The sequence below is a fragment of the Leucobacter alluvii genome (genome assembly GCF_039530485.1).
GTDB classification, from domain to species: Bacteria; Actinomycetota; Actinomycetes; order Actinomycetales; family Microbacteriaceae; genus Leucobacter; species Leucobacter alluvii.
Genome location: NZ_BAAAOP010000012.1, coordinates 158,920 through 215,168 on the forward strand (window position 1 = coordinate 158,920; position 56,249 = coordinate 215,168).

The 56,249-nt window shown below is 67.7% G+C and carries 51 protein-coding genes and 3 tRNA genes (2 of these 54 only partly in view); 14 read left to right on the forward strand and 40 right to left on the reverse strand.

Annotation, left to right across the window (positions count from 1 at the left end; all coding sequences use genetic code 11):
- The 5 genes from ABFX18_RS11990 to ABFX18_RS12010 form a co-directional block, all read right to left on the reverse strand.
- Positions 1 to 356: the 5' portion of a DUF1304 domain-containing protein gene (locus tag ABFX18_RS11990; RefSeq protein WP_346058438.1), read on the reverse strand. The gene continues 31 nt to the left of window position 1, outside the view; 356 of the gene's 387 nt are visible here — the first part of the coding sequence; it begins with the start codon at positions 354 to 356; its stop codon lies beyond the left edge, outside the window.
- A 94-nt stretch (positions 357 to 450) separates the two neighbouring features.
- Positions 451 to 2,052, reverse strand: coding sequence for an ABC-F family ATP-binding cassette domain-containing protein (locus ABFX18_RS11995; protein WP_346058439.1), 1,602 nt, complete (start codon positions 2,050 to 2,052; stop codon positions 451 to 453).
- A gap of 176 nt (positions 2,053 to 2,228) precedes the next feature.
- Entirely contained in the window at positions 2,229 to 3,428 is a 1,200-nt protein-coding gene (locus tag ABFX18_RS12000) for an MFS transporter (protein ID WP_346058440.1), read from the reverse strand.
- A gap of 41 nt (positions 3,429 to 3,469) precedes the next feature.
- Positions 3,470 to 5,449, reverse strand: coding sequence for a glycosyltransferase family 2 protein (locus tag ABFX18_RS12005; RefSeq protein WP_346058441.1), 1,980 nt, complete (start codon positions 5,447 to 5,449; stop codon positions 3,470 to 3,472).
- Positions 5,450 to 5,556: 107 nt separating this feature from the next.
- Positions 5,557 to 5,886 carry a DUF7882 family protein gene (locus ABFX18_RS12010; protein ID WP_090147031.1) on the reverse strand — a complete coding sequence of 110 codons (330 nt, stop codon included), beginning with the start codon at positions 5,884 to 5,886 and terminating at the stop codon, positions 5,557 to 5,559.
- 249 nt (positions 5,887 to 6,135) lie between these two features.
- Here ABFX18_RS12010 and ABFX18_RS12015 point away from each other — a divergent pair, with 249 nt between their 5' ends.
- The gene (locus ABFX18_RS12015) at positions 6,136 to 7,074 is read left to right on the forward strand and encodes an AraC family transcriptional regulator (RefSeq protein ID WP_346058682.1); all 939 of its coding nucleotides are present in this window, start codon (positions 6,136 to 6,138) and stop codon (positions 7,072 to 7,074) included.
- 56 nt (positions 7,075 to 7,130) lie between these two features.
- A complete protein-coding gene (locus ABFX18_RS12020; RefSeq protein ID WP_176698282.1) occupies positions 7,131 to 7,304 on the forward strand; it encodes a hypothetical protein in 174 nt (57 codons plus the stop codon).
- 85 nt (positions 7,305 to 7,389) lie between these two features.
- Here the strand turns inward: ABFX18_RS12020 and ABFX18_RS12025 are convergent, their stop codons facing one another.
- Positions 7,390 to 7,629, reverse strand: a complete 240-nt coding sequence (locus tag ABFX18_RS12025) for a hypothetical protein (RefSeq protein WP_346058442.1) — start codon at positions 7,627 to 7,629, stop codon at positions 7,390 to 7,392.
- A gap of 189 nt (positions 7,630 to 7,818) precedes the next feature.
- Here ABFX18_RS12025 and ABFX18_RS12030 point away from each other — a divergent pair, with 189 nt between their 5' ends.
- On the forward strand, positions 7,819 to 8,049 hold the full coding sequence (locus tag ABFX18_RS12030; RefSeq protein ID WP_090147025.1) for a hypothetical protein: 231 nt from the start codon (positions 7,819 to 7,821) through the stop codon (positions 8,047 to 8,049).
- Between the two features lie 3 nt (positions 8,050 to 8,052).
- Here the strand turns inward: ABFX18_RS12030 and ABFX18_RS12035 are convergent, their stop codons facing one another.
- From ABFX18_RS12035 to ABFX18_RS12055, 5 genes are all read right to left on the reverse strand, one after another.
- Complete coding sequence (locus ABFX18_RS12035) at positions 8,053 to 9,129, reverse strand: fatty acid desaturase family protein (protein WP_211650490.1); 1,077 nt, start codon at positions 9,127 to 9,129, stop codon at positions 8,053 to 8,055.
- Positions 9,130 to 9,358: 229 nt separating this feature from the next.
- A complete protein-coding gene (locus ABFX18_RS12040; RefSeq protein WP_339970884.1) occupies positions 9,359 to 9,775 on the reverse strand; it encodes a DUF1801 domain-containing protein in 417 nt (138 codons plus the stop codon).
- Between the two features lie 10 nt (positions 9,776 to 9,785).
- A complete protein-coding gene (locus ABFX18_RS12045) occupies positions 9,786 to 11,132 on the reverse strand; it encodes a cryptochrome/photolyase family protein (RefSeq protein ID WP_346058443.1) in 1,347 nt (448 codons plus the stop codon).
- A 249-nt stretch (positions 11,133 to 11,381) separates the two neighbouring features.
- Positions 11,382 to 12,227, reverse strand: a complete 846-nt coding sequence (locus tag ABFX18_RS12050; RefSeq protein ID WP_339970880.1) for a helix-turn-helix transcriptional regulator — start codon at positions 12,225 to 12,227, stop codon at positions 11,382 to 11,384.
- 113 nt (positions 12,228 to 12,340) lie between these two features.
- A complete protein-coding gene (locus ABFX18_RS12055; RefSeq protein ID WP_346058444.1) occupies positions 12,341 to 15,079 on the reverse strand; it encodes a putative Ig domain-containing protein in 2,739 nt (912 codons plus the stop codon).
- 174 nt (positions 15,080 to 15,253) lie between these two features.
- On the opposite strand from ABFX18_RS12055, the gene ABFX18_RS12060 reads away from it, so the two are divergent.
- Complete coding sequence (locus ABFX18_RS12060; RefSeq protein WP_339970876.1) at positions 15,254 to 17,125, forward strand: glycerophosphodiester phosphodiesterase family protein; 1,872 nt, start codon at positions 15,254 to 15,256, stop codon at positions 17,123 to 17,125.
- 79 nt (positions 17,126 to 17,204) lie between these two features.
- Here the strand turns inward: ABFX18_RS12060 and ABFX18_RS12065 are convergent.
- From ABFX18_RS12065 to ABFX18_RS12100, 8 genes are all read right to left on the reverse strand, one after another.
- Positions 17,205 to 17,277, reverse strand: a tRNA-Phe gene (locus tag ABFX18_RS12065).
- A gap of 65 nt (positions 17,278 to 17,342) precedes the next feature.
- A tRNA-Asp gene (locus ABFX18_RS12070) sits at positions 17,343 to 17,416 on the reverse strand.
- A 36-nt stretch (positions 17,417 to 17,452) separates the two neighbouring features.
- A tRNA-Glu gene (locus tag ABFX18_RS12075) sits at positions 17,453 to 17,525 on the reverse strand.
- A gap of 183 nt (positions 17,526 to 17,708) precedes the next feature.
- Complete coding sequence (locus tag ABFX18_RS12080) at positions 17,709 to 19,286, reverse strand: zinc-binding metallopeptidase family protein (protein ID WP_339970874.1); 1,578 nt, start codon at positions 19,284 to 19,286, stop codon at positions 17,709 to 17,711.
- Positions 19,283 to 20,329: a C-terminal binding protein gene (locus ABFX18_RS12085; RefSeq protein ID WP_339970873.1), complete on the reverse strand. Its 1,047-nt coding sequence runs from the start codon at positions 20,327 to 20,329 to the stop codon at positions 19,283 to 19,285. Before ABFX18_RS12085 ends, ABFX18_RS12080 begins: the two co-directional genes overlap by 4 nt.
- Complete coding sequence (locus ABFX18_RS12090; protein ID WP_346058445.1) at positions 20,326 to 21,996, reverse strand: thiamine pyrophosphate-dependent enzyme; 1,671 nt, start codon at positions 21,994 to 21,996, stop codon at positions 20,326 to 20,328. Before ABFX18_RS12090 ends, ABFX18_RS12085 begins: the two co-directional genes overlap by 4 nt.
- Positions 21,996 to 23,672: an amidohydrolase gene (locus ABFX18_RS12095; RefSeq protein ID WP_346058446.1), complete on the reverse strand. Its 1,677-nt coding sequence runs from the start codon at positions 23,670 to 23,672 to the stop codon at positions 21,996 to 21,998. The genes ABFX18_RS12090 and ABFX18_RS12095 overlap by 1 nt, the downstream gene beginning before the upstream one ends.
- A gap of 27 nt (positions 23,673 to 23,699) precedes the next feature.
- Entirely contained in the window at positions 23,700 to 25,061 is a 1,362-nt protein-coding gene (locus ABFX18_RS12100; RefSeq protein WP_200329878.1) for an MFS transporter, read from the reverse strand.
- 257 nt (positions 25,062 to 25,318) lie between these two features.
- Here ABFX18_RS12100 and ABFX18_RS12105 point away from each other — a divergent pair, with 257 nt between their 5' ends.
- Entirely contained in the window at positions 25,319 to 26,278 is a 960-nt protein-coding gene (locus ABFX18_RS12105; protein ID WP_090147004.1) for an AsnC family transcriptional regulator, read from the forward strand.
- Between the two features lie 23 nt (positions 26,279 to 26,301).
- On the opposite strand, the gene ABFX18_RS12110 is transcribed toward ABFX18_RS12105, so the two are convergent.
- The 6 genes from ABFX18_RS12110 to ABFX18_RS12135 all read right to left on the reverse strand — a co-directional run bounded on the left by ABFX18_RS12110 (position 26,302) and on the right by ABFX18_RS12135 (position 31,858).
- Positions 26,302 to 26,589, reverse strand: a complete 288-nt coding sequence (locus tag ABFX18_RS12110; RefSeq protein ID WP_090147002.1) for a hypothetical protein — start codon at positions 26,587 to 26,589, stop codon at positions 26,302 to 26,304.
- A 141-nt stretch (positions 26,590 to 26,730) separates the two neighbouring features.
- Complete coding sequence (locus ABFX18_RS12115) at positions 26,731 to 28,080, reverse strand: M18 family aminopeptidase (RefSeq protein ID WP_346058447.1); 1,350 nt, start codon at positions 28,078 to 28,080, stop codon at positions 26,731 to 26,733.
- Positions 28,081 to 28,085: 5 nt separating this feature from the next.
- The gene (locus ABFX18_RS12120; protein ID WP_200329880.1) at positions 28,086 to 29,630 is read right to left on the reverse strand and encodes a leucyl aminopeptidase family protein; all 1,545 of its coding nucleotides are present in this window, start codon (positions 29,628 to 29,630) and stop codon (positions 28,086 to 28,088) included.
- Between the two features lie 38 nt (positions 29,631 to 29,668).
- Positions 29,669 to 30,421: an ABC transporter permease gene (locus ABFX18_RS12125; RefSeq protein WP_346058448.1), complete on the reverse strand. Its 753-nt coding sequence runs from the start codon at positions 30,419 to 30,421 to the stop codon at positions 29,669 to 29,671.
- A 346-nt stretch (positions 30,422 to 30,767) separates the two neighbouring features.
- The gene (locus ABFX18_RS12130; RefSeq protein WP_346058449.1) at positions 30,768 to 31,076 is read right to left on the reverse strand and encodes a hypothetical protein; all 309 of its coding nucleotides are present in this window, start codon (positions 31,074 to 31,076) and stop codon (positions 30,768 to 30,770) included.
- Positions 31,073 to 31,858 carry an ABC transporter ATP-binding protein gene (locus tag ABFX18_RS12135; protein WP_336661311.1) on the reverse strand — a complete coding sequence of 262 codons (786 nt, stop codon included), beginning with the start codon at positions 31,856 to 31,858 and terminating at the stop codon, positions 31,073 to 31,075. Before ABFX18_RS12135 ends, ABFX18_RS12130 begins: the two co-directional genes overlap by 4 nt.
- Before the next feature lie 171 nt (positions 31,859 to 32,029).
- Here ABFX18_RS12135 and ABFX18_RS12140 point away from each other — a divergent pair, with 171 nt between their 5' ends.
- Positions 32,030 to 33,079 carry an LLM class flavin-dependent oxidoreductase gene (locus tag ABFX18_RS12140; RefSeq protein WP_346058450.1) on the forward strand — a complete coding sequence of 350 codons (1,050 nt, stop codon included), beginning with the start codon at positions 32,030 to 32,032 and terminating at the stop codon, positions 33,077 to 33,079.
- Positions 33,080 to 33,103: 24 nt separating this feature from the next.
- On the opposite strand, the gene ABFX18_RS12145 is transcribed toward ABFX18_RS12140, so the two are convergent.
- Positions 33,104 to 34,027: a hypothetical protein gene (locus ABFX18_RS12145; protein WP_346058451.1), complete on the reverse strand. Its 924-nt coding sequence runs from the start codon at positions 34,025 to 34,027 to the stop codon at positions 33,104 to 33,106.
- A 48-nt stretch (positions 34,028 to 34,075) separates the two neighbouring features.
- The gene (locus tag ABFX18_RS12150) at positions 34,076 to 35,122 is read right to left on the reverse strand and encodes a hypothetical protein (RefSeq protein WP_346058452.1); all 1,047 of its coding nucleotides are present in this window, start codon (positions 35,120 to 35,122) and stop codon (positions 34,076 to 34,078) included.
- Between the two features lie 141 nt (positions 35,123 to 35,263).
- Here ABFX18_RS12150 and ABFX18_RS12155 point away from each other — a divergent pair, with 141 nt between their 5' ends.
- Entirely contained in the window at positions 35,264 to 35,581 is a 318-nt protein-coding gene (locus ABFX18_RS12155) for a hypothetical protein (protein WP_090146996.1), read from the forward strand.
- 16 nt (positions 35,582 to 35,597) lie between these two features.
- Here the strand turns inward: ABFX18_RS12155 and ABFX18_RS12160 are convergent, their stop codons facing one another.
- The 3 genes from ABFX18_RS12160 to ABFX18_RS12170 all read right to left on the reverse strand — a co-directional run bounded on the left by ABFX18_RS12160 (position 35,598) and on the right by ABFX18_RS12170 (position 37,413).
- Positions 35,598 to 36,230, reverse strand: a complete 633-nt coding sequence (locus tag ABFX18_RS12160; RefSeq protein ID WP_346058453.1) for a maleylpyruvate isomerase family mycothiol-dependent enzyme — start codon at positions 36,228 to 36,230, stop codon at positions 35,598 to 35,600.
- A 199-nt stretch (positions 36,231 to 36,429) separates the two neighbouring features.
- Positions 36,430 to 36,888, reverse strand: a complete 459-nt coding sequence (locus ABFX18_RS12165) for an ASCH domain-containing protein (RefSeq protein WP_346058454.1) — start codon at positions 36,886 to 36,888, stop codon at positions 36,430 to 36,432.
- 39 nt (positions 36,889 to 36,927) lie between these two features.
- Positions 36,928 to 37,413 carry an SRPBCC family protein gene (locus ABFX18_RS12170; protein ID WP_090147460.1) on the reverse strand — a complete coding sequence of 162 codons (486 nt, stop codon included), beginning with the start codon at positions 37,411 to 37,413 and terminating at the stop codon, positions 36,928 to 36,930.
- A gap of 203 nt (positions 37,414 to 37,616) precedes the next feature.
- On the opposite strand from ABFX18_RS12170, the gene ABFX18_RS12175 reads away from it, so the two are divergent.
- Genes ABFX18_RS12175 through ABFX18_RS12185 form a run of 3 tightly spaced genes read left to right on the forward strand, consistent with a single transcriptional unit; the run spans position 37,617 to position 39,677 of the window.
- Entirely contained in the window at positions 37,617 to 38,336 is a 720-nt protein-coding gene (locus ABFX18_RS12175; protein ID WP_200329897.1) for a VIT1/CCC1 transporter family protein, read from the forward strand.
- Positions 38,337 to 38,388: 52 nt separating this feature from the next.
- On the forward strand, positions 38,389 to 38,787 hold the full coding sequence (locus ABFX18_RS12180; protein ID WP_211650219.1) for an MGMT family protein: 399 nt from the start codon (positions 38,389 to 38,391) through the stop codon (positions 38,785 to 38,787).
- Entirely contained in the window at positions 38,784 to 39,677 is an 894-nt protein-coding gene (locus tag ABFX18_RS12185) for a LysR substrate-binding domain-containing protein (protein WP_346058455.1), read from the forward strand. Before ABFX18_RS12180 ends, ABFX18_RS12185 begins: the two co-directional genes overlap by 4 nt.
- Before the next feature lie 11 nt (positions 39,678 to 39,688).
- On the opposite strand, the gene ypfJ is transcribed toward ABFX18_RS12185, so the two are convergent.
- Positions 39,689 to 40,579, reverse strand: a complete 891-nt coding sequence (gene ypfJ, locus ABFX18_RS12190; protein ID WP_346058456.1) for a KPN_02809 family neutral zinc metallopeptidase — start codon at positions 40,577 to 40,579, stop codon at positions 39,689 to 39,691.
- A gap of 209 nt (positions 40,580 to 40,788) precedes the next feature.
- Here ypfJ and ABFX18_RS12195 point away from each other — a divergent pair, with 209 nt between their 5' ends.
- Together ABFX18_RS12195 and ABFX18_RS12200 are read left to right on the forward strand one after the other, a co-directional pair.
- Positions 40,789 to 40,995 carry a hypothetical protein gene (locus ABFX18_RS12195; protein WP_346058457.1) on the forward strand — a complete coding sequence of 69 codons (207 nt, stop codon included), beginning with the start codon at positions 40,789 to 40,791 and terminating at the stop codon, positions 40,993 to 40,995.
- Positions 40,996 to 41,043: 48 nt separating this feature from the next.
- Positions 41,044 to 41,646: a hypothetical protein gene (locus ABFX18_RS12200; protein ID WP_346058458.1), complete on the forward strand. Its 603-nt coding sequence runs from the start codon at positions 41,044 to 41,046 to the stop codon at positions 41,644 to 41,646.
- On the opposite strand, the gene ABFX18_RS12205 is transcribed toward ABFX18_RS12200, so the two are convergent.
- The 5 genes from ABFX18_RS12205 to ABFX18_RS12225 form a co-directional block, all read right to left on the reverse strand.
- On the reverse strand, positions 41,643 to 42,560 hold the full coding sequence (locus tag ABFX18_RS12205) for a glutaminase (protein WP_200329907.1): 918 nt from the start codon (positions 42,558 to 42,560) through the stop codon (positions 41,643 to 41,645). The two genes, ABFX18_RS12200 and ABFX18_RS12205, sit on opposite strands and share 4 nt — an antisense overlap.
- 9 nt (positions 42,561 to 42,569) lie before the next feature.
- Positions 42,570 to 43,547, reverse strand: coding sequence for a prolyl aminopeptidase (gene pip / locus ABFX18_RS12210; protein WP_346058459.1), 978 nt, complete (start codon positions 43,545 to 43,547; stop codon positions 42,570 to 42,572).
- 77 nt (positions 43,548 to 43,624) lie between these two features.
- Positions 43,625 to 45,715: an acyl-CoA dehydrogenase family protein gene (locus ABFX18_RS12215; protein WP_346058460.1), complete on the reverse strand. Its 2,091-nt coding sequence runs from the start codon at positions 45,713 to 45,715 to the stop codon at positions 43,625 to 43,627.
- A gap of 243 nt (positions 45,716 to 45,958) precedes the next feature.
- Positions 45,959 to 47,419, reverse strand: coding sequence for a DEAD/DEAH box helicase (locus tag ABFX18_RS12220; RefSeq protein ID WP_346058461.1), 1,461 nt, complete (start codon positions 47,417 to 47,419; stop codon positions 45,959 to 45,961).
- A 2-nt stretch (positions 47,420 to 47,421) separates the two neighbouring features.
- Positions 47,422 to 51,549 (reverse strand): efflux RND transporter permease subunit, encoded by a 4,128-nt coding sequence (locus ABFX18_RS12225; RefSeq protein WP_346058462.1) that lies wholly within the window; start codon positions 51,547 to 51,549, stop codon positions 47,422 to 47,424.
- Between the two features lie 83 nt (positions 51,550 to 51,632).
- Between ABFX18_RS12225 and ABFX18_RS12230 the strand changes: the two genes are divergently transcribed.
- Entirely contained in the window at positions 51,633 to 52,937 is a 1,305-nt protein-coding gene (locus ABFX18_RS12230; protein WP_090146964.1) for a DUF445 domain-containing protein, read from the forward strand.
- A gap of 73 nt (positions 52,938 to 53,010) precedes the next feature.
- Here ABFX18_RS12230 and ABFX18_RS12235 read toward each other — a convergent pair whose 3' ends face one another.
- Positions 53,011 to 53,640, reverse strand: coding sequence for a hypothetical protein (locus tag ABFX18_RS12235; RefSeq protein WP_346058463.1), 630 nt, complete (start codon positions 53,638 to 53,640; stop codon positions 53,011 to 53,013).
- Positions 53,641 to 53,769: 129 nt separating this feature from the next.
- On the opposite strand from ABFX18_RS12235, the gene ABFX18_RS12240 reads away from it, so the two are divergent.
- On the forward strand, positions 53,770 to 53,967 hold the full coding sequence (locus tag ABFX18_RS12240; protein WP_090146959.1) for a DUF3073 domain-containing protein: 198 nt from the start codon (positions 53,770 to 53,772) through the stop codon (positions 53,965 to 53,967).
- Positions 53,968 to 54,052: 85 nt separating this feature from the next.
- Here ABFX18_RS12240 and ABFX18_RS12245 read toward each other — a convergent pair whose 3' ends face one another.
- From ABFX18_RS12245 to ABFX18_RS12255, 3 genes are all read right to left on the reverse strand, one after another.
- A complete protein-coding gene (locus ABFX18_RS12245; RefSeq protein ID WP_234037098.1) occupies positions 54,053 to 54,799 on the reverse strand; it encodes a phosphoglyceromutase in 747 nt (248 codons plus the stop codon).
- A gap of 43 nt (positions 54,800 to 54,842) precedes the next feature.
- Positions 54,843 to 55,979, reverse strand: coding sequence for a CAF17-like 4Fe-4S cluster assembly/insertion protein YgfZ (ygfZ, locus tag ABFX18_RS12250; RefSeq protein WP_346058464.1), 1,137 nt, complete (start codon positions 55,977 to 55,979; stop codon positions 54,843 to 54,845).
- A 183-nt stretch (positions 55,980 to 56,162) separates the two neighbouring features.
- Positions 56,163 to 56,249, reverse strand: partial view of a hypothetical protein gene (locus tag ABFX18_RS12255; protein ID WP_090146952.1) — the final stretch only. It continues 210 nt past the right edge of the window; 87 of the gene's 297 nt are visible here — the last part of the coding sequence; its start codon lies off the right edge, out of view; its stop codon occupies positions 56,163 to 56,165.

The window sequence follows — 56,249 nt, forward strand, 5'->3', positions numbered from 1 at the left end:
ATCGCGAGCAGCGGGAGCGCTCCCTGCTTCACCGCTGCTCCGCGCTTGTCGGGCGACGTCGCGAACAGCACGACCGCGGCCGCGAGCATCGACCCCGTACCCGCGAAGGCCAGGGCGTACCCGACAGGCCTGCCGACGAGGAGCGCGAGGCCGACTCCGACCAGTGCGATCAGCGCCAGGAAGAGGTTGTAGAACCCCTGGTTGAACGCCATCTCCTTCGTCGCTTCCGCTTGTTCCGCGGTCAATCCGAAGGTGGCTCGAGTCTTCGCGCTCGTCCAGGTGACGGATTCCATCCAGAAGATGTAGACGTGCAGCAGTGCGGCCAGAGCGGCGAGCACCAAACCGAATACGACCATGACTGCACCTTCATCCGTCAGTGACCCGTGTGTGTCGGAATTCAGACTACCGGCGATGGCCGGGGCGGGCGCGATCGCTCCTCGCCCGAGATCATCATGCCGGCAGTTCAGGGCGCTCTCGGAGCACCCCGTGCGCGTCGAACTCGATGACCGTGTCGATCCGGAGGGTGTCGAGGAACGCGATGTCATGACTCACGATGAGGATCGCCCCGCGATACGCGTTCAGCGCGTCGGTGAGCTGACCGATGCTCGCGAGATCGAGGTTGTTCGTCGGCTCATCGAGGATCAGCACCTCGGCGGGCGGATCTGCGAGCAGGAGGCGCGCGAGCGACACCCGGAACCGTTCACCGCCTGAGAGCGAGCCGACCGGCCGATCTGCACTCGAGCCGCGCAGAAGGAGTCGCGCGAGACCGTTGCGTATGGCTCCAGGTGGGGTGGCGGGCGCGACGGCCTGCACGTTCTCGAGCGCACTCGCCGTGTCGATGAGCCCATCCAGACGCTGCGGCAGATACCCGAAGCGATTCGTCAGGAGCCGCCCGGTCGGCCCGGCACCGCTGCTCCCCCGCACCAGGCGCTCGAGCAGCGTCGACTTGCCCGTGCCATTCGCGCCGACGAGTGCGACTCGCTCTGGGCCCTGCACCACGATCGGATGATCGGCGCCGTCGAGTTCGATGAGGCGACGCCCCCGGGGCACCGAGGGGTCTGGCAGATCGACGGAGACGCGTTCATCTCGGCGCACCCGGGCATCGGCGTCGTCCACGGCGGCCTGCGCGGGCCGGACGTACGCATCGAGCGACGAGCGCATCGAACCGGCCGCGACCTGTGCGCTGTTCGCCCGGCGGCCGGCGAGGATCTTCGGGATGTCACCGCTCAGCTGCGTCTTGCGACCCGCGCGTTCACGGCGCGCCAGCTTCGTCTCCGCCTCGACGCGTTGCCGCTTCTCGACCTTCAGCGCCTGCTGCGCTGCGCGCGCCGCCTGCTCTGCCGCTGCCTGCTCCACTTCGCGGTGCTCGCGCCATGCGCTGAACGGCCCGCCGAACGTGCTGAGCGCACCGTCGTGAATCTCCGCCGTGTGCTCCATGCGTTCGAGCAGTTCGACATCGTGGCTGACGACGATCAGCGTGCCAGGCCAGTCGTCCACGAACTCTCCCAGTCGTGCGCGCGTCGACCGATCGAGATTGTTCGTCGGCTCGTCGAGCAGGGTGATCGGCGCACGACGCAGCCGCAGGCCCGTGATCGCGATGAGCATCGCCTCCCCGCCCGAGACGGTCGCCACGCTGCGGTCCAGATCAGCGGTCGAGAAGCCGATGCGATCCAGCGCCTCTGCGGCCCGGGATTCGATATCCCAGTCGTCGCCGACCGCATCGAAATGGCGCACGTCGACGTCTCCGGACTCGATGGCGCGAAGTCCGTCGAGTGTGCGCTCGATGCCGAGCAGCGCCGCGATCGTCTGGTCCCGGTGCAGCGTGAGCAACTGCGGCAAGGCGGCGACATCTCCGACGGCCGAGATGGAGCCGGAGGTGGGCTTGAGCGTCCCGGCGATCAACTTGAGCAGGGTCGACTTGCCGGCGCCGTTTCTCCCGGTCAGGCCGGTGCGACCCGATGGGAACGTTCCCGAGACGTCGACGAGCGCCGGGGAGCCGTCAGGCCAGTGGTATGAAAGTCGATGCAGCGAAATCGCTGATGATGCGGACATGCAGACTCATTTCAGGTCAACCCGGCGACCGCCGAACGGTGCGGCGCGCAAACGGGGCGGGAACAGAGGGATCTCACCTGATCCGCTCGACGCTCAACGGCGTCGTGCGGCGGCGGATGAAGTTCTGTCGACCTCGATATCCATGTGAGGAATTCTACCCGAACGCGCGTTTCCCGCTACCCCCGGCGAAGCCGCACGACGCAGGCGACACCGGCGAACACGATCACCACGGCCCCGTACCCGAAGGCCACCGGGGTGAGCCCGACGAATTGCACGAGCAAGCCGGCGAGCACGGTGGGCACCCCGAATGCGAGATATGAGACGAGGAAGATCACCGCGAAGACGTCAGCGCGCTGGGTCGCGGGAATGTGCGGCGCGAGCGAACTCACCACGCCGAAGAACGCGGTGCCGAACCCCGAACCGGTGATGGCCACCGCAACGAGGTATCCGGGAAGGGAGCCTGCGGCGAGCGCGACCAGCGAGCACGCAGTGCCGATCGCGAGCGCAGCCGCGCCGTACACCGCGATCACCCGAGCCGAGCGCCTCCGGAGCAGGAATGCGGCGACGGCGCCGGCCCCCGCGAGCACGCCGACCGAGAGCCCTTGCCAGACGTGCGCTTCTCCCCCGAGCTCGACGTGCACGATGCTCGCCCCGAGCGAGAGGAACAGGCCGCCGGTCGCCCAGCCGGCGAAGATCGCCGGTGCGCCCTGCATGAACTCGACGCGCATCTCGCCCGGCACGGTGAGCCGGAACTGGAGGGACCGCAGGGCGCCCGGTGAGCGAGGCGCGGTCTCGGGCACGAACCGGAAGAGCACCGCCAGCACGACGTAGATCGCCGAGAGCGGGCCGAAGATCGCGGTCATCGCGTTCTCGGCGGCGTCGAGTGCGATTCCTGCTGCCAGAGCACCGATTCCGAGCCCCAGCATCGGCGCGACCGCGTTCCACACGGCCGCAGAGCCCGGACGCTTCGGGGATTCGAGGTCGGTGATCGCTGCGGAGACGGCCGAGAGCAGCAGGCCACTCGCGATCCCCTGCAGCACGCGAGCGATGACCAAGAGCGGCACGGATTCCGCGTGCCAGAACACGACGATGCTCGCCGCGAGCAAGAGCAGGCCGACGCTCGCAACCGGACGTCGGCCGACGTGGTCGGAGAGGGAGCCGGCAGTGAGCAGCGTGCAGAGCAGCGCGAGCGCGTACACCGCGAAGATCGCCGTGGTGACGAGCGCTGAGAACCCGATCGTCTCGGCGAGCACGGGGTAGAAGGGAGACGGCGCACTCGCGCCGGCCATCATGGCCGTGATGCTCGTGATCGACAGCGCGAAGCCGAATCGTCTCCGGCGAAGTGGATCGCCTGCGCCAGGAACTCGAGCGGTCACGCTTCCCCCGTTCAGTTCGAACAAGCTCGAACTGAACGAGCCTAGTCGCTTTCGGATCGAACTTCGCGCCGTGCGCCGTTCGTGCTGCCTCGAGTCGTCGCACGAGCGGCGTGCTCGACCGTCGGAGCGCGCTTCTCGGTCACATCGAACTCCTCGCGGTACGCGCCGATGAGCAGCCGGTACTGCGCCACCAGGGCGCTCGCGGTGTTGTAGCAGAGGAGCGTGACGGGGAGCAGCACCCACTGGGCGAGCATGCCGAAGCCTCGCAACCGGGAGACGCCGGGCGGTCGCTCGGGAGTCAGCAGCAGCGTCAGCACGACCGTCACCGCGACTCCGACGAGAGCGAAGCGCTGCACCGCGCCGATCATTCCCGGGAGTTCAGCGGCGAGTTGCGCCACGGAGAACGGAGGCGTCGCCACGATGTGCTGCAACGGGTTCGGGCCGGCGAACGCTGATCCCCGCACGGCTTCCACGGCTGCGGAGAACGGGATCCCGAGGGCGTGCGTGGCCCACGCCGCACTGTTGGCACTCGCGCTCCCGGCCTCCCGCAGCACCATCGCGAGGGGCGTCCCCGCTCCGCCCGAGATGCTTCCGACGATGATCGGAATCCACGCCCCGAACGCGACCATCGGCGCGATGCACGCGAGTGTCACGTGCGAGTCGAGCAGCGTCGCGAATCGGACGAGGGTTGTTCGGAACGGCGCCCTGCGACCCTTCGCGAACAGCCGCGTTCCGACGAAGGCGATATCCGATGCCCCGTACGCCCACCGGCACAGTTGCGTGAACTGGGCGCGCAGGGTGCGGGCGAACGACGCGCCGAGCACCGCGTCCTGCATGATGGGCAGGTGGATGGGGGTCACCCCGTACCGTCCGTCGAAGTGGAAGTAACTGCGCCAGTACTGGTGTCCGTCCTCGACGATGGTGCGTCGGCTCCAGTAATCCATCCCGATGAGCGCGCTCAGAGGTTGCGAATGCGACGCGAAGTTGCGCAACGTGCGCGGTCGGACGGTGGAGATGAGGTTCCAGAGCGTGTTGCCGGCCGCCACGACTCGCGTGGGCGCCGGTGCGTGCCAGAGATTGTTGACGAAGGTCGAAATCGGCTGATACGAACGCCGGGCGCGATCGGGGTCGAGCACGAACGCGTACGTGACGTTCTCGAAGTAGTTCGGGTGCACGCGGTTGTCGCAATCGAGCGTGGTGACGACGACCTCGGCAGCCGGGATCTCGCGCCGGTGCAACCAGATGCGGAGCTGCCTGGCGGCATACGTGATGTTCGCCCCCTTGCCCGCGATCTCGTCAGCGAGGCCGGCTGGATGCTCCACTGCGAGAAAACCCGCGAAGCGGTCGGCATACTGCTCGCGCAATCGCATGGCGCTCGCACGCACGTCTGCACCGCCCCGCTCTTCATAGGCGAAGACGACGACCAGCCGCTCAGCCCCTGAAGCGGCCGCGAGCGACCGGAAGCTCGATGCGATCACCTCGAACGGCTCGTTGTAGGCGGCCACGATGACCGCATGCACGACACTCGAAGGCAGCGGGAAATCTTCCGGATGAGCCGACACCCGTCGCAAGAACCTCCGATGCGCTGCGGCGAACGGCTCGGGCAGGCGTCGAACCGCTGGCCCGGCGATGCGCTCCAGCGACCCCGTCGGCCGCATGCGCGCAAGCCGGACCGCGGTCTCGGTCTCGATCACAACGCCAGCCCAGTCGATCTGTTCGGCGCAGCGCAGACGCCGAAACCCGCGAAGCGCGTCGACACCGCCGCGCACAGCGCGAACCAGCGTGGTCGCGATGAACGCGATGACGAAGAGCATGCCGAGACGGAGATCGATGCAGGAGAGCAGGATCGCCAGCACAGGCACGCTGAAGCTGAGGAGCGCCGGCAGCATCTCGAAGAATCGGTATCGGGCGCTTCGACGGCCCCGCGGGATCTCGTTGCGGAGGTCAGCCCCGGGGGTGACCTCCGGCTCGAAGCCAGCGTCAGGGAACTCGAACCGAGGAGTGGAAACGCACCTGCTCACCGAACCGAGTGTATGGTCTGCTGACCAGGAAAAACGGCCTGCTCACGCGCTGTTCACCCGGCGTTGATCGCGCGTTCGCGGACACGTTCATGCGCGTTCGAGACGGCTTACAGGAGATCCGGATTCTTCTTCGCGTACGCGACCGCATCGTCCTCTGAGATGACGACCAGGCCCCGAGGGGTGTGCGAGAGCGCATTCATCGTCCTGACCCAGGCGACGTTCAACTCGGGCGGACGGCTCCCGGAGAACCGGAATCCCACGGTGATGTACGGGGACAGCCAGACCGACACGCGCCCGCTCCCCTCCTCCGGGGTTTTCGTCCAGCTCAAGAAGAAGCACTCCTGCTTCTTCAGCTTCTGACCGATCACCGTCTTCAAGTGCGCCAGCAGGCGATCCTCGAACTCGTACTCGCTTTTCCCGTGAATCAAAAACCCCATGCCCCCATGCTGCCAGCCGATTCGCGCGGTCGGCCGCCCTCCAGTTCCCGCCACGCTGACCCGTACAATAGACGAAATCCCCGTTCGCTCGATCTACCCTTTTGCGTCGTTTCGCGGCCCCAATCGTCGCTTCTCGTCTGAAACCATCTGCGATCCAGACCGGCTCTTCTGGAACTCGGGTACAACTGCACAGGTCGGAAGAGCACGCGTGCGCGCGCTCCGGAATGAAAGTCAGGTTCGGTGGCACCCATGGAGATGCGGCGGTTTCGCTCGACGAATTCCGAGACGGTTGCGGAGACGTGGCACGAGTTCGCCCCGTCCTCCCGTTTGCTCAGCGTTGACCCAGAGCAGTGCAAGCTGGAGTGGTTCTCCGCGACCGTCGACGGGTTCTCGCTCATCCGATACGAACTCACGGCGAACATCGAGTCCTCGATCGCGCCCGAATCCCAGTTGTTCTCGTGCAGCGTGCAGGCTCCCCGCGGCGGCACCATTGCAGGGCGCCGCCCGCTTCCAGCCGGAAGCCCGTGGGCCACTCACGGAACACCGGTCAGCGCGCGATGGGAGGACACCGCCGTGGTGCGCGCCATGGTATTCGATCGCGACTACGCAGAACAACTCGCGCGTCAGATGTCGGGCGACGATGGGCTCACGCTCCAGCTGCGCACGCCAGAAGCTTCGGGTGAGCGAGAGGCGGCGCAGTGGGAGCGCACGTTCAACTACCTGGCCGCTTCCGTGCTCGCAGGTGATGCCACGCTCGACCCGAGCACCATCGTCGGGACGGGCCTCCTCCGCCACGCCCTGTGGACCGTGCTGACGAGTTTCTCGACGAGCTTCTCGAATACGCGCGACTTCTCACCCCAGCGTTCCGCTGCCCCCGGCACCGTGCGCCGCGCCCTCGCATACATGGACGAGCACGCGCACGAGCCGATCTCCGTCGACGACGTAGCGAAAGCGGGGCACATCTCCACCCGGGGACTGCAGTACGCGTTCCGACGGTCGCTCGATTTCACGCCGAGCGAGTACCTGCGACGCGCCAGACTTGCAGGCGCCCACCACGATCTTGCTGCCGACCCCGATGCCAGCGTCGGCGAAGTCGCGCGTCGATGGGGATTCACCAACGTCTCGCGCTTCTCCGCCGCCTATCGCGCCGAATACGGAACGCATCCGGGTCAGCCACGCCGAATATGACGGATCAGAGCGCACAGGGCCTGTGCGAGGCCGCCCCACCCCGCTAGGGTCGAACCATGGCTGATCTCGAGGAGTTCCACGTGGACGAAAGCGTCATCGCCCTCACCGGCGCCCGCGGTACCGTGTGCGACGTGCGGCAGATGACGAACGGCGCCACCGTCTACGGCGTCGTCGACACGACAGGAGCCGTGCGCTACTACACCGCAGACAGCATCAAGCGCGTGCTCTGAGCTGAGCTTGATGCTGGCCGCGGTGTAGGTACTGCTCTTCCGAGCCCCCTTGCTCCCGCCTCAGCGCGAACTCAGGGACGAGACCTCAGTCCTCTTCGTCGGGGGTGGGCGTCTCTTCGCCCGTGGAGGGGCGCCGAATGAGCTCCGGGTTCTCCTGACCGTACCGAGGGTTCTTCTCCTGGCCCTCCTGGCCGTAATCCTCGGTCGAGCCGTCCAGCACCGGGCGGTCCAGGGTGTCGCCTTCACGCGGGGTACTGACGGTGCCTTCCCCATTCGAGGCCTCGTGCTCGCTCGCCTGGTGCGGTTCGTTGTGTGATGCATTCATGAGTTATTCCTTCCCGAAGTGATTCTCACGTTAGCCAGGTTCACTCGCCGCCGGCTACCCCGGTGCGGCTCGGCGCGCATTCGTGGTATCTCCCGCTCCCGCTCCCGCTCCCGCTCCCGCTCCCGCTCCCGCTCCCGGCAAGAATGTCTGAGCCGTCGCGTAACATCCATGTCAGCGAAGGGGGCCCCATTGGGAATCAGAGAAGAGCACACGCTCGCCAACGGATATTCGCGTTTCGACGCTGCCACGGCCGAGGAGACGCTGCGAGAGCTCGAGGCTCAGTTCGAGGCGGGCGAACTCAGCCGTCACGCGTACTTCGAGAAGAAGCAAGCGCTGGTGCGACTCTTCGTGAAGTCGACCACGTCTCCGAGGCGCAAACGGCGCGACACCGATTACGACGCGGAGCAGGCGGGTCGCTAGTCCTTACGCCTTGCGGTACTGCGCGGTGATCGGGCAGTCGAACGGATCGCGTGCCGCCAGGCCGACCCGGTTCAGGTAGTCGACGACGATCGCGTACGAGCGCCACAGCGACGTCTCCGTGTACGGCACGTCGAGGGTGCGGCAGTGCTCGCGCACGATCGCCCGCGCTTTCGACAGGTGCGGGCGCGCCATGCTCGGGAAGAGGTGATGCTCCACCTGGTAGTTCAATCCGCCCATGAGCCAGGTCGCCCACCATCCGCCGCGAATGTTGCGCGACGTGCGCACCTGCTTCGAGAAGAAATCGAGCTTCGCATCGTGCGCGATGACCGGCATGCCCTTATGGTTGGGCGCGAACGAGGCTCCCATGTACACGCCGAAGACGGCGAGCTGCACGCCGAGGAAGGCGAACGCCATGCCGATGGGGAGCATCAGGAAGACGGGCACGAGCACGATGGCGAAGCGCGCGAAGATGATGGCGAGCTCGGTCCAGCGTCCGTTGACCGGCTCTTTGCTGAACAGGTACTTGAAGCTGTGGAAGTGCAGGTTCAAGCCTTCGAGCGTCAGCAGAGGGAAGAAGAACCAGCCCTGACGCTTGGTGATCGCCCGGACGAACCCGCGCGCCTGCACGGCATCCTCCTCGATGAACGAGATCGTATCGACCTCGATGTCGGGATCCTTGCCGACCTTGTTCGGGTTCGCGTGATGCCTGCTGTGCTTCGAGTCCCACCAGGAGTAGCTCATGCCGATTGCTCCGGCGAGCCAGCGTGCGAGCCGATCGTTCGCCGGGCCCGACGCCAGGATCTGGCGGTGCGCCGCTTCGTGCGCGAGGAAGGCGATCTGGGTGAAGATGATGCCGAGAGCGCCCGCGATGAGCAGCTGGAACCAGCTGTCGCCCAGCAGGATGAACCCGGTGACGGCCCCGCCGAGGGCCACGGTGATGGCCAGCGCCACGGAGGCGTAGAACCAGTGCGCGCGGCGCAGCAGCCCTGATTCGCGTACGACCTGCGATACCCGCGTATACGCCTTGGCGATCGGAGGGAAGTCGGTCGCGCGAGCCCGCGTCGGCTGCAGTCGACCCATTCCTTCGAGGGTACGGGTATTCGCTGTCGTCATCGTCGGCACCGGTTCCGTTCCGAGCCATTCAGATACTGGCCCTTGTTTCGCCACAGGCCGTTTGCCGATCGCTGACTTCACGCTAGCGGGTTGAGCATGCGATCCGCTGCATACGCTCGAGCTGCACAGCGCACGCCCAGGTGACCCTCAGGAGCGACGCGCGATCCTCGTCGCCACGATGCAGGATCGCGAGGGGCTAGGAAGCGAGCGTCTCGGCGCGGCTCAACTCGAGCAGCTCGCGCAGCACCGTTCGATCCGCCTTCGAGAGTCGGGTGATGTACAAGCACGCCTTGCTCGCCCGATGCGGCCCGAGCGCCTCGAGCGCTTCGGGCCACCGTCCGGCGAAGTCGCTGACGAGGTAGAGCGTGTGCTTCGTCGCGCCGGAGGCGAAGGCGAGGACCGGCATCGTTCCCGAGTGCCCGCTCTCGTACTCGTAGCGCTGCTCGCCGAAGCCGATGATGCGATTCGCCCAGACGACGGGCGTCTCACCGCTCACCTCCTGGTGCAGGGCGAGCAACTCATCGGCCTCCGCGCGACGCGCACCGGTCACGCGGTCGAGCACGCAAGCGACCGAAACCTCGGACGGCGACATCACCGGGGTGCGCGCAGACATGTTCGCTCCTTCAGTCGGGTTCTACGTCACTGTGACGCGCTCGGTCGTAGGCGGCGAGGGCACGCGCTCGGGTCGCGCGGAGGTCGACGATCTCGGGGAACAGCACACTGTCATTCGCCCACAGGTTGACATAGTGTCCGTCGGGATCGAACTTCTTCTGCTGGGTCGCCGGGTTGAAGATGCGGAAATAGGGTGCGGCGTCGGCTCCGCACCCGGCCACCCACTGCCAGTTGAACGGGTTGCTCGCCGTATCGGCATCGACCAGTGTGTCCCAGAACCAGGCTTCGCCGATCCTCCAGTCCGTGAGCAGGTTCTTCGTCAAGAACGACGCGGTGACCATGCGCACCCGATTGTGCATGTAGCCGGTGTGCCAGAGCTCGCGCATTCCCGCGTCGACGAGGCCGTATCCTGTCTTCCCCTGCTCCCACGCCTGCAACTGGTCGGCGTCCGGCTCCTTCCATGGGAAGCGGTCGAACTGCGGATTGAGTCCGTGCAGATGCAGCGGCGGATTGTGGAACGTCGTGTGCCAGGCGAACTCGCGCCACCCGAGTTCCGAGAGGAACGTACCGACGTCGGCGCCCGAAGCGAGCGACCGGTGCCACACCGTACGCGGGCTGATCTCACCCCAGCGCAGGTACGGGGAGAGCCCCGAGCAGACGTCCTCCGCCGGGAAGTCGCGGCGACTCGCGTACGCGTTCGTCGGACCGGAGAGGAAGCGCTCGAGCTGCTGCAAGGCCTGCTGCTCCCCCGGCTGCCAGCGCTCGGCGATCCCTGTAGCCCAATCTGGGTGAGTCGGCTGCAGCTGCCAGTCGTCGAGTGAGTCACTCGGCAGTGAGATATCGGCACCGCGCAGCTCTCCGGGGATCGGGAGAGGCGTCGACGGTTCGGGCATCGAGAGGCACGCCCGCCAGAACGGCGAGTACACGCGATAGTGGCCGCCCGTCTGCGTCTCGATCGTCCAGGGCTCGAAGAGGAGCCCGCCGATGAACGAGTGCGCATCGATACCGCTATCCCGCAGCCGCTCCTTGATGCGCGCGTCGATGTGCCGCTCGGCGCCGTAGCGCCGATTCCAATACACGTGATCGGCACCCGTTTCAGCCGCGACGTCGAGCACCACCTGCTCCGCAGCCCCGCGCCGCAGCACGAGCGGCACTCCGTGCCCCTGCAGAGCCTCGGCGAGTCGGGAGAGCGACTCGTGCAGCCACCACTTCGCGGCACCGCCGAGGGCCCGTGTCTCCACCGATTCCTCATCGAGGACGTAGAGCGCGACCGCACCGTCCGGATCGGCGGCGCCCGCCGACAACGCTGCGTGGTCGGCAAGTCGCAGATCATCGCGGAACCAGATCAGTGCGGTCATGTGCCCATCGTAGGGTTCCCCGCCGATCGCCTGCCCGGCCTTGCCTTGGCGCTTCTGCTTCTCGGTAAAATCAAGGGGGTTCCAGTATTTCTGGAGTGCGTGCACACTCGTGTCTGTCGTTCCCGCTGAACCGTGTACCCCATGCACTTGCGAGTCACCGACACGTCGTCCCTCCCTCTGATTGTGCAGGGAGGGACGACACTTCCGCGTTCGCCGAACCGCAAGTCACCCCGGCGCGCACGAGTCTCCTCAGCCGCGCGACTGCGCGTATCTGACGCCGAGTTCGAAGCGCGACGACACTCCGGCCGCGGCCATCGCGTCGGCGATTCGCCTGCTCACAGTGCGCATGGAGAGCCCGAGAGACTCCGCGATTCTCAGATCCGTCCAGCCGAGCGACATGAGTTCAAGCACGTCGGAAGCGCCCCTCGTGTACGACGTCCACGGGATAGCCGAGCGCCAGTGATCATCGAACACCTGTTGGAGTGGCGCCACGATCGACGGGCGTCGCGTCAAGAAGTAAGCCTCATCGTGCTGATTCTCGCGTTCGGAGATCACCGCGGCTGTACCCCGGTACACGGCGAAGAGGAACGGAGAGGATCGCACCCGAACTTCGAAACCGCTTCGTTCGATGAGCGCGGCAAGCTCGGCGAGCCCACCTTCCGGTTCGCCGGGCGGAATTAGCACGCGAAGCCGCAATGCACCCGCCTCCGTGACGCCGCGCAGTAGGTCCGCTCGAACATCGAGAGTCCAGTTTCGTCGGTGCACTTCTGGAACGTCGGGCAGTACGACGTCCATGCAGAGCGGGTGTTCAGTCTGCTCGTGCAGCAGGTTCCACCAGTGCTGCCAGAACCCGCTGTGCCCGTAGAGCACCTGTTCGCCGGTACTCAACTGCTCAGCGTGCAGCCATTCGACGTAAGAGTTCTCGAGCAGGCTGAGTTCCTCAGGGGGGAACGCTTCGGCACCGTAAGCCGGCCGCTGCAACGTCAGGTAATCACCCTCGTAGAAGGCGAGTTGCGCTTCGACGAGACGCTCGACGCTGCTGAGCAGAACGGGATCGGTGGGCCGACGCCGCAACCCCGCCTCGCATACCCTCACGTAGTCTTTGTGGAGTTCTATGCGTTCCGCATCAAGAGAGTCCACGTTCAGAAGATAGCACAGAGGCCGAACATGGATGGGCGAGGCGCTGGCCCCGCCCATCCATATTCCATTCACTCCGCGTCGACCGCCCGTGCTGCTCTGCGGTTGCGGTGAAGGAGGAGGATCCCTGCCGCGGCGAGCACTCCACCGAGACCGAAGAGGATCCCTCCCCCGCCGCCGCCGGTGTGCGACAACTCCGGTGTCGTCGTGCTCGAATCATTCGCGTGGGAAGCGGCTGGAGAGGAGTCCACTCCGCCCGTACCGCTCGGCGCGTCCTCCGCGCCGCTATCGGCGCTGCCTCCCGAACCATCAGCAGGCTCATCCAGCACGGAAAAGCGCACCTCCTCAGTCGAACTGCCCACCGAATTCGCGGCTGCGACGTTCAGCACGTAGTGCCCGGGTTCGACGGGCACCGCATCGATCTCGATCTCCGAGCTGAGCGTTCGGACAGCGTCGGCCCACGGGAGCGCAGTGGGATCCCCCACTCGGTGCACGCTCGCGCTCAGCTCGTCGGCGTCGGTGGCGGTCGCCTGCCACGAGACGCGGCTGCCCGGGCGGATCTCGGTCGCTTCATCACTCTCCAGGATGCGCTCGATGACGATGCCGGGCGCGGTCGAGGGCGCGACCGGCTCACCCTGACCAGATGAACTCGCGGGAACCACCTGGAGCCTAAAGTCATGCGAGGTGACTCGAGCGTCGCCAGCAGCGTGGTGCGGGCTCACCTCGGTGATGCGAACGACGACGACGGTCGCGGACGCGGGCGTACCGGTGAGGAGAGGAGCGCCCGAACCATCGAGTCCGATACGAACGCCATCGGGCAGAGCCACTCCAGAGCCGTCCGCTCCGAACGTCTCGACACGGTAGCTGGCGTCCGATCCTCGCTCATCGACCAGGGGGATCTCGAGCGGAGTTCCGGTTTCGACCGTAGCACCGAAGTCCATCGAAAAGCGCGTTGGCGCAGGGTCGACGTGCAGCGTCAGACCAACTGCGGCTCCGTGCTCGTCAGAGAGCGGGAATGTGAAGATGCCGGGTTCCGCAGCCACTCCCGCAAGGATTCCAGTGTCCGGATCAAACGTGAGACCACGGGGCAGCGACGCCGGGTTCACCTCGACGCGCCCGCTCACGCCCAGGGCATTCGCAAGCGAGACTTCGTAACTCCTGCCGTGAATCGCTTCGGGGAGCTCGAGCGTCTCGCCGGCAGCTGCGAGGTCGTCGGTCAAGACCGGCGCGCTCTGCTCCGATTCCAGCGTCTGGCTCTCGAGGCGCATGCTTCCGCCGCTCTCGTAGGTGCGGAACTGCAACTTCTTCCCGACCATGCCGCTTGTCACCTGCAGCGTGCTGAGCGTCTGACCAGAGATCGGCCGGTCGTCGGCGTACCACTGGTACTTGATGTCGAGCGGAATGCCGCTCTGCGGATCGATGAACGGCGCCACGGCGGTCAGGGTGTCTCCGACGTGCGGGGCGAGACGTCCCTCCGGCAGGTCGATCGTCGGGGTCACACCGGCGGGCATCGACGTTTCTGCGCTCGCGCGACACGATTTCCGTTCGTGCGAGTCGATGTGCGCGAGCACGGTTCCACTCGGTTCGCCCCGGTTGTTCTTCAGGGCGACGGTCGACATTCCGTTGAACTTCCACGGCCGATCCAACTCCGTGCCGGTCATCCAGTTGCCCAGCGTGCTCACCGAGGGGGTGGTCGCGACGGCCATACCCCACATGCCCGGCGGCACTGACATATTGATGCTTTGGGAGTTGGTCCGAGCGGTGCTCCAGCTCTTATTGATGCTGCCACTCACTTTCACGGAGAACTTCCCCTTGAGGAAGAGGATCGATCCTTCAGCCTCATGGCCGACCTCGAGGCCGGCGGACCAGCCGAATTCGTCGGTCTTCTGCTGTCCCGACGTCACCTGCTGGTCGAGCGGAGTCAACCCGCGCGTATTGTCGATTCCCCACCACCAGCTCCCCTCGTAGCAGCCGTCGACGGAGGAGGTTCGAGAGACTACTGCGCCCTCCTTCACGGGATCGATCTCAACGGCGCCCGGGGCAAAGAAACCACCCGCTGCGGCCTTGCGCTCGAGTCCGACATACTCTCCATCGGTGCTCATCGGTTTGACCCAGAGGTTCTCGCCGCGGAACATTCCCTGGGCTCCGCGTTCGTACATGGCGATTGCTCCGACATGCATCTTCCTGCGCAGAAACTCCCACTCGTCTTTCGCGCTGTTGTCGTTCACGATCGCGAAGTGCATGGTCGACGCGGGGTGAAGGCCCGACATCGAGCCGAGCGCCGTGCTCGTCGCGTCGCAATCGGGAGTGGTGCCGCTGGCGCCCCCGTTCAACCCCGCTTTCGAGCTGTACAGACAATGTGAGGGGTATCGGTAGCTGCGAACGATGAATCTAGGCTGCTCACTGGCCTTCGCGATGTTCACCGCAGCGACGGTGTCATCGTCGGCATCGTGCAGCGCAACGTCGTTGGTGCTCGCATGCATCGGCTCGACCACCCAGTTCTTGCTCGAATGACCGTTGCACCCCGTCCACTGCACCGAGGTCGACTTGTGCTTATCGGTGCCGCCCTTCGTGGCGAGACACAGCCCATCGCTGGCGCGGACGAAGCGGACGGTACCCGGGTACTTCGTGCTGGTCTCGATGTGCACCGCGCTCGCCCCGTGCGTCGAGAACCCGTCATGCGCGACAGCGATCATGACGTTCTTCCCGTCGCCCGTCCCGTCGGCCGCCTGCGCGGGATCTGCACTCCCCGTCGCGGCGGCCGATACGACGAGCACCCCGCACACCGCAATGGCCATCCAACGCGCCATGCTCCTGCTGAATCGTCCCTGCACCGTTTTCACAGTTCTCCTACTCTCGGCATGAGTTCCAACTTCACGATCGTAGAGAGCAGTCGGGCCCGTTCTCGGCGACTGGCGAAGACTCGCCAGTCGCCGGCCTCTGAAGTACGATCCCACCCGCCCATGCCTCCTTACACTGGCAACATGCAGATTCAGACTCCGTCAAAATTGGGCGTATGGCGCACGACCACCGCCCTCCTTCGCGAGGCGTGGGCGCTCGTTCGTGCGGGGAACTCCCGACTTCTCGGCCTGATTCTCGCCTCGCAGCTCATCATCCTGGGCGTCGCCCTTCCCGTGCTCGGATGGCTCTTCCGGGAGGCGCTGCGCGCGGGCGGTATGACCGGCCTCGACCTCGGGGCGCTCGGCCCCCAGCGCGGCTTCACGCTGACGCTCGCACTCATCCTCGTGATCGTCACCCTCGCGTTCTGGCTGATCTCGCTGCAGTTCACCGCGCTGCTGGTGATGCTGCAACGACCGAGCATCGGCCTGCGCGATCTCGCCCGTGAACTGGGTCGTGTCGCCCGCAAGCTGCTGCGCCCCGGTTCGCTCTCGCTGGTGCTCTATCTCTTCCTGCTGCTGCCGCTGAGCGGATTCGGGTTCACCTCCGCACTCACGCGTGGCATCGCCATACCGTCGTTCATCTCGGGCGAGCTGCTCAAGAGCACATCGAGCGCCATCGCACTCGCCGTGTTTCTTCTCGTACTCGCATGGCTCAACCTTCGTCTCGCTCTCACCGTGCCGATCTTCGTGATGACGCAGGGGCGCCGCGCCGCGCGCTGGAGCTGGCGTCTGACCCGAGGGTTCCGCACGTGGTTGCCGCTCGTGCTCGCGATCACCGCGGTGCTCGTGCTGGGAGGCTTCGGTGCGACCGCGCTCACCCTCATCTCGGTACTGCCGATCCTCCTCTCGGATGCGATCGCTCCCGCCGCCTCGCACGTGATCGCGGCCTACTCGCTGGGCGCCGCACAGGTGCTCGGCATCCTCCTCAACGGCGTGGTGACGGCAGCGGTCGGCGGGATCCTCATCGCGAAGGTGCGATCCGTCGCGGCCAGCACCCCGGAGTTCCCTCCGCTCGTGCACGCCCTCGCACTGCCGACCGCGGCGGCAGCGAGCACCCCGCTTCGTCCGGACGGCGCGCCCCGCACATCGCGTCGCCCCGCCCTCGCCGTCATCGCACTCGCGATCCTCGCGACGATCGGGTTCGGAACCTCGGCGGTCGATACGCTGCAGCGGCTCTCGAACGCCCCCGCCACCCTCGCGCTGGCGCACCGGGGCTTCTCAGACGGCGGCGTCGAGAACACGATCAGCGGCCTCGAGGCTGCGCACGCCGCTGGCGCCGACCTCGTGGAGATGGACGTCATGCAGACGAAGGACGGTCGATTCGTCGCCATGCACGACGCAACGCTCGGGCGCCTCGCCGGGCGGCCCGACGCCGTGAAAGACCTCACGTTCGACGAGCTCACAGCCATCACGGTGCATGACGCGCACGGGCATGAAGACCGTATTCCGGCCTTCGCCGACTACGTCACCCTAGCGAAGCAGCTCGGCATGCCTCTCCTCATCGAGATCAAGCTCGGAGGAGCGGAAACACCCGATCACGTGGAGCGCCTCGTCGACGAGCTCGAGCAGCTCGACGCACTCGAGAGCAATATCTATCACTCACTCGACCCGGTGAGCGTCGACCGGTTGAAGCGGCTGCGCCCCGACCTCGCGGTCGGCTACACGATGGCCTTCGCGGCCGTCGCGGCGCCCGAAACTCCTGCCGACTTCATCGTCCCCGAGGAATGGAGCGCCACTGAGCAGTTGCAGCACTCTGCCGACCAGGCCGGCCTCGCCTTCATGGTGTGGACTGTGAACGACGAGCCGGGCATGCGCGAACTGCTGCGACGCGGCGTGGACGGGATCATCAGCGACCACCCCGACAGGGTGATGGACCTACGCACCGGAATGCAGCAGGAGGCCGGTCTCGCCGGCATGCTGGTCGACGCGGTCAGCCGTTTCGTGACGATCGTGTAGAGCGGCGCGCGTCGACGACGCTCTTCGCGCAGCCGGAAAAATAAGAACCCCCGCGTGTAGAAGCCACGCGAGGGTTCAGTGGCTCCGACGGGCGTCGATCCCGTGACCTCTCGATTTTCAGTCGAACGCTCTACCAACTGAGCTACAGAGCCAGGCACTCACCTTAGGCGACCGCCGGAGACGAAGAAGCCCTTCCGAGGAAGGGCTCTTCATCCAGCGACCCTGACGGGACTTGAACCCGCGACCTCCGCCGTGACAGGGCGGCGCGCTAACCAACTGCGCTACAGGGCCATAATGTGTTGCTATTCAATTGTGTTTCGGTAAGAGTGACCCCAACGGGATTCGAACCCGTGCTGCCGCCGTGAAAGGGCGGTGTCCTAGGCCGCTAAACGATGGGGCCGAAGCGATTTCTCGCTTGCTACCGAGATGAAATCTTACGGGGGTTCTCCACTGCGGCGCAAATCGAGCCCGCGATCGCGGTATCTCTGGCGTGTCGCGGCGGGAGCTAGGACGCGTGAGCGGTCAGTAAGGTGCACTTCAGGCGCGAATAATGCACCTCACTGACCGCTCGCCCGCACCGCCCCTACCAGTGCCGGTGCTCGTGCGATCCCGACAGATCGGTGCGGTAGTCGGGCCAGGGCAGGTCGATCGGCGGCTCGAAGTCCGCAGGCAGGAGCGGCGGCACCGGATCGGCGGCCGTGCGCTCCGCGAATTCCCGTCGCGCCTCGGCGAGCACCTCCGGCTTCGTGAGCAAGTCGAGGAAGGTGCCGGCGACGGTCTTCCCGGCGGTCACGATCGTGGGGGCGATCGTCTCCGGGATCCCCCCGAGTGCGTTCATCACCCACGAAGGGTACGGTCCGGCGCCCGGAACGGGTTGCAGCGCGGGGCGCGACACGTAGAAGCGCACGAGCGGCGCATAGTGACTCATCTCGACGTAGTCGTCGCTCGTCCAGTTGCGCTGCCAAGCTGGCATGTGCTCGCGCAGCCCGCGTTCCGCCTCCTGGGGCGTGATGAGCTGCTCGGTCTCGGCGAGGAAGGGCCGTTCGCTCGGCTCCAGCCCGAGCGAACGCTGCACCTCCTGCGCCACAGCGACCGCTTCCGGTCCGTAGCTCGGCGCCCCCACCTCTGACAGGTTGTCGAAGAGCACCGTTGCCATCGCGTGATTCGTGCGGCCGGGTCGGCTGCGGGCGATCCAGCGCTCTTCGAGTTCGCAGTGCCCCATCGAGGCCGCTGCCGCAGCGTTGCGGTCGAGCACCTGCAGAATGTGCTCGGCCATCTCGATGTCGGGCGTGCGCCACGAGAACTGCACGCGAGCGACGCGCTGGGGCAGGTTGTCGGCGGTGGCCTGGCCATCGGTCAGGATCGCATCGGAGAAGCTCCATCCACCCGTCGCGGGCAGCATCGCGTCGAGCATGCTCCGCGATGCAGAGTACATCTGCATGAGCGACAGGTTCGCGCCGGGGGCGCGTGCGGCCGAGTGCGACGCCGGGATGGGCGAGTTCGGATCGGCGCTCGACAGCTGCCACTGCTCGGGGTGGTCGCAGATGAAGCTGTACACCTTGCTGTAGTACGCGCCGCACTGGGTGTCCCAGCGAGCCGTGTTGCACAGCGGCAGCATGTAGAAGGGGTGGAAGGAGACGATCGCGTCGGCGTCGTCGTAGTACCCGCGCAATCCGTGCACGACCTTCGACCCGTGCATCTTCTCCGCGGGCTCACCCGTGTAGTGCAGGGTGCCGGCGATATCGTGCTGACGCATCGCGTGCTGCGTCGCGAGCACTCCTGCGAGTGTCGAAATGCCGAGTACGGAGTGCGGGTCGGTGTGCCCTGGCGCGAACCGCGAGAGGCCGTCTCGCGGCGCCTCCGTCGTCGCAGCGGCCTGGCTGTTGCCCGGCACGGCGTCGTACTCGGCGTAGGTGAGGAGCGTCGGGCCGTCTCCGTTCGACCAGCGGGCGCTGAATGCGGTGGGCATGCCTGCCGAGCCGTCCTCCACGGTGAAGCCCTCGGCGCGGAGCCGTTCGACGTACCACTGCTGCGAGCGGTACTCGCGCCATGCGGGCTCCGCGAGCTCCCAGATATGGGTGTGCCACTCGGTGAGCTGCTGCAGGTGCTCATCGATCCAGGCCTGGGCGGTGCGCTTGGCCGCTGCGGTGAGTTCGGTCACGATCGCGGTGTCCTTTCTGCTGCGGCGAGCGCGCGCACTGCGTGCTCAGCCGGCCGGTTGACGGGTGAGTCGGGTACCCCGTTCTCGGCGAACGACGCCCCGTTCTGCGCTTGGATGCGGACATACTCGATCTCGGTGCGCGCCGAGAAGTACGCGATGTGCGGCGTGAGCACGACGTCGCGGCGCCCGACGAGCGGGTGCCCATCGCTCGGCGGCTCTTCCGAGAGCACGTCGAGCGCCGCTGCCGAGAGCTGCCCGGCGTCGAGCGCTGCGGCGAGCGCGGGTTCGTCGATGAGCGCGCCTCGCGACACGTTCACCAGTACCGCGCCCTGCGGCATCTCGCCGATGAACTCGGCGTCGACCATGCGCTCCGTCTCAGGTGTGAGCGGCAGGTGCAGCGAGAGCACGTGCGAGGATCGCCGCACCTCGTCGAGGTCGGTGCGCGTGACCCCGAGACGCTCCAGATCGGCACGCACCTCGGCGGTGTCCGGGAGCAACGGGTCGTACCCCAGCACACGCCCGAACAGCGGGCCCGCGAGCCTCGCGAGTTCGCGGCCGATCTTTCCGAGCCCCACGAGCCCCAGCGTCGTCTCGCTGAGACGTGCCGGCGCGACCGCGGCGCGAGAGTTCCAGTCGCGCGGAGTGGCGGAGTCGAGGTAGAAGGGCAGTTGGCGAACGGCGTGGAGCAGGATCGCCAGCGCGTGCGTCGCCACCTCCTCGGTCGCAGCGCCGGGAACGTTCGTCACCCACACGCCTCGCTCCGTCGCGGCGTCGATGTCGACGTAGTCGAAGCCCATCGACATGAGTGCGATCACCCGCAGGTTCGGCAGCGCCTCGATGATCTCGCGCGTGACGCTCGCGTACCCGGGCAGGAGCACCTCGGCGTCGCGCGCCCCCGCGATGATCTCCGCGGCATCGCGGGTGCCGAGCACTCGGACGGTGTAGCCCGCGGCTTCGAGCAGCTTCACCCCCGGCGTGATGTCGGAGTCGTCGGCGTCGGTGTAGACGGCGACGGGGCGCGCGCTCCGTGTGTTCGTCGTCATCGCTGCACCTCTTCCGCGTCGAGTGCGAAGGTCGCCTGATCGATGTGGATCAGTTGCAGACCGCCGCCCGCGACCGCAGCGTCGACGGCCGTCGCGAGCTCCGCGCCGTTCGTCGCACGGTGCCCGGCGCCGCCGAAGGCCGCGGCCACCGCCACCCAGTCGGGCTGCACGAGATCGACGCCGACCGGGGCGATGCCAGCGTCCGCTTCGTTCTGCTTGATCTCCGCGTACCCGCCGTTGTCGACGACGATGACCGTGACATCGAGGCGCTGCTCGATCACGGTGATGAACTCCTGCATCGAGAACATGAGCGCACCATCACCGGTCACCACGAATGCCGGCCGTTCCGGCGCAGCGATGCGCGCGCCGAGCGCCGCCGGCAGGCCGTACCCGAGCGTCGCGTAGGTCGCCATGTACGGCGTCGAGTTCGGCTCGGAGACGCGCAGCGTGTTCAGCAGCCCCCAGTAGGCGATCTGCGACGAGTCGGTGGCCACGATCGCCCGCTCGGGCAGCGCCTCGGCGATGCTCTCCGCAAGCCCCGTGTTCTCGGCCGAGAGGTCGGCGGATTCGGCGCGTACGAGCTCGCGCGTCTCCGCGACCGACGCCTCGGCCCGCTCGCGGCGGGCGATCGCGGCAGCCGCATCGGCTGGATGGGCTTCGAGCGCGGTGAGGATCGCGGCGAGCGCCTGCGAGGCGTCCGCGACGATGCCGACCTCGGCGCTCTGATTCTTCTCGATCTGAGAATCCAGCAGGTCGATGCGGATCACGGCGCCCTGCGCTTCGAGGCGGTCCACCCAGAGCTCGGCCTCGCCGAGCTTCGAACCGACGACGAGCAGCACGTCAGCCTGCTGCGCGCGTGAACGGGCCGCAGCGAGCCGCAGACTCGACCCGATCGCGAGCGGATGGTGCTCGTCGAGCACTCCCTTGGCGTTCAACGTCGTGACGACCGGTGCGGACAGCCGCTCGGCGAGGGCGCGCAGCTCTTCGGAGGCCCCTCGGGAGCCGCCACCCGCGAGGATCACCGGCTCACCTGCCTCGGCGAGCAGCCGCGCGGCAGCGGCGACGCGCTCCGCATCGGGAGCGTTCACCGGCGAGAAGGTGCGCGGCGCGAGGGCTGCGGCTGGGATATCGGCGACCTCTTCGAGCAGGTCGAGCGGGATCTCGATGTACACCGGCCGAGGTCGCTTCGTGGCGAAGAGCTCGAACGCGTCGTGCACCGCCGCGACGGCTTCATCCGCGGACTGCACGCGGCGACCCCACTCGACGATGGCGGAGGCGGCGGAGAGCTGATCCTTCGTCTCGTGGAGCGTGCCGACATCGGCGAACTCGGCGCCGCGCGCGGGCCCTGGCGACACGATGATCATCGGACGCGACTCGCAGTAGGCGGTGCCAGCGGCCGAGAGGGCGTTGAGCAGCCCGGGGCCGCTCGTCGTGATGACGACACCCGGCAACCCGGTCTGCAACGACCAGCCGTCAGCCGCGTAACCCGCGCCCTGCTCGTGGCGGGTCGTGACCGGGCGGATCCCGAGCGCGCTGAGCGGCCGGTAGAGCTCGAGGTTGTGCGTGCCGGGAATGCCGAAGACGGTGTCGACGCCGTAGCCGCGGAGAGTTTCGATGACCACCCAGCCGGTAGTGCGGCGGGTCTCGGTCGTGGTGACGCCGCTCATCAGCGCGCCTCGTCTGCCGCGAAGCGGCGGCTGCCGTCGACCCAGGTCTCGTGCACCGTGATCGCCGCGATGTCGCTCCCCGCGACCTCGAGCGGATCGGCTCCGAGTACGACGAAGTCAGCGCGCTTGCCGACGGTGATCGAGCCGAGCTCGCTCTCGCGGCCGAGCGTGATCGCTCCCTCGAGGGTGTGGCCGCGGAGGGCGGCCTCCGGGCTGATCCGCAGGGAATCCGGTCCGAGCTGTGCGCCACGACGCGTGATGCGCGTCACCGCGGCTTGGATCGCCTCGAGCGGACGCGGCTCGGCGACGGGCGCATCCGAAGAGATGGTGACGGGCACACCGGCGGCGACGAACTCGCCGAGCGGGTTGAAGCGCTCACCGGGCGTGCCGATGGCCTGTTCCACGCCCTCGCCCCAGTTGTAGTAGTGCTGGGTCTGGTTGACGGGGCGGATGCCGAACTCGGCCATGCGGGTGATCTCCTCCGGCGTCGGCAGGCCGCAGTGCTCGATGCGGTGCCTCGCGTCGGCGTCGGGGCGCTCGCCGAGCGCCTGCTCGATCGCGTCGACGACGAGCTTGATCGCGGTGGGCGACTGGGCGTGCGTCGCAGTCTGCAGACCGGCGGCGTGCGCCTTGCTCACGAGCTCCGTGTACTCGCGCGGCTCGTGGTAGAGCTGACCGGTGCGGCAGGGATCACCGACGTATCCTTCCGGGAAGTACGCCGTCCACCCGCCCAGCGTTCCGTCGGCGTAGAGCTTGATGCCCGTCACCGAGAGGAACGGGTTGCCGAACGGGCCGGTGAGCCCGAGGTCGAGCACCTGATCGAGCAGGTGCGAGAGAAAGTACATCGAGACGCGCATGTCGAGCGCACCGCGATCCGCGGCTTCGAGGTACGCAGCGAACTCGCGCTTCGACACCTGCGCATCGCCGATCGCCGTCACTCCCCCGCGCAAGAACTCGCGCTGCACCAGGTCGAGCTGGCGCTGGTGCTCCGCTGGCTCGTCGCCCAGGTGGAAGTTCGGCCCGTGATGCCCGATCTTCACGCCGTGCAGCCCGGTCAGCACGTTGCACGCGGCATCCGACAGCTCGCCCGTGAGCTCGCCATCGGCATCTCGGAAGAACTCGCCGCCCTCGGGGTTCGGAGTATCGCGGGTGATGCCGAACTTCTCGAAGGTGAACGTGTTCACGACACCGCCGTGACCGGAGGCGTTCATGATGTACACCTCGCGATCCGTCGCGATCTCGTCGAGCTCCTGACGGGTCGGGTGGCGGCGCTCCACGAGATTGCGCTGCTCGTACCCGTAGCCGCGGATGGGCGTTCCGGCAGGCAGCTTCTCGGCGCCCTCGCGCATGCGGGCGACGATCTCAGGGATCGATCCGGCCTGAGCCGGCGAGATGTCGATCCAGGTGAGCATCTGGCCGTACATGAGCGGGTGCGCGTGCGGGTCGATGAACCCCGGGACGATCGTGGCCTCGGGGTACTCCGCCCGCTCGGGCGTCAGCCCTGCGGCGACAGCCGCCGCCTCGACGTCGGCTGCGCTCCCCACGGCGAGAATTCGCCCGCCGGCGCTGAGGAACGCCTCGGCCTCCGGGGTTTCGGCGTCGACGGTGAGGATGCGCTTCGCGGTCACGATCGTGGGGATCGAGTCGCGGGCGTCGTAGGTGGCGAGCTGTCGCACGGTGCTGCTCCTTGAGTGAGGTGGTGGTTATTTCCGGGCTGCTGAGCGGCCGGAAGTGGAAACGGCGGTGGTATCGAGGCGCGCCTTGAGCGAGCCCGTCGCCGGAGCCGTGTCGGAGTGCTGCGGCGCGAACACCGTGCCGAGAATCGCGAGCAGTGCGAGCAGTCCGAAGAACGCGATGACCGACCAGAAATTGCCAGTCGCTACGAGCAGGCCGGTGGCGATCGCGGGCGACAGACCGCCCCAGACTGCGGCGCCGATGCCGTAGGAGAGCGACATCGACGTGTAGCGCGCCTGCGGCCGGAACATCTGAGCCATCAGTGTCGAGAGCGGAGCCCAGGCGCCGCTGAGCGTGAGTCGCAGCACCGAGACGAAGAGGTAGATCATCGCGACGTTGTGCGCGTCGATGAAGAGCACGAGCGGAATCACCGTGACGAGCGACAGTCCGGAGCCGAGGATCATGATCGTCTTCGCACCGATCTTGTCACCGAGCAGGGCGAGCGGCAGCGTGACGAGCGTCTCGACGAACGCGGCAACGGTCATCGCTCCGAGGATGATGTCGGCGTCCAGGCCGATCTCGGGGCTCGTGGCGTAGCTCTGCACGAATGTGGTCGCCAGCACGTATCCGCCCGAAGCCATCGCGATGATGCCGAAGCCGAGCAGCATCGGCCACCAGTTGTTCTTGAGTGCGAAGAGAATCGGCGTCGACTGCTCGTGTCCCTCGATCTTCGCCTCGAAGACCGGCGTCTCCTCGACGCGGTAGCGCACCCAGAAGCCGACGCCGATGAGCACGATGCTGAACAGGAACGGGATGCGCCAGCCCCAGGTGAGGAGCACGTCGTCGCCCATGAGGGCGAGGATCCAGAAGGCGCCGGTCGACATGAGCGCGCCGAGCGGGTTGCCGATCTGCGTGAAGCCGCCGTAGAAGGTCTTGAACTTCGGGGGTGCGCTCTCGACCGCCATGAGGCTCGCACCGCCCCATTCGCCGCCGACCGCGAGGCCCTGCGCGATGCGGAGCACGATGAGCAGGATCGGCCCCCAGATGCCGATCGTGTCGTATGTCGGCAGTGCGCCGACGAGCGTCGTCGCGATGCCCATGAGCAGCAGCGTGATCGTCAGCGCCGGTTTGCGGCCCAGCTTGTCGCCGATGTGGCCGAAGATGATGCCGCCGAGCGGGCGGGCGAAGTACGCGACCGCGTACGTGCCGAACGAGGCGAGCGTGCCGAGACCCCGATCGAGCTCCGGGAAGAACACGACGGGGAAGACGATCGCGGCAGCCGTGGCGTAGACGTAGAAGTCGTACCATTCGATCGTGGTGCCGACGGCTGCGGCGAATCCTGATTTGAGCGCTCGACGGTGAGTGTTCACCGGGGCGGTGGCGGTAGACATACGGAAGCTCCCTTGCTTGAGGACAGCGCGATGCGCGCAACTGGAACGACTGTAGGCCAGCCGACGCGCTCGTGCACGGAAAGCGTTCGTCGATGCCGGGTGTTTCACCGCCGATTTGCAGCCGCGAAACCTCGATATTCCGATTACGCTTGCAGAAGACCAAATTTTGCCGCGTTCTTGCGGGCCGCTCGACTCAGATCCGCGTATTTCGAGAAGCCCTGAAGCGACGCCCGCTCACACCCAGAGGAGACGTTGCCGTGCAGCCCATCACCCGTCGCACGAACGCGCCGCGCACGCCGCAAGGCGCGGCCGATCTCGACGAGTTCGACGCCGCCCTCATCCGCGCCCTCCAGGCCGACGGGCGCGCCAGCATTCACGATCTTGCGATCCAGCTCGGCGCGAGCCGCGACTTCGTCGCCCAGCGCATGCACTTGCTCACGCACGGCGGGGGCCTGCGCGTCGTCGCGGCACTCGACCCCGGGTTCGTGGGGCACCACGTGCTCGTGCACGCCAAGGTCGAGGTCGACGGCCCGATCGCCCCGATCGCGGAAGAAGTCATCCAGCTCCCTGACGCGGTCTTCGTCTCCATGACGAGCGGCCCGCTGCCGCTCGTTTTCGAGTCCCGGCACGGCGACGGCCACGAGCTGCTCGACGTGCTCGATCATGTCCGGCGCCTGCCCACGGTGCGGCGCGTGCTGGTCTCCACGTACGTCGAAGTGCTCAAGGGATTCTTCGTCTCGCACGGGCAGACCGACATCGTGCTCGATCGGATCGACTACGAGCTGATCGCCGTGCTGCAGCAGGACGGGCGCACCAGCTACCGAGCGCTCGCCGACACCGTGCACCTCTCCCCCTCGTCGACGCGGGCACGCGTGCAGCGGCTCATCGACGCCGGCGTCATCCGCATCGCGGCGATCAAGTCCGGGAGCTTCTCGCGCAACCGTCTCGCAATCGGCGTCGGCATCACCATTGACGGCCCTCCCGACCCCATCAGGGAGTTCGTCATGGAATCGCCGTACATCGATTTCGCGGTGCGCTGCCACGGAAGCTACGACTTCATCGCGACGCTCGTGTCAGCGTCTTCCTCGCAACTGCTTCCCGCCATGGACGCGATGCGTGGACTTCCGGGCGTCAGTGCGCTCGACTCGTGGACGCACTACGACATCGTCAAAGAGGACTACGCGCGAACGCTCGGCCGAGTGCTCGTCAGGGAGTGAGCGCGGAATCGGGCTGACGTGGCTCAGTAGCCGCCGAGCGCGCGCTGCACGCGGCTGAGCGAGATGTTCTCGTGCAGCATGACTCCGGAGCTCGTGCGCTGCTCGAAGTGGTAGCCCATCCGGCCCTGACGGAGCAGTCCGATCAGGTGCGGTTCGGCTGCGTTCCACATGATCCAGGTGGGAAGCCCCTCGGAGTTCTTGCCGAGGTAGGTGATTTCGATATTGCGCGACCCGATGCGCTGCACAACGGGCATCAGCTTATTCTTCGACAGGGCGACGCTGCCGGTATCCGCCTGCTCCATCTCACTCATAGCACGATCCTAGCGAATCAGGCGTGTCTCGGGCACCGAAACGGCCGATGAGGCGCGGATGTGTTGACCGATTCGTGCGTCGGGGGGATCAGCCGCCCGCAGAGCAGCTGAGCGGCCGATCCCGGCGCTGCATCCGCTCGGCTACGCGTGCGCGAAGAACGCGCCCGTGATCTTCGCGAGCCCGTGCAGGTCGTCGACGTGCGCGAGCTCACGTGCCGAGTGCATCGAGAGCAGGGGCACGCCGACGTCGACGGTGCGGATGCCGAGGCGGGTGGCGGTGATCGGGCCGATGGTCGAACCGCAGGGCACCGTGTTGTTCGAGACGAACTCCTGGGTCTCCACTTCAGCTGCTGTTCCGAGCCGGCTCCACAGCGCTGCGCCGTGAGCGTCGCTCGCGTACCGCTGGTTCGCATTGATCTTGAGCATGGGCCCGCGACCCGCGAGCGGTCTCACCCTGGGGTCGTGCTTCTCGGAGTAGTTCGGGTGCACCGAGTGGCCGGCGTCGGCCGACAGGCACCAGGAGGCCGCGAGCGCGCGAGCCGCGTCTTCTCCGGTCGCGTGCAGCCCGCCGCGAAGTCGCTGGAGCACGTCTGCGAGGAAGGGACCAGCGGCACCCGAGCGCGTGTTCGATCCGAGCTCCTCATGATCGAACGCCGCAACCATCGAGATGGTGCCGGGATGCGGCTCGGTCTCGATGAGCGCCGCGAGGCCGGCGTACGTGGAGCTCAGGTTGTCGAGGCGGGGCGATGCGAACAGTTCGGCATTCGCACCGATGCGCTGAGGCCCGTGCGTGTCGTACAGGCGCACGTCGACGCCCGCGAGGTCGTCGGGCGTCAGCGCGGCACGCGCAGCGGATCGGGCTGCAGCGCGACCGCGGCCCGATCCCGTGCGCCCGCCGCCGAGCTCCCGCACGAGCAGTGCGAGTATCGACACCTCTTCACCGGCCAAGCCGATGATGGGCTGGGTGTGCCGCTGCCGATCGAGGGTCAGATTCTTGTTGGCGTCGCGGTCGAGGTGGATCGCGAGCTGCGGGATGCGCGCGACGGCGCCCGTGCGGACCAGGTGCTCGGCCCCGTCGCGCGTGACGACGCGACCGGCGAACCCGAGATCGCGGTCCAGCCACGAGGTGAGCAGCGGGCCGCCGTAGATCTCGACGCCGACCTGCGCCCACCCGTCCGACTCGAAGTCGGGCCGCGGCTTCACCACGAACCCCGGCGAGTCGGTGTGGGCGCCGAGCACCCGCACGGGGCTGGTCGCGTCGACGTCGACTCCGGCCCGCCACGCGATCACGGCGCCGTCGCGGCGCACGAATCCTCGACCCGAGGCCTCGAGCGGTGCCCACGCGGCCGTCTCATCGTGCTCTGCGAATCCCGCCTTCGAGAGGGTCTCGCCGAGCGCCCCGGCCGCATGGTACGAACTCGGCGACGCCGATACGAAGTCGCCGAACGCTCCGATGTAGGCGTCGCGATTCTGCAGCAGTGAACGGGACACGGGTGTCAGGCTCCTTCGCCGGCGGCTGCCGAAGGGGTGAAGTTCGTGGCGTACTCGGCGAGCAGTCGTGCTCCGAAACCCGTTGACCCGACGGAGCGCCACAGGTCGTCGCTCTCCGACTGCATCGTTCCTGCGATGTCGAGGTGGCCCCAGGGAGTGCCATCGACGAACTCGTTCAAGAACAGCCCGGCGAGAATGACGCCGGCGTACTGCCCGCCGATGTTCGAGAGATCGGCCACATTCGATTTGAGCTGCTCGCGGTACCGGTGGTCCAGCGGGAAGCGCCAGATGTTCTCATCGGTCGCGTCGGCGGCGGCCTGGAGCTGCGCCGCCACGGCGTCGTCGTTCGCCAGCATGGCGGCGGTGCGCGTGCCGAGTGCGGCCATGGCGGCCCCGGTCAGCGTGGCGATGTCGACGATCGCGTCGGGGCGGCGCTCGTCGATCGTGCGATCCTCGGTCGCGAGCACGAGGCCGTCGGCCATCACCAGTCGCCCCTCGGCGTCGGTGTTCTTGACCTCCACCGTCTTGCCGCCACGGATCGTGAGCACGTCGCCGAGCTTCGTCGCACTGCCCGACGGCATGTTGTCGGTGCACATGAGCCAGCCCGTGACCGCCGTCTTCGCGCCGAGGTCGCGCAACGCGATCATCGACGAGAACACCGATCCGGCGCCCATCATGTCGAACTTCATGGCGGCGTGCATCGCGTTCGACGGCTTCAGGCTGATGCCGCCCGAGTCGTACATGATGCCCTTGCCGATGAGCGCGAGGTGGCCCTCCGGATCGGCCGGCCGATAGGAGATCTTGATCATGCGGGGCTCTTCCACGCTGCCGGCGTTGACGCCGAGCAGCCCACCCGCGCCGAGCTCGATGAGCTGCGCACGGTCGAAGATCTCGGTTTCGAGCCCGAACTCGGGCGCGAGCCGCTCGATGACCTCGGCGAACTTCTCCGCGCTGAGGTGACGCGGCGGGGTGTTCGCGAGATCCCTGGCGACGCTCGCCGACCGTGCGAGGATCAGCCCGCGGTTCACGCCGTCGCGCGCCGCTTCGGCATCGGAGTCGGAGACTGCGATTTCGAGCGAGGCGAGCGCGACCGTGTTCGGCTCGCCCTTGAGCGCGTCGTAGCGGTAGCGGGCCAGCATCGCGCCCTCGGTGGCGGCGAGTGCCGCGTCTGCGACTGAGAGCCCGTCGCCCTGGGATACGACATCGCGCAGGTCGACTGCGAGGTCGGCGACCTCTCGAGCCGCACGCGTGAATGCGGCAACGGCATCGCGCAGCTGCGCGGTCGAAGCGATGCCGTCGCCGGTTCCCACGAGCACCTGCAGATGCGCTCCCGGGAGCACGAGGGTCTGGTTCTTCGCGGCGGTGAAGCCTGCTGCGGCGAGCGCTTCGCGGTCGACCGACCCGAGGCCCTCGGGCAGATCGCCCTCGCTCGATACGAAGCGGGCGACGGCAGCAGCCGCGTCTCCTTCACCCCCTGTCACGACGCGTACCGAGGCCTGGGCGGCGAGGGAGGGGACGGGATCGAATGCAGGGTCAATCACAACGCTCATGGCGTCCAGACTAGCCCTGACCGCAGACATCGCTGCGCTCAATCCGCTGCGAGCGCAGCGACGGGCGAGAGCCGGATCGCGCGTCGTGCCGGCACTGCGGCCGCGCCCACCGCGAGCACTGCGCCGAAGACGACGACGCCGAGCAGCACGGGCCACGGAACCGTGGGAGGGGCGAGCCCGACCTGCGACCCGAGGAGTGACTGAGCGGCCACCCAGCCGTATCCGATACCGAGCACGAGGCCCAACCCGAGCGCCGCGATCGTCATCTGCGCGCTCTCCGCGATGATCATGCGCCGAACCTGCGCTCCCGTGAAGCCGAGCGTGCGCAGCAGCCCGAGCTCCCGCGTGCGCTGCAGCACCCCCAAGGAGAGCGTATTCACGAGGCCGACCGCCGCGATGACGGCCGAGAAGCCGACGAGTCCCGTGAAGATGCCCGTCGTGATGCTGAGCGTCTGGTCCAGTGCACGGGCCATGGCTGGATCGAGCTCGAACGCGAGCAGCGTCATCGATCGGTAGCTGTCGAGCGCCACAGCGAAGAGCGTTACGAGCGTGACCCCGATCACGAGCCCGATCGTCGAGCGCGCACTCCGTTCCGGGTAGCGCACCGCGTTCGCGGCAGCCAGCGCGCCGGTCGGCCCCCGCCCCACGATGCGACCGGCCAGACGCAGCACGGGAGGCATGATCAGGTGTGCGCCGAGCGCGATCCCCGTGAACGAGGCCAGGCCGCCGAGGAAGGCCACGAAGAGTCCGAGGGGGGTGAGGAACCCGAGCACAAGGCCGAGGGCGAGCAATGCGCAGCCCGAGACGATCAGGATTGACCGCCCACACCGACCGCCCGGAGCGACCGCGCGCCGCCTCGGGCCGGGGCTCCACGACCGCGCCGGTCGCGGCGATCGGAGAGACGGCTGCAACCCGACGCGATCCGACCCAGGCGGCCGCCCACGTCGTGAGCGCCACGACCGCGACGGCGATGAACGAGAGCGGATCGAAGAGCGGATACTCACGGCCCTCAGGCAGCCACCCCCATGCCGGTCCGAGCCTGGTGACTCCGAATGCGAGCGCCTCCGCGAGCCCCCAGCCGACGACGGCCCCGAGAGCTCCCATGATGAGGCCTTCGGCTGCGACGCGCGAGCGAACCTAGCGAGCCGTGGCGCCGACGAGCCGGAGGAGCGCAATGATGCGCGTGCGACCCGCGATCACCGTGGCGAAGGTGTTCGCGGTCACGATGGCGCCCACGTAGAGCGCGATGATGATGAAGATGACGCTCACCATCAGCATCACGAGCCGGAAGGTCCCCGATTCTGCGATCAGTGCCGGGTCGAGCGCCGCGGTGAGGATGCCGGTGCCGAGGATCAGGGTGACGGCGAAGAGGGTGCTGAGCGCCGCCACCACGATTGTCGCGACGTGCTCGCGCAGCTGTCCCGTCGCAGTCCCGACCGCGCTCATGCGCGCTCACCGAGGCCGGCTGCGGCCCCCCGTTCGAGCCCCAGCATCGTCTCGGAGATCTGCTCGGGTGACATGGCGCCGCGGTCGGCGACGATGCGGCCGTCGGCGAGGAAGAGGATCCGGTCGGCGTGGCTCGCCGCGATCGGATCGTGCGTCACCATTGCGATGCTCTGCCCGGACTGCTCGACAGCCGATCGCAGCAGACTGAGCACTTCCCGCCCGGTGCGCGTGTCGAGAGCGCCCGTCGGTTCATCCGCGAAGATGATGTCGGGCTGCGTGGCGAGAGCTCGAGCGATCGCGACGCGCTGCTGCTGACCGCCCGAGAGCTCGTGCGGTCGATGGGTGACGCGATCGGCGAGACCGAGGCTGTGGAGCAGCGCGTCGATGCGGGCGAGTTCCTCCCGACCCGGCTTCACTCCGTCGAGCTGGAACGGCAGGAGGATGTTGCCGCGAACGTCGAGGGTGGGCACGAGGTTGAAGGACTGGAACACGAAGCCGATCCTGCGCCGTCGCAGCCGGGTCAGTGCGGCATCGCCGAGCCCCGTGATCTCGTCGCTGCCGAGCCACACCCGCCCGCTCGTCGGGGTGTCGAGGCCGGCCATCACGTGCATGAGCGTCGACTTCCCCGACCCCGACGGGCCCATGATCGCCGTGAACTGCCCGCGCGCGATGCCGATCGAGACGTCGTCGAGCGCGTGCACCCGCTGCTCGCCATCGCCGTAGTACTTGCCCAGGTCGGCGACGAGCGCGACCATTTCTCTTCCGCCAGTTCTTGTCTGCATACTCCGAAGGTACGAGCGGGGCGCGCTCGTGCGGATCGTGCCGGAGTACGACATCGATGGGTCTACGGTGCCGTTCGCCGCCGGTACCAGCGGGCGTTCGAGAGCGAGGCGTCGCACGAACGGAAAGTGTATGCGCGGGAATATAGTTGGGAGCCCGGGGTTGTACCGGGCATGAAAGCATTCGGATTCCTCTCGTTCGGGCACTACGGCCCCGTTCCCGGTTCACGCGTCCGCACGGCGGGCGACATGCTGCGTCAGACCGTCGAACTCGCCGAGGGCGCTGATGAAATCGGCGTGAACGGCGCGTACGTTCGCGTGCACCACTTCGCCCGGCAAGCGGCCTCGCCGATCCCGCTCCTGACCGCGATGGCCGCCCGCACGAAGCGCATCGAAGTCGGCACGGGCGTCATCGACATGCGCTACGAGAACCCCCTCTACCTGGCCGAAGAACTCGCCGCGCTCGACCTGCTCGCCGATCAGCGCATCGCGATCGGCATCAGCCGCGGCTCCCCCGAGACCGCACTGCGCGGCTACGAAGCCTTCGGGTACGGCGGATCCGACGACCCGCGCGGCGCCGATCTCGCTCGAGAGAAGTTCGACACGCTCCTCCGCGCGATCGATGGCGAAGCCGTCGTCGACAGCGATCCGCAGATGGCTCCCCCGGGACGGCTCGCCATCGAGCCCCGGTCGCCCGGGTTGCGCGACCGCATCTGGTGGGGCGCAGGATCGCGCGATTCCGCCGAGCAGGCCGGCCGGCAGGGCGTGAACCTCATGAGTTCCACCCTCCTCACTGAAGCGACCGGTCAGCCGTTCCACGTCTTGCAGCGGGAGCAGATCGACCGCTACCGGGAGGCGTACCGCGAAGCGGGTCACACCGGCAGCCCGCGCGTCTCCGTCAGTCGCAGCGTCTTCCCGATCGTGTCGGCCGAAGACGAAGCGTACTTCGGGCTGCGCTCCCGCGAGAACATGGACCAGGTCGGCATCATCGACGGGTTCCGGTCGACGTTCGGCAAGACCTACGCCGACGCCCCCGACCGGCTCATCGAGCAGCTCAAGGCGGACGAGGCCGTCATGTCGGCAGACACGCTCATGCTGACGATCCCGAACCAGCTGGGGCCCGAGTACAACCTGCACGTGCTCCAGGCGTTCGCCGAGCACGTCGCGCCCGCGCTCGGGTGGAAGCCGAACACGGAGGGGCCGGTGCAGGGCGACGCGATGTGAGTGCGCCCGGTGCGGTTCCGCCCCTCAGAGCCCGAGAAACTTGTCGAGGTTCCGATCGCTCACGAACAGTGTGAGATAGTCACCGCTCATGGCGTAGTGGAGGGCGTGCGTGTCCGAGGTCAGAACGGCTTCCGGCATCCCCGCGCCCTCCATGGCGGGATTCTCCTCGACGTCCCACCCCTCTGACGCGAGCCCCTCCATCCACGTCTGCACCTCCGGCTGAATCACCGGAGATCCTGTGAGCGTCCACGTCGTGGACGCCGGCGTGAACCCGGTGCCGTCGCGGTAGCCCGACGACTCGCGGGCGTCGCACTCCTCGAACGTCGCCGCCTCAGGGTGCGGGAAATCGCTCCAGCTCTCACCAGGGGTGTTCTCCACGTGCACGGGAATCCCCGGCTTCGCAGTCTCCTGGAGATGGAAGCGGTAACCGCCGGCGTCGAGGGATTCCCACCCCACGATCTTGGTCGCATCCATTGCGCTGGGGTGATCCTGAATCTGCCCCTCGGCTTTCATGCCTCCGGTGTCGCTGTCTCGGATCGAATCCTGCCCGTGCCCCTGCCTCACATCCTCGGGAACGGCGAAAAGATCTTGGATGCTCTCGAGATACTCGCGCGTGCTCTGCTCCGTTGCGTCCGGACTGCTCACGAGGACCGCGAGCAGCGTTCCGTCGCAGGCGTAGTGATTCTCGATCTGGTCGAAACTCACGCCATCGCGAGTCGGGAGCGTCATGGTCGTCGGCCAGGGAATGTCACCCTGCGCATCTGCCAGACTGCCTGTCGTCGGCGCCGTCTCGGATGCGTCCGTCCCAGCCTCGGAGCCGGAGGGTGCTTCCGAAGATTCCAGGTGCGCCTCCGATTGCGGTTCCGCGTTCCCGGCGCATGCGGTGGCGCCGAGCAGCAGCAGCGCGGTGAGGGTGAGCGAGAAGGTGCGCGCGAACATGAAGGCCATGGGTTCGACCGTAGTTTCGTCTGGGCGCCTCTCGGGGCTGCTCGCTGTTCAGATTTGTGCGAAAACCGAGACGCGTGCCTTCCGACCGGGCGTTTCCCGCAGCGCCCCGAGCTGTTCGATGAGCGGCATGTGCTTCGCGGAGAGCCTCATTCGACTGCGGATCACTGCGAAGATCGCGAGGGCGATGAAACCCGTCAGCAGCTTGTCGAGGATCGACGTCGAGAGATTCGGGGTGAAGGTCGCCGCGATGAAGGGCATCCCCGCCTCCTGGAGCGATTCCGAGATTCGACCGATCGCCCCGTACGCGCCTCCTCGGATCGCCACGAGTATCGGTGTCGCGACGAGGCTGCACGCGGTCGCCGCCAGCAGGCTGAGAACGAAGAAGCCCAGAATGTCGTGCCCGAACCGGAAGCGGCGCACGCCATATCCCCAGACCAGGGCTCCGGTGACGTTGACGAGCGTGAAGGCCATGATGCCCGGCTCGAACATCGGCCCCGTGAGTCCGGTGGCGATCGCGACGGCGACGCCGTACCACGGCCCGAGGGCGATCGAAGCTACGGCGGTGCCCACCATGTCCAGATACACGGGAAGGTCGAGCGGCGCCGCGAGGAACCAGTGGCTGGCGTGGTTGCACACCACGAGCCCGAGGAGCAGCAGCAGCACGGGCAGCGCCGGGAGCCGGCGTGCTGACTGAGCATCCGATCCCGGACGGGGAGCACTGCCCGACGGCTCGGCGACGGATGCACGCTCGATCCTCCGAGCGTGCCGGGTGCGCTGCACCCACTGCACCGCTTCCTCTTCGCTCTGCCCGAGGGCGAGGACGATGTCTCGAAGCAGGGCCGGATCCATCCGGCTCCTCCCCGATTGGAAGGCGTTGTAGACCGTCGATCGAGCGGGAATGGCCGCTGCGGCGGAAACCCCTCTCCCGATGCGAAGGTCGGCGATCCGGCGCACGAGTTCCGCGAATGAAACCGGGCCGGCCGCTTCACGGAGCTCTCTGAGGTCTCGAGCGATCCTGTCGAAGCTCTCGGCCTCGCCGTTCTCAGCCTCGCCGTTCTCAGCCTCGCGACGGGGGAACGAGTCGGGGTTCGTCATCTTCCCTCTCCACTGTCGCAGCGCATATGGCTGCCGCGGCATATGGCTGAATCGAACGGCCTCATCATACTCTGAACGGGAGCCGCGACGGCTCCGGATGCGGATCTCATGAAGACTCACTGTCGCGGTAGCCTCTCACGCATGGGCAAGAAAGAGTGGGATCGAAAGCCGATGCCCCGCGACCGCTTCATCACCGTGAAGGCGCGCACGGGATTCTCGTATCACATCGCAGCGCCCGACCTCGGCCCGCTCACGCTCTGCGGGCTCAGCGTGGGCGAAGTACTCGACGACGGCATCGACTTCGCCGACTACGACCGCCGTTGCAAGCCGGAGCACATCGCCCCGCGCGGCTACTGCGCACCGTGCAACCGCGCCTACCTCATCGTGCACGGCGTCCACGAGCCGCGCTGGGACCGCTGGGATGCTGCGCGGAAACGCGATCGCGAGCGGCGCGGGTAGCTCATCGCGTTCGACCTCACACGCTCAGGCGCCCCGCAAGCTCTCCGACCCCGTCCCCCGACAGGTGCGGGAGGAACGCGCGCCGCCCCGCCATCACCATGACGAGCGAGAGGATCGGCCCGTGCACGGACGGCCCCTGCCCCGAGCGGAAGTCGGCGTCGCTCGCTTCGAGCGTCAGGCCGCGCACCATCTTCTTGCTGTTCACCGCGAAATCCCGAGTCGAGAAGAAGCGGGCGATCTCGAGCACGCTGCGCGGATCGGGATCGAGCGCCCGCCCGAGTGGGAACGCGATGTCCTGGCTGTGCACGACGACCTCCCCGAGAAAGGCCGCGTAGTCGCGCGTCGGGGTGATCCGGCTCGGCACAGCCGCACGAAAGCGGGCGAGCGTTCCCATCGCATCCGAGCCGCGGTAGCGCTCGATCATGCGGTCGTTGTGCTTCGCAGCGTCGAATCCGGCGCGCACGATGCTCAGCAGCCACGCTGCGGTTCCCGTACTCGCGGCCGCGGTGAGGTGGGCGACGACCTCCTCGACCGTCCACCCGTCGCAGAGGGATGTCGCCTGCCACTCGGCATCCGTGAACCCGCAGAGCACCTGCTCCAATCTGGATCGCTCGGCTCGCACGAGGTTCTCATACGCTTCGCGTTGCATATGCGCCTTTCAGAGGTTCTTCGGCCGCGCTCAGAAGGATCGCCGCAGCATATTCTGGCACGGCGCAGCCCGCAGCACGGCGCTCCGCCTGCCCGCGCCGGCGAGCCCAGCGCCGAAAGCGCGTTTCGGCACCTTCATTCCGCATAGCCGAGCACAACGTGCGCCCTCGCGAGCACGCGCCGCCGCCGCCCCGTCGCCGTCACGGATACCGCACACTGAAGCGCTCGCAGATCACCGGCATGTCGGGCTCGAAGCCGCGCTCGTTCTCGGAATAACGGCGCCAGTAGCGCTCGTGGGTGTCGCGCCAGTCGGCGAGCGTGCGATCCCCTTCCCCTTCGGAGCGGGCGTGCTCGGCGGTCACATCGCAGAACGGTACGGTCTCGATCCGCGTCGTCTCGAGCACTGCTCGCGGCGCCCCGGACCCGTCGAGGATGATGCTGAAGTCACCGACCGCCGGCACCGGATCGCCGCTCGCTTCATAGTCCCAGAGCGACGAGGCTGTGCCCGTCTTCGTTCCGGCGAGCACGAGTTCGAGCAGCTGGTCGGCGTGCTCCGGGATCGCCCCGAACGCCCAGACCTCTGGGAGATCCTCCGGCAAGGCGGGGTCCTCGGCGCGGCATTCCTCCCAGAACCGAACGACTGCAGCATCCACACTCATGCTGTGCAATCTATCTCGAACTGCCCGGTCCCGCGCGAATCACATCGCCAGGTAGGCCTCCCGCAGTTCGGGGTAGTACTGGTCGAATCCCGGGCGCTCGGTGCCCTCGGTGGACGCGACGAGCAGGTCGAGGTAGTACTCCCACCCTGGCCCGATCTCGCCGACCTCGTCGTCGGGGGTGAGGTGGTGCACAAAGGTCAGCAAGCAGTCGTCTCCGTCGGCCTCGAGGTGCAGCTCGAGCCGCCACGCACCGACCTCCTCATCGGACAGGAGCGCGAGAAAGCGCGGAGCCTCGCACGCGAGCACCTTCATCGTGATCTCGGGCTCGTGATCTTCGAACCGCATGCGCACGCGCACCGTGCCGCCGACCCGACGATCACCCTCCCACGGACCGAACCAGGTCTCCGTCAGCTCGGATTCGGTGAGGTGGGCCCAAGCCTCGGTGTCGCTGAGCGACAGCGAACGCACCAGGATCAGGTCTCGTCCGCGTTCGGTTGCGACGACGCGTCCGCTTGCTTCGGTCATGTCGGCCTCCAGGCTCATCGTGCGCGGAATCGAGCATCCCGCATGCACAGCCTAAGCGGCGGCGGCACCCGCCGAGAAAGTTCGCCCCATCGAACTCCCGACACACCCTGTTTCGAGGTCTGATCCGGGCTTCTCCCGATCGCCGGAAACTTGCTACGGTTGCTGCTCGTGCGCCACCGCGCACCGCAACACTGGGAGCACACATGAGCGATTACAACATCGCGAACCCGCACGATTACGACCACCGTCACGCAGACATCGGCGCGGGTTGGCTGCGAGCGAGCGTCTTCGGAGCCATGGACGGCCTCGTGTCGAACCTGGGCCTCATCGCGGGCATCGCCGCGGCGGGCGCCGCACCCGGGATCGTCGCGATCACCGGCATCTCGGGCCTGATCGCCGGCGCGGTCTCGATGGCCCTCGGCGAGTACACCTCGGTGCGCACCGCCAACGAGCAGCTCGACGCCGAGGTACGGATCGAACGAGAAGCGCACCTGCGCAACCCCGAGGGGGAGATGGCCGAGCTCACGGCGCTGCTCGAGAACCTGGGCGTCGAGCCGAGGATCGCGGAGACCGCTGCGGAGCAGGTCCACGCGAACGCCGATCAGGCCGTGCGCGTGCATCTGCTCTCCGAGCTGGGCGTCAGCCCGGAGGAGCAGCCGTCGCCGTGGGTCGCGGCGTTCTCGTCACTGGTGGCGTTCGGCGTGGGGGCGCTGATCCCGATCCTCCCGTTCATCTTCGGGTTCGGCACGCTCGGGTTCGGACTCGCCTTCGGCGGCGTCGGATTGCTCATCGCAGGCGGACTCGCGGCTCGCTTCACGAAGCGCAACTGGCTGATGGGCGCTGCCCGCCAGCTGCTCTTCGGCGGCATCGCCGTCGCCGCGACCTACACGATCGGCTCGTTGCTCGGCGTCTCGGTCGCCTAGCGAGGCACGGCGAACAGTCTCGCACTCACGCTCGAGCGCGTAGGCTTGAGGCATGCCCAGCGCCGAATTCGTCGAAGCGGTGCTCGACGTCGTCGCGCGCATCCCGCCCGGTCGTGTCATGACGTACGGCGATGTCGGGATCGCGGTCGGTTCCGAAGCGCCGCGCGCCGTCGGCCGAGTCATGGCGCTCTACGGCCACGGATCGCCCTGGTGGCGCGTCGTGCCCGCGAGCGGCAACCCGCCGCAGGGTCACGCGGTGCTCGCGCTCCCGCACTATGTCGACGAGGGCACCCCGATCCGCGTGACCGGAGCGCCGCGCGCCGGTACCGCAGCGGCTGCGGCGAGCGCGGAGGTCGCGCACCGCGCCGCACGCTCCGGGGAGTACCGGATCGCGTTATCGGCGGCTCGCCTCCCCTATACGCACGAGATCTACGGAGAGGTGGCGCTGTGAGCGACACGACCGCGAACGAATCCGATTCACCGACCGGCGCCGAATCCGCTCCGAGGCCGCTCCGCCTCGGATTCGCCCGCGGCATCGCCCCGAGCAAGTGGGCGCGGCGCTGGAAGGCGGCGACGCCCGGACGCAAGCTCGAACTCGTGCCGCTGGAGGTCGCGTTCGGCTCGCCGCTCGCAGCGCGCAACCAGGAGACGGCCTCCTCGGCCGCCGCGTGCGACGTGCTCATCGAGCGCACCGCGCCCGACGGCAGACCGGCGGACTCCGAGGGCGATGAGAGCCCTCGTCGCGCCATCCGGCTCTACGCAGAGTCGCTGGCACTCGTCGTGCCCGCCGACCACGAGCTCGCGGAGCAGGAATCGGTCAGTCTTGCCGAGATCGCGTTCGTCACACTGCTCGATCACCCCGACCATTTCCCGGCATGGCCTGCGCCGCAGCCGTGGGGGGATCCTGAATGGATGCCGAGGGGCCCGCGCGCTGCGCTCTCCCTCGTCGCCGCCGGCGCCGGCGCCGTGCTCCTGCCCGTGCCGCTCGCACGGCACCTGATCAACAAGCGCGAGCACACGGTGCTCCCGGTCCGCCCGGAGCCGGGTGAGCGGCCGCTCGACGGTCCCGTCGTCTGGGCGGTGTGGAACGTGGACCGGGACGACGCGACGGTGCAGCACCTCGCGGGCATCCTGCGCGGCCGCACGGCCAACAGCTCGCGGGAGTCGGCCCAGGAAGAGGCGAAGAGCACCGCCAGAGCCCCCCGAGTGCACGCACAGCCGAAGAAGCAGGCACCCAAGCTCAAGCCGAACTCCCGCGGCGCGCAGTTGCAGGCAGCGAAGGAGAAGGCGGAGCGCAAGAAGGCAGAGGCTCGGCAGGCCAAGCGGCGCAAGCGCCGCTGATCCGGCGTTCGCTACAGGTCAGCCGCGCTGACGTCGAAGGTGCCGCAGGCCGTCGGCCCCTGCTCGTAACCCGTCATGAACCAGCGCTGCCGCTGCTCCGAGGTGCCGTGGCTGAACCGCTCGGGGTTCACCTCGACGCCTGCGGCCTCCATGATGTGGTCGTCCCCCACCGCAGCGGCGGCGCTCATCGCGTCGTCGATCTGCTGCTGCGTCACCGGCTTGAGGTAGGTGACGCCCTGATCATCGGTGACGGTCGACGCGGCCTGCACCCAGGCCCCCGCGAAGCAATCGGCCTGCAGTTCGAGGCGCACCGAACCAGACGTTGGGCCCGTCTCACGGCCGGCGCCCTGCAGCGAACCGATGAGGTTCGAGACGTGGTGCCCCCACTCATGCGCCAGCACGTACATCTGCGCGAGCGACCCCTCTGACGCTCCGTATTCGTTCGAGAGGGTGTCGAAGAAGGCGACGTCGATGTAGATGGTCTCGTCCGCCGGGCAGTAGAAGGGCCCCGTCGATGCTGAGGCGGCCCCGCACTCGGATTGCGTCTGCCCGTCGAACAGGATCACCGGTCCTGGCGACCGATAGTTGCCGACCTCATTCGCCCAGTAGCGATCGAGAGAGTCCGCCGTGGCATTCATGCGGCACTCGTCATCGGAATTCGCGTCGACGCCGCTCTTGCAGGCGTCGAGCACGGCTTCCGACTGCTCGGAGGTGGTGCCGGCTCCGATCGCCTGCTGCACCGCCGGGGCGAACGGCGTGAGATCGAACCCGAGCAGCTGCGAGCCGAGCGCGAGCAGGAGCGCGATGCCGATTCCGCCACCCGCCACCATGCCACCGGTGCGCGCACCGCTGCGCTTTCTCACCTTGCTGTTGTCGATGCGCACGTTTTCGTTGAACGTCAAGGCTGCTCCTGGAGATGCGAGGGACTGTTCCCGAGCGCGTTTCGCGCGAGAGTACCGATCGTGGTGTGTAGCCGATACTAGTGAGGATTCGGGCGAGCTGTATCCCCCTGGTGCAGGAGCGAGCGCCGCACCGCCTCCTCGCTTACTCGAACGGACGCGACGAAGCAAGCGGGAGCAAGTGCACGCGCACTCCCCCTAACCTGGGAATCATGTCCGACGACAACGCACACTTCCGACGCCTCCCTCAGGCGATACAGCAATCGGTGACCTCGGGGCTCGATGCTGAGATCGAGGAGAGCTTTCGGCGCATCGACCGCGCGAAGCACGACCCTTCGGTTTCGGAGGCGGATGTGCGAGCGATGGAGAACGACATCGTGACCGCCGGTGAGCTGCGCCGACGTCTGACCGGCGAGTAGTGCGATGAGAGCGCAACAGGCGATGATCTCGCAGCCGCATCGGTGCTGATGCTGGGTCTTGCATCGTGCGCGCCCGAGAGCGGCGCCTCAGACGAGCGCACCGCGTCGCCCTCGTCGTCTCGCGAGTCGGAACCGTCGCAGAAGCCGAGTTCGGAGCCCGCGCCGACGGAGGAGCCCGCGCCTGAGACCGAGCCGGCTCCCGTCGTGATTCCGGAATGCGAGCAGCTCGTTCCCATCGATGTGGTGCATGAGAAGCTGGGACCGGCGTTCGTCTTCACGCCGGATTCGGGGCCGTTCCGCGACATGCTGCTTGGAGCAGTGGGCCCGTCGGCGCAGGAAGCGATCTCGCGGGCCGAGCAGACGTCGTTCTGCTCGTGGGGCATACCGCAGTCCGATGGCCTGAATCTGCTGATGGTCGCCGAACTGCCTGCTGATGCCCGAGATGCGTTCCTGGTGGAACTCCGCGCCTCCGAGTTCGTCGAGACCGAAACTGCAGGATCGCCCACGTTCGTATGGGAAGACGAGCCGGGTCTCTCGCAACGATTCCTCTGGTACGGGTTCACCGGTGACCTGCTGGTCATCTCGGTCGGCGCAAGCGCCGACGGCGGGGTCGGCGTGCCCGCGCTCGCGTCGCTCCAGGCCGCGACCTAGAAGATCGACCAGCCGGTGCGCGACGTGAGCTCGTCGAGCGCCGCCATCCCGATGAGCGAGTTGCCGGAGGAGTCGAGGCCGGGACCCCACACGCAGATCGAGCACACATCGGGAACGATGGCGAGAATGCCGCCGCCGACGCCCGATTTCCCGGGAAGGCCGACGCGATAGGCGAACTCGCCTGCAGCGTCGTAGAACCCCGAGGTGAGCATGACGGCGTTCACGCGCTTCGTCTGGTTCCCGCTGAGCAGGTGACGGCCATCGGCGCTCTCGCCGCGTCGAGCGAGGAACGCCCCAGCCGCAGCGAGGTCCGTGCAGCTCATCGCGATCGAGCACTGACGCACGTACCGGTCGAGCACCGCGTCCACATCGTTGATCAGGTTGCCGAAGCTCCGCAGCAGGTGCGAGATCGAGGAGTTGCGATCGGCGTGCGCGAGTTCGGACGCGGCCGTGAGCGCGTCGATCGAGATGTCGGGGTTGCCCGATTCCGTGCGCACGAAATCGAGCACGGGATCCTCCGCGTCCGGCGTCAGTGACAGCAGGTGATCGGCGACGACGAGAGCGCCCGCGTTCATGAAGGGGTTGCGCGGAATACCGCGCTTGTACTCGAGCTGCGCCAACGAGTTGAATGCCGCGCCGGAGGGCTCGCGGTCCACCCGCTGCCAGATCTCGTCGCCGTCTCCCGCCATCACCAGCGCGAGCGAGAAGACCTTCGAGATGCTCTGGATGGAGAACTCGACGTCGGCATCGCCCGACGAGACCTGGGTGCCATCGGTCATCATCACGGAGATGCCGAAGTGATCGGGGTTCACCGCGGCGAGACGGGGGATGTAGTCAGCGACGCTGCCCGAGCCGATGAGTGGTCGGACGGCCTCGTGCACATCCTCGACGAGTTCTTGGAGATCGATCGTCATCGGCGTCACTCAGGCCGTGGCGAAGCGATCGGTGGCGCGCACGAGCGCGTCGACGATGCCCGGCTCGCTCGCGGCATGACCCGCGTCGGGAATCATCTCGAACCGCGCTTCGGGCCACGCGCGGTGGAGATCCCAGGCTGTCTCCGGCGGGGTGCACGCGTCGTAGCGGCCCTGCACGATCACACCCGGGATGCCCGCGAGCCTCGCTGCGGCGTCTCGGATCAGCTGCCCCTCATCGAGCCACCCGGCGTTCGAGAAGTAGTGGTTCTCGATCCGCGCGAAGGCGACGGCGCTGGCCGCGTCCTCGCGCACCTTCGCGATGCCCGCGAGGTCGGGGATGAGCCGGATGGTCGAGTTCTCCCACACGGTCCAGGCGAGGCCGGCCGGCACGTGCACCGCAGGGTCCTCGTCGAACAGGCGCCGGTGGTATGCCGCAACCAGATCACCGCGCTCCGCCTCAGGGATCACCGAGAGGTACTCCTCCCACACGTCGGGGAAGAGATGCGACGCGCCGTCCTGGTAGAACCAACGGATTTCGCTCTTCCGCAGTGTGAAGATGCCGCGCAGCACGAGTTCGGTCACCCGCTCCGCGTGGGTCTGGGCGTAGGCGAGCGCGAGCGTCGAGCCCCAGGATCCGCCGAATACCTGCCACTGCTCGATGTCGAGCGACTCCCGCAGCCGTTCGATGTCGGCGACGAGATGCCAGGTGGTGTTCGATGAGAGATCGGCGTCGGGCGCGCTCGCGTGCGGCACGCTGCGGCCGCACCCGCGCTGGTCGAACAGCACGATCCGATAGCGTTCCGGATCGAAGTACCGGCGATGATCCGGAGCGCACCCTCCGCCGGGCCCTCCGTGCAGGAAGACGACCGGCTTGCCATCCGGATTCCCGCAGGTCTCCCAGTACACGGAGTGCCCGTCCCCGACATCGAGCATGCCGTGAGCGTAGGGCTCGATGGTCGGGTACAGTTCGCGCAGCGATTCGGTCATACCCCCACCCTAACGAGCAACGGTCGCGCTCGAAGTCGCATCCGGCATCCCGACTCCAGTGGGCTCCGGCGCCTCGGTCAGCTGGCTTTCGCCTGCCGGCTCTCGCGCTCGGCGGCCTGCCGCTGCTTCCGCAGCTCCTTCTCGTGCACCGGCCACGTCCCGGCGGCGCGCTGCGCCTCGACGTAGTCGTGCGCCTCCTGCTGCCGCTCCGCTTCGATCCCCGTCGCGATCTCCGCGCGCAGCAGTTCGGGGGTGAGGCCGAACGGCTCGACGAGGTCGAGCGCATGCGGGCGCAGTCGGCTGATGAGCCGATCCACGTAGGCCGCGACGGATTCTGCGCGGTGGGGAGAGATACGCCCGGCCGTGAGGTACCAGGCGGCGTTTCGCTCGATGATCCCGAGACCGAACAGATCTCGCAGCCATGTCAGCACCTGTCGAGATCCCGCGTCGGCGATCTTCTCGAGCGCGTCGGTGAAGGCCTCCCACTGCAGCAGCTCACCGTGGGCGCGCGCCGCCTCGATGAGCTTGTACTGCTGCGCGTTGAAGGCGTTCTCGCTGGCGACGGCTCGGGCTCGGCCGTCTTCCTTCGGAATGCCCTTCGTCGCGTCGCGCAGAGCGAGCGCGATGTCGCCGACCATCGTCTGCACCCGATCAGCGAGCAGCTCTCGCTGCGCTTCCGGCGAGCGCATGCTCTCGATCGAGCGGGCGATCTGCCCGAAATCCGCGATGCTCTGCCCGACTCGGCGCAGCCCGAACCGGCTCACGCGATCACCGATCTGATTCACGGCAGCGCGGGTGAGCGTCGCACGGTCGGCGTTCTTGAACTGGGCGGCGTAGTCGCTGAGCAATCGCTTGCCGACCAGTTGCAGCAGCACGTTGTTGTCGCCCTCGAATGTCACGTAGATGTCGAGATCGGCGCGGAGGCCGACGATGCGGTTCTTCGCAATGAAGCCGGCGCCGCCGCAAGCCTCGCGCGCCTCTTGCAGTGTGTCGAGTGCGGCCCAGGTCGACAGCGGCTTGAACGCAGCCGCGAGCGTCTCGAGGTCCTCGCGATTCTCATCCGTGTCTTTCGCTCCTGAGAAGACCTCGTCGAAGACGGTCAGGAGGCGCTCGTCAGCGAACTGCATCGCGTACGTCTGCGCGAGGCGAGGAATCAGGCGCCGTTGGTGCAGACCGTAGTCGAGCAGCACCGTCTCACGCCCGGAGGCGCCGGGGAACTGCCGTCGCTCGCTGCCGTAGCGGATGGCGATGCCGAGAGCCGCCTGCATCGCGCGCACGGCCGACCCGTCGAGCGAGACGCGGCCCTGCACGAGCGTGCCGATCATCGTGAAGAAGCGACGCCCCGGGCTCTCGATCTCGGACGAGTAGGTGCCGTCCGGCGCGACATCGCCGTACCGGTTGAGGAGGTTCTCGCGCGGCACGCGCACGTGGGTGAAGTGCAGGCGGCCGTTGTCGATCCCGTTCAGCCCGCCCTTGACCCCGTCGTCCTCGCTGCCGACGCCGGGCAGCATCTCCCCGTCGGGGGTGCGGATCGGCACGTAGAACGCGTGCACGCCGTGATTCACCCCGAGGGTGATGAGCTGGGCGAAGACCACCGCTGCCCGTCCGTGCAGCGCCGCGTTGCCGAGGTAGTCCTTCCACGCACCCGCGAACGGCGTGTGGATCTCGAACTCCTCCGTCGTGGCATCGTAGGTCGCGGTCGTGCCGATCGAAGCGACATCGGATCCGTGGCCGATCTCGGTCATCGCGAACGCGCCAGGGGTCTGCAGATTGATGACGTCGGGGAGCCACTGCTCGTGATGCTTGGCGGTGCCGAGATGCAGGATCGCAGCGCCGAAGAGCCCCCATTGCACGCCGCTCTTGATCTGCAGCGAAGGATCCGCGAGCACGAGCTCCTGGAATGCAGCGATGTTGCCCCCGTGGTTATCGCTCCCGCCGACGGCGGTGGGGAACGCGCGCTGGATGGCTCCGGCCTCGACGAGAATGCTCAGCTGCTCGAGGGCTCGCTCACGATGGTCGTCCATCGACTGCCCGGGAACGGTGTGCAGCCTCGGATCGGCTGCGAGCTTGCGCGACTCCAGTCGCTCCGTCTTCCATTTGCCGAGCAGCGCGTCGCTCACGGCTGCGGTGTCGATTCGGGGGTGGGACGACGAGCTGCGTTCGGCCATCGGAACTCCTTCGAGATGACAGGCGGGACGGCCCTGCTTGGCGAGCCCCGTTGATGCTGTCAGCCTAAAGTCGACCTCTGAGACTGCCAAGCGGAGCGGGTCGCACACACAAACTGAGACGGGCCACGGCCCCGCCACCCTTGTGCACACCCTCCAAACTCGACGGAACTCAGCTGGCGATATCGTCAATCGCCGATGAGCGCAGTCCGGCGTGATGCAGGGCAGCGCGACGCGCACGAGCGGTCAGCGCAGGAACCGCTTTCCGAATCCCGGCTCCACCTCTCCGAAGAACGACGCCCCGACATCCACCTCGTCGAGCATCTCTCTCGTGCGCGCCTGGCGCGTCGGGGGAATCACGAGCACGACGCTCCCCGTCTTGCCCGCGCGCGCGGTGCGACCCGCACGGTGCAGATACACTTTCGCGTCCTCTGGCGGATCGGCCTGCACCACGAGATCGACGTCGTCGACGTGGAGCCCTCTCGCGGCGACATCGGTGGCGACGAGCACGGACGCCTTGCCCGACGTGAACTTCGCGAGGTTGAGCTCTCGGCGCGCTTGGCTCAGGTTGCCGTGGAGCGCTGTCACCTTGAGCCCGGCCGTGGAGAGCATCTCAGCGACCTGCTCTGCGTACGCACGAGTGCGGCAGAAGACGATGGTGCGACCGTGCGCCGACGCGAGTTCGGTGATGACCTCGTCCTTGTGCGCCCGTCGCACCACGAACACCCGGTGCTCCACCGGCATCGCCGCCGCCTCCTCGGCTTCATGGACGGCGGGATCGTCGAGGAACTCGGCGACGAGCGCCGACACCGAGGCGTCGAGGGTCGCCGAGAACAGCAGCCGCTGACCGCCGCGAGCCGTCTGACGCAGAACGCCCTGCACGGGCTCCAGAAAGCCGAGGTCGCACATGTGGTCCGCCTCATCGATGACCGAGACGAGCACCTCCCGCAGGTCGAGACGCCGGCGGGTGACGAGATCCTCCACCCGACCCGGGGTTCCGATCACGATGTCGACGCCGCGCTGCAGCGCGTGGATCTGCGGGTCCACCGGCACGCCGCCGACGAGCTGAGCGGTGTAGAAGCCGACGGAACGCGCGAGCGGCTGCACCGTGCGATCGATCTGGAGCGCGAGCTCGCGCGTCGGGGCGAGGATCAGCGCCTTCGGCTTTCTGGTGGCGAGACGCGTGTCGCGCACGCCGCGCTGCTTCTTCGCCGCGGACGGCTTCGGGTCCGACGCGAAGGCGCCCTGAGCTTTCAGCCGCAGAAGACGCTCGACCAGTGCAGCGCCGAAGGCGATCGTCTTGCCCGACCCGGTTCGGGCACGGCCGAGCACGTCACGACCGTCGATCGCGTCGGGAATCGTCGCCGCCTGAATGGGAAACGGCCGATCCGCCCCGAGCTCGCCGAGGACCCGGACGAGATTGCCGCCGAGCCCGAGATCACCGAAGGCGAGACCGGCCACATCGGCTGCTGTGGTGCGTCGAGCGTCAAGACGTTGCGCCGGAACGGCACTCCTGGGCTGAACGGGCGACGACGCTGCGCGCTCCTTCGTCGGCCCGGGCGCGTCCTTCTCGGCTCGCTTGGCGCGCTCCACGGGTGCGACTCCAGGCTCGGTCCGGCGTCCACGATGCCCGCCGGCTCCCTTCGGTTTCCGGTTGGGATCGTAGTTGGCGGGCGGCTTGAAGCCGCCGCGTCGCTTCTGCGCCATGGTTAGCGGGTCTCCCCCGGGTCGGTGCGCGGGCGGGGATCCCGATCGTCGGTCTCGGTGGCGTCACTGGAGGGATCCGCTTCGTCGACCTCCTGCGTCGCCTGCCACATGAGCTGCTCCCAGTCGAGCTCTCCCGTGATCGGGGGCGCCGGTTCGCTCGGCTCCACGTCCGTCTCGATCTCCGCCTCCGCCTCGACCTCGTCGTCGGAGCCTGTCGCTACGTCCGAAACGGGTGACGCGTCGGTGAGGCTCTCGACCGCCGGATCGCGAGCGGCGTCGGCCGCGAAGAGCCGGCTCACGGGGGGAACGACGGGCGCGGGGTGCGAGGAGGACGCGTGATCCGTCCCGTCGACCGCTCTGAGATCGGTCAGCGGGTTGTCATCCCCGGTGAAGCCGAGTCGATCCAGATCGAGCGACATCTGCTGCGTGGACGGCCCCATCGGCTCGTTCACGGTCGCCGGCTCGATGGTGACCGGAGCGTCTTCGGAATCGGACGGGGTCTCCTCAGAGAGATCTGCGGTGCGTCCCGCTGCATGTTCGGCAGCGGGCACTGCCTCGGGCAGGAGTCCCGTCGACTCTGCGATTCCGTGGGCGGGGGTCTCGTCAGGCACGACCAGCGCCTGCTCCGGGTACGCGGTGTCGCTGTCGCGCGATACCGCGGGAACCGGCTCGGGCGGGGCGATGACGGGATCGATGCCCGGCGCCGATGTCGCGTCGTCGTCGGCGGCAGGCTCGACGTCGAGGGCGTCTTCGACGCGACCCTCACCGTGGTCGGCATGCGACGTGTGTGCGGCAACGCCTCCGGTCGCCGCGCCCGCACCGGTCACCGCAGCCGCACCGGCCGCCGCACCGGCACCGGCCGCTCCACCCGCACCAGCGAGCGCCGCAGCCGGGACGGGGCCGAGCGCCGGGCCTCGACGGCGATTCGACGGGCCGCCGCGACGGGGCCCGCGCTCGCGGCGGCGTTCCACGAGGTAGTAGAGCGTCGGGAGCACGACGAGCGTCAACACGGTCGAGGAGAGCAGACCGCCGATCACCACGACCGCGAGCGGCTGGGAGATGAAGCCGCCCTTTCCGGTGATGCCGAGCGCCATCGGGGTGAGCGCGAGGATCGTGGCGAGCGCGGTCATCACGATCGGGCGGAGTCGCTGCAGGGATCCGTGCAGCACGGCATCGCGGAGGGCGTCTCCGCGCATTCGATACTGATTCACGAGGTCGATGAGCACGATCGCGTTCGTCACGACGATGCCGATGAGCATGAGCACACCGATCAGCGACGCGACGCCCAGCGGGATGCCGGTGACGATGAGCAGCAGGATGGCCCCCGTCGCAGCGAAGGGTACGGAGATCAGGAGCAGCAGCGGTTGCAGCAGGCTGCGGAAGGTCGCGACCATCACCACGTACACGATGAGGATGGCGGCCAGCAGCGCGAGTCCGAGCTGCTGGAAGGCATCGGCCTGCTGCGAGAGCACGCCTCCGACGCTCGCGCTCGCACCCGCGGGAAGTTCGAGGGGCTCGAGCGCGGCAGTGACCTCGGCGCTCGCCGTGCCGAGGTCGTCGCCCTTCGGCAACGCCGATACTGTGACGGATCGCACGCCGTCCTCCGTGCGCACGGTCACCGGCCCGTCCGCGACCTCCACGAGGGCGAGGCTGCTCAGCGGCTGCGGGCCGGCCGCGGTCTGGATCGTGAGCGCGGCGACGCCTGTCGGGTCCGTCGGCGCCACAGCGTTGGCGAGGTACACCGAAACGGTGTCGGCGTCCATCGTGATCGTACCGATCTGAGCGGGCTGCATCTGCTGCGCGACCTGGCCGGCGACGCCCGCCTCGGTGAGGCCGGCCTGCGCCGCGAGCGTGCGGTCGACCGCGATGCGGAGGAACTCGCGCGATGCACCCAGGTCGCTCTCGACCTGCTGCAGACTGCTCTCGTCCTGCAGTGCGGCGACGACTGCGTCACTCGCTTCGGCCAGGGTCTCCTGATCCGGGGCCGTGACGTCGACCTCGATCGCACTGGACGAGGTCACGCCTCCTCCTGACTGCCCCAGCGAGAACTCCCCGGCGCCCTCGAGCTGGTCCACGGCGGCGCGGATGTCGTCTTGCACGCGAGCCTGGTCGGCGTCCGGGTCAGTCGTGATCGCGTAGTTCACGGCGCCATCGCCGCCGCCGCCGCCGAACAGCGCTCCGGCTCCGCCTGCGCTGCCGATCGTCACCTGCACGCTCTCGATCTCGGAGACCTCGTTCAACGCCTGCTCGACGTCCTCCGCCTGCGCGAGCTGCGCCTCGAGACTGGTGCCTGGCGCGAGGTTCTGCACGAGACCGACCGAGTTCTGCTCGTCGGATCCGAGGAAGCTCGTCTTCATGAACGGGCTCGCGGCGAGCGTCCCGGCGAACACGACGACCGCGATGAGCAGCGTGATCGCCGGGCGACGCAGGGTCCACTCGATGATGGGTCGGTACCGGCGCTGCAACGCCGTCGGGTGCGCATCGATCTCCGCACCGGAGCTGCGCGGCTGCTCGTCCGCGACGGCGCCCGCGCCGGTGTCGACGCCGCTCCCGGCGGTGACGAACCCGCGTCGACGCCGCGACGGGCCCGTGCGCAGGAACCAGTAGGCGAGCACCGGCACGATCGTGAGCGACACGAGCAACGACGCGACCAGAGCGATCGTCACCGTGAATGCGAACGGCCGGAAGAGCTCACCCACCATCCCAGCGACGAAGGCCATCGGCAGGAAGACGGCGACGGTCGTCACGGTCGACGCCGTGATCGCTCCAGCCACCTCTCGCACGGCGCCGATGATCACCGCCGACCGCTCCCCTCCATCGGCGAGGTGGCGCTTGATGTTCTCGATCACGACGATCGAATCGTCGACGACGCGACCGATCGAGATCGTCAAGGCGCCCAGCGTGAGCAGGTTGAGCGTGTAATCGGCGAAGTTCAGGCCGACGAAGGTGAGCAGCACCGAGGTCGGAATCGAGATCGCCGTCACGAGCGTCGCTCGGATCGACATCAGGAAGACGAGGATCACGAGCACCGCGAAGACGAGCCCCAGCAGGCCTTCTGTGGTGAGCGTCTCGATCGACTGCTCGACGTACGGCGCCTGATCGAAGATCACGGTCAGCTTCGCGCCGCCGAGCTGATCCTGCAGCTCATCGAGCTTCTCCTGCACGGCGTGCGAGACGTCCACCGTGTTCGCCGCAGAGGTCTTCGTGACGCCGATCGTCAGCGCCGGCGCGCCGTCCACTCGCGAGATGCTCTGCTCCGGCCCGGGCTCGAGACGGACGTCGGCGACCGCGCCGATCGTCACCGGCGCGGCGGGCGCCGCTGCCTCGCCGTCGAGCTGACCGGGGGATTGCGGAGCCTGCTGCTGCGCAGCCAGCTGCTCGGCGCCCAGCGCGATGGGGAGCGCGGCGATCTCATCGGCCGATTCGAGCTCGGTGCCCGCTTGCACGGCGAGGGTTCGATCCCCCTCGGTCACCGATCCTGCGGCGATCAGCACGCCGCTCTGCTGCAGCGTGTCGGTGATGGACTGCGGGCTCAGACCCTGTGCCGCGAGGGCTTCGAGATTCGGCTGGATCGTGACCCGCTCGGGTCGTGCGCCGCTCAGCTGCGCGTCGCGAACGCCGTCGAGGTCTGAGAGGTCGGGGATCGCGGTGCGCTCGACCAGTGCCGCGGTCGACTGCAGGTCCTCCCCTTCGGCGGGAGTCACCGCGATCTGGATCACGGGGAAGTCATCGATGGTGCCGGAGAGCACTTGCGTGTCCGCGGCTTCCGGGAGCACCTGGGAGATGCGGCTGATCGCCCGCTCGACCTTCTGCTCCGTCGAGGCGAGATCGACGCCATAGGTGAATTCTGCGAGCACCGTAGACGTTCCCGTGCTCGACGTCGCCGAAGAGGTCTCGAGCTGCGGCACTCCGCGCAAGGCGGTCTCGATCGGCATCGAGACGTCGTTGTTGACGACCTCAGGAGAAGCGCCCGGGTAGCTCGTCACCACCGCGATGGTCGGGAACTGCACCGACGGCATGAGTTCTTGCTTGAGCGATCCGGCTCCGATCACCCCGAACACGGCTGCGACGATCGTGACGAGCGCGATCAGCGCGCGGTTCTTGAGGCTCAGCGCCGTAAGGAGGTGCATGGGCTTGATTATCCCATGCAGCACCCGCTCCCGATGCGGCACCGGTGTGGCCTCTCCCGCGCCGGAGGGGAGATAATACTGGAATGCCGCAGCCCCGCACCCGCCGAACGCTCGGTGCCGTATCCCCCGTCGACTTCCAGCGCCTCGCCGAATTGAGACGCATGCAGGCCATCGCCGTCGGCCTGCTCATCGCGATGGCGGTGCTCTTCGTGGTCTCATTCATCTTGCAGTCGCGCTTCCCCGGTTGGGGCTTCGTCCGCGCCGCGAGCGAAGGAGGAATGGTCGGCGCCCTTGCCGATTGGTTCGCCGTCACCGCACTGTTCCGGCATCCGCTCGGGATCAAGATCCCGCACACCAATCTCATCTCGCAGAAGAAGGACGACATCGGCGAGGGGCTCGGCTCCTTCGTCGAGGAGAACTTCCTCGCCGAGGACGTCGTGCACGACAAGCTCTCCCAGATCAGCGGAGCGCGGCGGGCCGGTGAATGGCTCGTGGAACGTCAGAACGCCGAGCGGGTGAGCGCCATGGTGGCGACTGCGAGCCTCGGCGCGCTCGCGGTGCTCGATGACGACGATGTGCAGGAGCTTCTCGAGGTGCTCGTGCGTCGCCACGTCATCGATCCCGAATGGAGCCCGCTGCTCGGGCGAGCGGCGGAATCGTTCGTCGCCGGGGGCCACCACGAGGCGCTGCTCGACATCGCCGCCGAGCGCCTCGAAGGGTGGCTCGTGGAGCATCCGGACGCGTTCGACCGCGTCGTGTCGTCGCGGCTGCCGTCGTGGATGCCGGGCATCGTCGACCGGTTCGTCGACCACCGTCTGCACACCGAGGCCGTTCGCTTCGTGCAGAGCGTCGCCGTCGAGCGCGATCATCCCTTCCGCATCGCCATGAGCAAGTTCCTGTCCGACCTCGCGGGAGACCTGCAGTCGCAGGAGCGCTTGCAGGGGCAGCTCGAAGCGTTCAAGCACGGTGTCTTCGACAGCCCGCGCATCAGGGCGCTCGCGCAGAGCACGTGGCAGACCGCTCGCGCCGCCATCGTCGAGATGCTCGAAGACGCCGAGAGCGATCTCCGCACTCGCATGGTGCGCGCTGCGCAGGATTTCGGGCTCAAGCTGCAGGAGGATGCGACGCTGCAGTACAAGATCGACGTCTGGGTGATGGAAGTCGTCGAGCGTCTCGTGCGCACGTACCGGCACGACCTCGCCAACGTCATCTCAGAGACCGTGCAGCGGTGGGATGCACGGGAGGCGGCGGAGAAGATCGAGCTCCAGGTCGGCAAGGATCTGCAGTTCATCCGCATCAACGGCACCGTGGTCGGCTCGCTCGCCGGCCTCGCCATCTACGCGATGGCGACCCTCGTGATCGCGCCCCTGGCCGGCATCTCCCACTAGCCGCCGGCCGGATCGCGGACGCGACGCACGCGCCCCCGCACGCCCGGTCTCCCCGGCAGCGGGAGGGATCGCCTCACTCGTAGGCGATCGGGAGCAGGAGGTCCTGCACGCGATCCGCGGCGGCAGTGTGGTCGGCGCGCGTCGCGATCGCGCATCGCGTCTCCCGGCAGTCGAGGCCTTCTCCCGACGCTTCGGGCATGGTGAGCGTCACCGAGAAGTCGCCCGCGGTTGCATCCGCGTACCGGTGCGTCGCGAAATTGCGCCAGGCCCAGTCGTTCGTCACCCATGCGCTCGTCAGCTGGGAGTCGTCCACGTCACCGGTCTCGGCGCCCTCCGGTATCCCTCCGAGGCAGGGTCCTGGTTTCTCACCGGTCACCTCGGGAATCGCGCAGACCGCGACGTATATGCCGATACCGGCATCGAAGCCGGAGCCCTCGATCCGGATCGCTTCACCCGGCTTCACCGCGTCGAGCTTCGCCGGCCCGTTCTCGTCGAAGGCGCTCAGAGTTCTCACTCGCCCATCCGCGCCACGCGCGGACGTCTCGGGCACGATGTCCGCGGGAATCTCCTGACCGGAGCCCCCTGCACTGCGATGGAGCAGGATGGGCGCGGTCACGGCGACGACTGCGACCAGCACCAGAGCGGCCACGATCAGGAGCGCGACGAGCACGATTCTGGAGGGGCGGACGCGCGTCGAAGACATGTCCACATGCTAACGCGCTGCATTCGTCGCGCAGGTTCATCATGCTAGAATCTGCACCATACGTCTATGAACTGGTATCTGCCTCGGGGATCACATCTCGCGGGGCCCGACTGTGTAAGGGGGTCACGCATGGGGCGCGGCCGTCAGAAGGCAAAGCACACCAAGGTCGCCAGGGAGCTGAAGTATTTCAGCCCCGACACGAACTACTCTGCGCTGCAACAGGAACTCTCAGCGGCTGAGGCTGCAGAGGCGTCTCGAGTGCGAGAGGAAGACCCTTGGGCGGAATATGCCAGTAAGTACAACGCGGACGATGACGACGAGGATTGATTCTCGGTTCGCACAGCGCGCTTTGGCTTGACGAGTAAGGGCCCCTCCGGCAGGAGGGGCCCTTACTCATAGCTTGAGTGGGTGATCAGGCGCCCTTGCCCTGCGCGGCGACGGCTGCCGCTCCGGCTGCAGCGGCTTCCGGGTCGAGGTAGCGTCCGGCGCCGTTCGGCGTCCCATCCGCGTTGATGTCGTAGACGAGCGGCATACCCGTCGGGATGTTCACCCCGGCGATGTCGGTGTCCGAGATCCCGTCGAGGTGCTTCACGAGTGCGCGGAGTGAATTGCCGTGCGCGGTGACGAGCACCGTCTTGCCGGCATTCAGGTCGGGCAGAATGCTCTGCTCCCAGTAGGGCAGCATGCGATCGATCACGTCGGCGAGGCACTCGGTCCTCGGTCGCTCACCGTCGATGTCGGCATAGCGCGGATCGTCGGCCTGCGACCACTCGCTCGCGTCGTCGAGCGCGGGGGGCGGGGTGTCGAACGAACGCCGCCACTCCATGAACTGCTCCTCGCCGTACTTCTCCAGCGTCTCAGCCTTGTCGAGGCCCTGCAGGGCGCCGTAATGCCGCTCGTTGAGACGCCACGAACGACGAACCGGGACCCAGAGCCGATCGGCGCTGTCGAGTGCGAGGTGAGCGGTCTGAATCGCGCGGCTCAGCAGCGAGGTGTGCAGCACATCGGGGAGCAGACCTGCCTCGGCGAGCAGCTCGCCTCCGCGCTTCGCCTCGGCGCGCCCCTGGTCGGTGAGCCGCACATCGACCCAGCCGGTGAACAGGTTCTTCTGGTTCCACTCGCTCTGCCCGTGACGGAGCAGGATCAACGTATTCGTCATGCTCACCAGTCTATGGGGAGACCACCGCTCCCCGCCGCGCGGCTCATAGACGTTTCAACCGCGGCACCGAGCGTGCAGCGCCGGCGCTCGACGGAACGATGACCTCCTGCGTTGCGGCGATCGGGTCGCCCGGCGCGGCCTGCGGGTCGGCGCCCTCCGGGCCGCCGCGGACTTCGAGTGCGACGTCTTCGGCGACGGATCGCTTGAGGAGTGCGAGAGCGATGCCGCCCCACTCGTGGTGCAGCGCGGCGCGCGTGACGCGGCCGACCGGCCGTGCCCCCGGCTCCGTGGCTGAACCCGGCCCGGCGAACACGAGCGCTCCGGCCACCGGCAGCTCACCGCCGGTGCCGTCGAGGTGGAGCAGCGCGAGACGACGGGGCGGATGCCCCAGGTTGTGCACTTTCGCCACGGTCTCCTGACCGCGGTAGCAGCCCTTCGTGAGGTGGACGGCGGTGCGCAACCAATCGAGCTCGTGCGGAATCGTGCGTTCATCGACGTCTCCCGCCTGCGAGGGTCGCCACGCTCGCACCTCGAGCGCATCGAGTGCGAGCACGCCCGCTGCGCGCACGGCACCGCGGGTCACGAGGTCGACCACGGATGCGAGGCGTTCGCGTTCGAAGACGAAGTGGGTGGCCGACCAGTGCGCACCCGCGTGCTCCGCATCGTCCCGGGCGTACTGCACGCCTCCGCGTGCCACCGCGGACCAGGGGTCTCGCCACTCGGCCGCAGGTCCGAGGCTGTGCAGGGCGTCGCGTGCGTCGCCCTCGAAGGCGAGCACCGTCGCGTACTTCTCGCTGCGGTCCTCCACCTCGACGCGCAATGCGAAGCGCATTCGCGTGAGGAACGCAGCAAGGGGGGCCGCTGAGCCGGCGTCGACCAGCAGCCACGTCCGCTCACCGTCATCGACGACGCGCACGGCGCGCTCGATTCGCCCGTTCGGGTCGAGCAGAAGCGTCTCGGTGCTCTCGCCCGGTCGGAGCGCGAGCAGATGCTGACTCGTCATGGAGTGCAGCCAACTCAGTCGATCCGCCCCCGATACGACGACGATGCCGTGATGCGAGAGGTCGACGATTGCGCCTCCCGCTTCCAGCGCTCGCTGCTCGAGCAGCGGCTCGCCGTAGTGCGACGCCACGCCCTCGTCCGATGCAACGCGCCCCGGCAGCTCGGAGAACGGCGTCACGTCGACTCCGCGCCCCTCGGCGTCACTCTCGAGAACGCTCAGCGCTGTCCCTTGAAGAGCTTGTAGATGACCGTGCCCGACACCCAGGCGATCGCGAGTGAGGCCAGGCCGAGCAGGCCGAGGTAGAAGAGTTCGAGCGCGAGAAGCATGACGACAGTCTACATCGCCTGCGCGACTTCTCAGTTAGAGGACGAGTCCGACCACGTCGATGATCGCGATGATGACCACCGAACCCGCCACGCTGAACGAGACGCGCGTGATGAACCCTTC

Excerpts from the sequence above, each read along its gene's own strand:
- ABFX18_RS12240 (WP_090146959.1), top strand. The coding sequence starts at position 53,770 with ATGGGGCGCGGCCGTCAGAAGGCAAAGCACACCAAGGTCGCCAGGGAG.
- ABFX18_RS12085 (WP_339970873.1), bottom strand. The coding sequence starts at position 20,329 with ATGACGACGAACACACGGAGCGCGCGCCCCGTCGCCGTCTACACCGAC.
- ABFX18_RS12130 (WP_346058449.1), bottom strand. The coding sequence starts at position 31,076 with ATGAGCGCGGTCGGGACTGCGACGGGACAGCTGCGCGAGCACGTCGCG.
- ABFX18_RS12220 (WP_346058461.1), bottom strand. The coding sequence starts at position 47,419 with ATGGCGCAGAAGCGACGCGGCGGCTTCAAGCCGCCCGCCAACTACGAT.
- ABFX18_RS12155 (WP_090146996.1), top strand. The coding sequence starts at position 35,264 with ATGGGCAAGAAAGAGTGGGATCGAAAGCCGATGCCCCGCGACCGCTTC.
- ABFX18_RS12245 (WP_234037098.1), bottom strand. The coding sequence starts at position 54,799 with ATGACGAATACGTTGATCCTGCTCCGTCACGGGCAGAGCGAGTGGAAC.
- ABFX18_RS12140 (WP_346058450.1), top strand. The coding sequence starts at position 32,030 with ATGAAAGCATTCGGATTCCTCTCGTTCGGGCACTACGGCCCCGTTCCC.
- ABFX18_RS12200 (WP_346058458.1), top strand. The coding sequence starts at position 41,044 with ATGCTGGGTCTTGCATCGTGCGCGCCCGAGAGCGGCGCCTCAGACGAG.
- ABFX18_RS12150 (WP_346058452.1), bottom strand. The coding sequence starts at position 35,122 with ATGACGAACCCCGACTCGTTCCCCCGTCGCGAGGCTGAGAACGGCGAG.
- ABFX18_RS12100 (WP_200329878.1), bottom strand. The coding sequence starts at position 25,061 with ATGTCTACCGCCACCGCCCCGGTGAACACTCACCGTCGAGCGCTCAAA.
- ABFX18_RS12015 (WP_346058682.1), top strand. The coding sequence starts at position 6,136 with ATGGAGATGCGGCGGTTTCGCTCGACGAATTCCGAGACGGTTGCGGAG.
- ABFX18_RS12025 (WP_346058442.1), bottom strand. The coding sequence starts at position 7,629 with ATGAATGCATCACACAACGAACCGCACCAGGCGAGCGAGCACGAGGCC.
- ABFX18_RS12230 (WP_090146964.1), top strand. The coding sequence starts at position 51,633 with ATGCCGCAGCCCCGCACCCGCCGAACGCTCGGTGCCGTATCCCCCGTC.
- ABFX18_RS12180 (WP_211650219.1), top strand. The coding sequence starts at position 38,389 with ATGCCCAGCGCCGAATTCGTCGAAGCGGTGCTCGACGTCGTCGCGCGC.
- ABFX18_RS12120 (WP_200329880.1), bottom strand. The coding sequence starts at position 29,630 with ATGAGCGTTGTGATTGACCCTGCATTCGATCCCGTCCCCTCCCTCGCC.
- ABFX18_RS12110 (WP_090147002.1), bottom strand. The coding sequence starts at position 26,589 with ATGAGTGAGATGGAGCAGGCGGATACCGGCAGCGTCGCCCTGTCGAAG.
- ABFX18_RS12235 (WP_346058463.1), bottom strand. The coding sequence starts at position 53,640 with ATGTCTTCGACGCGCGTCCGCCCCTCCAGAATCGTGCTCGTCGCGCTC.
- ABFX18_RS12165 (WP_346058454.1), bottom strand. The coding sequence starts at position 36,888 with ATGAGTGTGGATGCTGCAGTCGTTCGGTTCTGGGAGGAATGCCGCGCC.
- ABFX18_RS12225 (WP_346058462.1), bottom strand. The coding sequence starts at position 51,549 with ATGCACCTCCTTACGGCGCTGAGCCTCAAGAACCGCGCGCTGATCGCG.
- ABFX18_RS12055 (WP_346058444.1), bottom strand. The coding sequence starts at position 15,079 with ATGGCGCGTTGGATGGCCATTGCGGTGTGCGGGGTGCTCGTCGTATCG.
- ABFX18_RS11995 (WP_346058439.1), bottom strand. The coding sequence starts at position 2,052 with ATGTCCGCATCATCAGCGATTTCGCTGCATCGACTTTCATACCACTGG.
- ABFX18_RS12170 (WP_090147460.1), bottom strand. The coding sequence starts at position 37,413 with ATGACCGAAGCAAGCGGACGCGTCGTCGCAACCGAACGCGGACGAGAC.
- ABFX18_RS12035 (WP_211650490.1), bottom strand. The coding sequence starts at position 9,129 with ATGGGTCGACTGCAGCCGACGCGGGCTCGCGCGACCGACTTCCCTCCG.
- ABFX18_RS12195 (WP_346058457.1), top strand. The coding sequence starts at position 40,789 with ATGTCCGACGACAACGCACACTTCCGACGCCTCCCTCAGGCGATACAG.
- ABFX18_RS12145 (WP_346058451.1), bottom strand. The coding sequence starts at position 34,027 with ATGGCCTTCATGTTCGCGCGCACCTTCTCGCTCACCCTCACCGCGCTG.
- ABFX18_RS12135 (WP_336661311.1), bottom strand. The coding sequence starts at position 31,858 with ATGCAGACAAGAACTGGCGGAAGAGAAATGGTCGCGCTCGTCGCCGAC.
- ABFX18_RS12205 (WP_200329907.1), bottom strand. The coding sequence starts at position 42,560 with ATGACGATCGATCTCCAAGAACTCGTCGAGGATGTGCACGAGGCCGTC.
- ABFX18_RS12175 (WP_200329897.1), top strand. The coding sequence starts at position 37,617 with ATGAGCGATTACAACATCGCGAACCCGCACGATTACGACCACCGTCAC.
- ABFX18_RS12215 (WP_346058460.1), bottom strand. The coding sequence starts at position 45,715 with ATGGCCGAACGCAGCTCGTCGTCCCACCCCCGAATCGACACCGCAGCC.
- ABFX18_RS12010 (WP_090147031.1), bottom strand. The coding sequence starts at position 5,886 with ATGGGGTTTTTGATTCACGGGAAAAGCGAGTACGAGTTCGAGGATCGC.
- ABFX18_RS12060 (WP_339970876.1), top strand. The coding sequence starts at position 15,254 with ATGCAGATTCAGACTCCGTCAAAATTGGGCGTATGGCGCACGACCACC.
- ABFX18_RS12160 (WP_346058453.1), bottom strand. The coding sequence starts at position 36,230 with ATGCAACGCGAAGCGTATGAGAACCTCGTGCGAGCCGAGCGATCCAGA.
- ABFX18_RS12020 (WP_176698282.1), top strand. The coding sequence starts at position 7,131 with ATGGCTGATCTCGAGGAGTTCCACGTGGACGAAAGCGTCATCGCCCTC.
- ABFX18_RS12040 (WP_339970884.1), bottom strand. The coding sequence starts at position 9,775 with ATGTCTGCGCGCACCCCGGTGATGTCGCCGTCCGAGGTTTCGGTCGCT.
- pip (WP_346058459.1), bottom strand. The coding sequence starts at position 43,547 with ATGACCGAATCGCTGCGCGAACTGTACCCGACCATCGAGCCCTACGCT.
- ABFX18_RS12045 (WP_346058443.1), bottom strand. The coding sequence starts at position 11,132 with ATGACCGCACTGATCTGGTTCCGCGATGATCTGCGACTTGCCGACCAC.
- ABFX18_RS12090 (WP_346058445.1), bottom strand. The coding sequence starts at position 21,996 with ATGAGCGGCGTCACCACGACCGAGACCCGCCGCACTACCGGCTGGGTG.